The sequence below is a fragment of the Streptomyces smaragdinus genome, from assembly GCF_009604385.1.
Lineage (GTDB): Bacteria > Actinomycetota > Actinomycetes > Streptomycetales > Streptomycetaceae > Streptomyces > Streptomyces smaragdinus.
In genome coordinates this window covers 1-43,539 of sequence record NZ_WEGJ01000046.1, presented here as the reverse complement: position 1 = coordinate 43,539, position 43,539 = coordinate 1, and the positions used below count along the sequence as shown (strand labels likewise).

The following is a 43,539-nucleotide window of genomic DNA, read 5'->3' as shown; positions in this document are numbered from 1 at the left end:
CTGCGCGGGAGGCGCCGCCTACTCGCCGGCGCTCACCGACTTCGTCTTCATGGTCCACAACGTCTCCCACCCCCACCCGAACCGGTTCGCGAGCACCCCCCGCCGTCTTGTACTGTTCTCCACGGAGGATTCGCCTAGTGGCCTAGGGCGCACGCTTGGAAAGCGTGTTGGGGGCAACCCCTCACGAGTTCGAATCTCGTATCCTCCGCCAGTGCCTCACCGGGCACGATGTCGAAGGGCCCCACCGTTTTGCGGTGGGGCCCTTCGCGTTCTTCGGGCGGGCGGTGGGTGTCAGTACGCCGCCGTGAAGCGTTCGCGGATGTACGTGTGGTGTTCCACGGCGTCCACGATCGCCGCCGCGTAGTCGCCCGTCGTGATGCGGCTCTCGCCGTCGGCGTCCGTGAGGGGGGTGTCGCCGGCCGCCGTGCGGTGGGTGTTCGTTCTGGGGCCCGGGGTCAGGTGGAGTGGGGGCGGGCTGGCGTAGGTCCAGGCGACGGGGGTGGTCGCCGTGCGGAGGATTGTCAGGGCTTCCGCCTGGTCGCGGGCCGTTTCGAGGTACTGCGGGGGGAAGTCCGGGGAGTCGATGAAGCGGAGGCCGGGAGCGTACTCGAGGCTGCCGCCGCCGCCGACGAAGAGCAGGCGGGGGACGCCGGCCTCGGGGAGGCCGCGCAGGAGGGCTTCGGCGGCTCGGGGGACCAGGCGGTCGGGGCCCTTCACCGCGACGATCACCGCGTCGTGGCCGTGGACGGCCCGGGTGATCGAGCGGGGGTCCGTGACGTCGACCGCCGGGCGGTGGAGGGGGGTGACCTGGTGGCCACGGGCCGAGGCTTCGCCCGCGATGATGCCGCCGAGGTGTCCCGTGGCGCCTATGACCGCGAGTCTCAGGCGGCTTCGGCGGGTCAGGAAGCCGGCGATCAGCGGGGCGATCTCGGGGAGGCTCTCCTCCAGGGCGAAGTGGCCGGTGTCGAAGAGGTGCAGTTCGGCGTCGGGGAGGTCGCGCAGGTAGGCGTGGGCGCCGGCCGGCGGGAAGATCCGGTCTCCGGTGCCCCAGAGGATCAGCGTGGGAGGGCGGTGGTCGCGCAGCCACTGCTGCCACTGGGGATAGAGGGCCACGTTGCTCTTGTAGTCGAGGGCCAGGGCCAGTTGGGCCTCCCTGCGGCCGGGCAGGTCGAGGAAGTGCTGGTCGAGCGTCCAGCCGTCGGGGGCCATCCGTTCGGTGTCGCCGGCGCCGTCCTCGTACTGGCCGCGGGTGACCGGCAGCGTGAACAGGTCGCCCAGTCGGTCGGCGGGGGCCGCGATCGTCTCCTTGGCGAGGGCGGACAGGCCCTCCTCGTACGCGTTGGCGTTCTGCACGATCAGGCCCGCGATCCGTGACGGGTTCCGGGCGGCCAGCCGCAGGCCGACGGGGCCGCCGAAGTCGAAGACGTACAGCACGAACCGGTCCAGCCCCAGCTTCTCGACGAAGCCGTCCATCACGTCCGCCAGTCCGTCGAAGGAGTACGTGAAGCCCTCCGGCGCCTCTGTGTGGCCGAAGCCCGGGTAGTCGGGGGCGATCAGGCGGAAGCGCGTGCCCAGGGCGTCCATCAGGCGGCGGAACTGGTGGGAGGCGGACGGGAAGCCGTGCAGCAGCAGGAGGGGGAGGCCGTGTGCCGGGCCGGTCTCCCGGTAGAAGACCCGCACGCCGTCGACGTCGGCGTACCGGTGGCTGAGGTGGGCGACGGTCGTCATGTCACATGCCTTTCAGGCTTGATGATGCATTAGTTTTAGCGGCCGGTCTCCTAACGTGTCAACGGCGTTGGGTAGCATTAGCATCGTGGACCTGCTGACTGGTGAACCCCTCGCGCTGGACCTGCTCAACACCCGTGCGCACACCCCGGACGGCGACATCGACGCGCTGGACGACCCCCGGGACTTCGCCGCCTGGCTCGAAGCCCAGGCCCACCGGCTCACCCCGCCGGACGGTCCCCTCGTCGCCGCCGACCTGACCGCCGTACGACGGCTGCGCGAGCACGTGGAGGACGCGGTGGAGCGGGCGCGGGAGGGGCGCCCGCCCCACATGGAGTCGATCGAGGCCGTCAACCGCGCCGTCCGCGCCGCCCCCGCCCACCGGATGCTGACGACCGGCACCGACGGCGCCCTCGTCGCCCGTCAGGTCCGCGAGGGCGCCGAACGGCCGCAACTGCTGGCGCAGCTCGCCGACGCGGCCGTCGACCTGCTGACCGACCCCGGCATCACCAAGGTCCGCCGGTGCGAGGCCCCCGACTGCCGGATGCTCTTCCTCCCCGCGCACCCCCGCCGCCGCTGGTGCTCGGCGGCACGGTGCGGCAACCGGGTCCGCGTCAGGCGCTACTACCGGCGCCACAGCGAGGGGGCGTGACGCCCGCTACACCTCGCAGAGGTCCCGCCAGCGGGGGCGCCGACGTGCACCCGCATACAACCCGTGAGTCACAGACTGCGGGCCGACACGATCTCCTGCTCCGCCTCCTCCACCGCGAACCTGCCGCTCGGGTCACCGCCCGCGCGCTCGACCGCGCCTCGTACCAGGGCCAGGTAGAACAGAGTCGGCGCACACGGTGTCCACCGCCCTTCCGGTTCGTCCGCAATGAACCCGAGCACCGACTCCGGGTTCGCGTCCACGAACTCGAACCGGTCGTGCTCCCACTTGTCGGTGACACCCCGCGTCCAGCGCAGCCGCAGCGCCGCCTCGTCGAGCCCGGGGGCTACCGCGCGGAAGAACGCGGCCCACTGGTGGTTGACCAGATCGAGCCCGAACCCGAGCAGCTCCACCCGGGTCCGGTCCCCGTCGTGCACGGCGAGCTCCTCGTAGATGGCGCGGCGCGCGACCGCGTGCAGGCTGACCGGACCGCCGTCGCCGGGCAGATCATGCTGCTGGGCCATGCCTTCGTTGGCGGAGGAGTTCCACCGGGCGCTGTTCGGCCCGGCGACCAGAGCGCTGCGCCGGGAGAACAGCATCTTGCCGTCCTTGCCGGTCTCCAGGGCCACGTTGATACCGAAGCTGCAGTTCATCCAGGAGGGCGCGTCGGCCGGGTCGCGGCCCTCCAGATACTGCTCGCGCAAGGTGCGGCCGTTCCTTTGGCGCCGGTCCAGGTTGAGCGAGGTGGTGAGGAAGTCGAAGTAGTCCGCGTCCCGCAGGGTAAGGGACACCACGGGCACCTCGGCCAGATGGGTACGGGTGACCACCACCCGCTCGACCGCGAAGCGCGCGTTGTTCCAGCGGTGCGGCAGACCGGCGGCCTCCTTGCGCTCCTCCTCCACCTCGATGGCCCGCCGCCAGCCGGCGATCTCCTCCGGGAACTCCACCCGCCGCGGCGTGTACTTGACGTGGACGTTCTCCTCGTCGATGGGCCGGGTCCCGTCGCCCTCGAAGAGATGACAGCCCGTTGCCCGGCCGACCACGGTGAATCTGTCTCGCATCGCTCGCATCGCCGACTCCACTGTCAATAAGCTGTGTTGGACAATCGGGGGGGCTGTCGATCTCATGGTACGAAACGACCCGGACCGGCCGGCGTTACTGAAGGCCGAGCGACGCGCGACATCCCTGGTGGCCACGATCGCCGTACCGGAATATCTCCATCCGGACCCGGTGGAACGGCAGCGGCTGCGCCGCCCGCAACTGAACGAGGTCCGCGACCGCTTCACCGGCACCGTGCGGGAAAGGCTGGGGTTCGGCGGGGAACTCCGGGCCGACCGGAGCGGGGCGACCCGCGGGCAGTTGTGGTCGGGGCTGGAACAGTTCCTGACCAACGGAGCCCGGCGGAAGATCCTGTACTGGACGGGGCACGGCGTCCAGCGTGGCGACGAAGGCTACTTCCTCGCCTGCGCCGACTCCTGGCAGACGGGGGAGTTCGACCCCGCCCGGGCGGTCTCCATGCTCGAACTGGTGGGTTTCCTGCTGCGGCCGGAGTACGAGGCGGACACCCTGCTGATCATCGACGCCTGTTCCTCCCGGAGCTACAACTCCCTGGGCGAGGCGGTACGGCACGCCGTGGAGCTGGAACGTGATCCCGCGGTGATCCGGGCGCACGAGAGCCGGCGCAAGGGTTTCGCCGTCATCGGTACGTCCGGGGCGGACGCGCAGGTGGCCGCGGGTCGCTGGGTGACATGGCTGGAGGCGGCGCTGGCGAAGCCTGAGTTCGTGGCGGACGACCAGGCCCGTCCGTTCGAGCCCTCCGCGCTGTATCTGCCGCTGCCGTATCTCTGCCGTGCCGTGGACGCGGAGGCGGTGGACGACGGTCTGGACGATCCGTCGCAGCGGCCGGACTGCCGGGAGGTGCGGGGGCTTCCCAACGACTTCCTCGACAACCCCTATTACCGGCAGACCGATCTGCCGTTGTACACGCCCGCCTCACTGACTCGGCGCAAGCCGTGGATCGAGGCCGAGCAGTTCGGCCTGGAGGAGGACAGCCATCTCATCCGCCACTTCGTCGGCCGCCGGGACGCGCTGAGCCGGATCGTGCGCTGGCTCGACACCCATCCGAGGGGGATGCTCGCGGTGACCGGCCGGGCGGGCACCGGAAAGACCGCGCTGCTCGGCCGGCTGGCCCTCACCTCCCTGGCGAGCTGGCGCGAAACCCGCGGACCGGACCTCGACCCCGCGACGCTGCCCCGCGCGGGAACCATTCACGCGGTGCTGAGCTGCAGCGGCCAGTCCGCCCATTCGCTGGCCGCGCAGCTGCGGGAGGTGCTGGCGGGCATCGACGGAGCGCCGCCGATGCCCGAGGAACCGGTGATGTCGGAGAAGTTCACGGATGCCTTCCGGCAGTTGGTCGCCGGGGCGGGCACGGTGAACCTGCTGTTTGACGCGCTCGACGAGGCACTCCCCGACCAGGCGTACGTGATCGCCCGGCATGTGCTCGGCCCGCTGGCGAACACCCCCGGAATCCGGGTGGTCGTCGGCACCCGGACACAGCCCCGCCGCCGTACCACCGCGACGGCGGAGGAGGAATCGCTGCTGGACGCCCTCGAACTGAGCGTCGACCCCGTGGTCCTGGACGACGACGAGGATTCGCGCGCGAGCATCACCGGCATGGTGCTGTCCGTACTGGACAGCGGGACCTCGCCGTACCGGGGCGACGCCCGTCGCGAGGACCGCGAGTGGACCGCCGAAACGATCGCCGCACAGAGCCGCGGTCTGTTCCTGGTGGCCCGGCTGGCCGCGACCGAACTCGCCCGGCGGGTCACGATGGCCTCCGAGACCGAGCTGCTGGCGTGGCTCCGCCACGGCGGCGTGGACCTGCACACCCGTCTGGCGGAGGAGACGCGCCACCTGAGCGAACAGCCGGGCGCGGAGCGCGCCCACGAGGTGCTGCGGGCGCTGGCGGTGGTCCAGGGACCCGGCCTCACCCCGGACAAGACTTGGCTGACACTCGCGAACGCCCTGCGTACGGACGGCAGCCCCGAGCTCACCGCGGAGGATCTGCGGAACGTGTGCCGTGGTGCCGACGGCGGCATCGTCGCCTCCCAGAGCGACGGCGGGGGGCAGGAGGCGAGGCGGGTCCGCCGTCAGCTGGCCCACCCCGGCTACGGTGACTTCTTTCTCTCCGGGGGCGGTTGGACCGCCCCCGAGGCCCACCGCAGGGTGCTCGACGCTCTGCGCGCCCGGGCTGGCGACTGGGGTGGGGCCGACGAGTACACCCGCGAGTATCTGGGCGCTCACGCTGCCCAGGTGGGGCCGGACGCCCTGCGAGAGCTTTTCGAGGACACGGGTTTCCTGCTGCACACGAATCCCGACGTCATGCTGCCGCTCGCGGCGGGGCTGGCCCGGGACTGCGACGGCGCGGCGTTGTACGGCAGGGTCGCGGATTCGTTCCCCCGAGTGACCGGCACTCCGTCGCAGGCCGAGAAGGAGGAGCTGCTGCTGGAGCGGAAGGCCCTGCTCAGCGCCGCCGCCTTCGTCAGCCACCGCAATGCGACGTACCGGACGCTGGACGGCTTCCTGCCCTGGCAGGAGTTCTGGACCGATGTCCCGCCGGACCCCCCGGAGTGGCGCCAGACAGCCCCGCCGGGCGGCGCGCAGGCGCTGAGCTGGCGCGCCGGGACCCGGACGGCGGGGCTGACGCACACCGGCACCCTGTCCGCCGGCGGGCTGGGCGAGGTCCAGGTCCTGCACCCGGAGTCCGGGTCCCGGCTGCTGAGCCGGCGGTTGCCCCGGACCGGCGGGGAGCGCGGACGCGCCCTCAGCGAGGTGCGTGAGGTGGGGGCCGGGTCCGGCTGGGCCACCGTCGCCCGCGACGACCAGGCGGTGTACTTCTGGCGGACCGGCACCCGGACCCCGGATCAGGCGTACCGCTGGGGCGGCACCCTGCGCGCCCTGGCGGTGGCCGAGGTCGAGGGCGAGAGCGTGGCCCTGGCGGCCGACGGGGACCGGGTGTGGGTGTGGTCCTGGAGGAGCGGCGAGCATCTGGACACACAGCTGAGGGAAGTCCTCATGGCCGACGTGCGGCAACTCGCGGCCCTCACCCTGGGCTCGCGGATGTTCGTTCTGACGGCGGGTGCCGAGCGGGTGGAGCTGTTCGAGGCGGACCGCACGCGCGCCGGGGTCGACCGGCTGCGCGCCTGCCGGGCCGATCCCGGCGTGTCCCTGGCGGCGCCCACGATGGCCGCCGCGACGCTCGCGGTCTCCGCCCGGGAGGGTTTCTTCGCCGTCGCGGACGGGACCGCCGTGTACGTGTGGCGCTGCACGGCCGTGTCCGGCCGCGACCCGGTCGTGGACCTGGTGACGGAGTACCCCTCGAACGCACGCGGCCTGGCCTTCGGGCTGTACGGCGAGGAATTGCTGATCGCCGGATACGAAGAGGTGGCCGTGCGGATCTGGTCCGTCGGATCGGACCGCGAGGCCACGCTTGTGCTGAACGCCCCCCGGGAAGGCGCCATGGCGTTCGAGCCCGGCGGCCGGGGACTGCTCGCGGTCGCCGACGGCCCGTTCATCCGGGTGGTGGACGTGGTCCCCGCGCTGGCCGCCGGGTACGGGATCCAGCGGCGGCCGAGCAACGAGCGCCCGGTGGTGGACCTGGCCGACGCGCCGGACGGGCCGCCCCTGCTGTGCCGCGCGTGGCACGACCGGGTCCGCGTCTCCCGCCCCCGACAGGGGGATCCGGCTGCTCTGCCCGCTACCGAACTCGCCCACGAGGGACGGACGGTGACAGCGGTGGCCGCCGCGCGGACGGCCGGCGGCTGGACTGTGGCCGCCGCGGCCGGGCGGATCGTACGGCTGTGGCAGCTCGACGAAGGCCTGTCGGTCGTCGTCCACCGGGATATCCGGCTCGGCGGTGACGCCGGTACACCGGCCCGCGCGCTGAGCCTCACCGGCGGACCGGACGCCGGGACGCTACGGCTGAGCGTGGCCGACGGCCGGCGGCTGGTACGGCACGAGATCCCGGCCGATGTCTCGTCCACCGGGACGGAACTGTCCGCCGTCCGTGCGGACCGCGGGTTCTGCGGGGTCGACACCAGGGTCCTGCGGGACGGTTCGTACTGGACGGCCGGTGATCTCAGCGACCAGCTGAAGGTCTGGCGCGAGGACGGACACGGCGTCGAACAGCGCGTCCTGCTCACGGCCGCCCCCTCCTGCCTCGCCCTCGGGGAGTTGTACGACGACGAGGATGACGCCTCGATTCCGCTGCTCGCCTGGGCGGAACACGACTCCGTCTACGTCAGGGACTGCTCCCCCTCGGGTGGGGACGGCGCAAGCATCCATCCTCCGGAGCGGCTGCCGGGAGATTTCCCCGACGTGACATCCCTGGTGTTCGTCGGCCCCGTGGAGCGGCCCGTCCTGCTGCTCTGCACCCCTGAGACCGTTCACCGCGCCTGGGACCTGTGGTCGAGGACCTGGTTGGAGGGACCGGCGATCCCCACTCGGGGGTACACCGTGCACGCCGTCCGTACCGCGATGGACCCGGAAGGTCTGGTGATCGCGTTGCAGGGGGAGGACCGCTGCGATCTGATCCGGCTTCCGCACACGTTCTTCGGCGCCAAACACGGGGAGAGTGCATGAAACACGATCTGGTGGTATTCGTCCCGGGGTTTCTGGGTACCCGGCTGCTCCGCGACGGCCAGGACGTGTGGGCCCGGTGCACCGAGCGGCTGCTCGCCCCGGTGGTCCCGGCGCTCACCGAGGTGACCCTCCCGCCGGGGCTGGGGGACGCACCGCCCGAGGACCCCTTCCGGCTGGACGCCGACGCGCTGCTCCAGGTCCCCGACTCCGTACCCGGGCTGATGTCCTGCATGGGCTATCCCGATCTCCGTGCCGCTCTCGGCGACCCGCTCGACGCACAGTTCGTGCCGTTCGGCTACGACTGGCGGCTGTCCCACAGGCTGGTGGCCCGGCGGCTGAAGGAACGGGTAACGCGTGAGCTTGAGCGGTGGCGTGGGGAGGTCGATGCGCATTACCCGGAACGGGAGGACGATCCGCGTGTCATTCTGGTCGGCCACTCGACGGGCGGGCTGATCGGACGGCACTACCTGGAACACGGGAACGGCCGGGAAACCGCCCGCGCCCTCGTCACCCTTGGCACGCCGCAGCAGGGACTGGTGCAGGCCGCCCGGCTGCTGGCCGGACACGCGGTTCCCGAGGGCGCGGGACCCGGCGCGGCAGCGGCAGCCCGGCTGAACGAGGCGCTGCGCGACTGGGCGCTCACCCTGCCGGCGGTCGCCGAGCTGCTGCCCGGATATCCCGCCGTACGGGTCGAAGGCAAGAGCCGCGAGCGGCAGCTCACCGACGGCCGCTACCCGGTTCCCGGGCTGCCGGGCGATGCCGTCCTCGCGGCGATTGCCTTCCGGGAGGAGTTCCGCGCGGCGTGCGACGAGCACCGACGGGCCGGCCCGCTCCCCTACACCGTGCACTGTCTCGGCAGTATCGACTTCCCGAGCCCCGAGTCGCTCGTGCTCTCCTCCGACGGGTCACGGATCACCGGCGGCCTACCCGGAAACGGGGACGGGACCGTGCCGCGCCGGTCGGCCGTCGCAGACTGGACCGGCGGGGACCCCATGCTGTGGACCGATGTCCGGAACGCAGACCTGGCGAGCGGCCACGTGCTCCGGGACGCGATGCTCGCGGTCCGCGCGGGAGACCCGCCCGCCCCTGACCTCGCCGGTGGAGAAGGCATCATCCTGCACTTCCCGCGCAACCCGGTCGCCGCCGGCCGACCGTTCGTGGTCGAGTTGCTGGGGCGTGACCTCCTGGGCCGCGATCTGCGCACCTTCATGTGGCGCTCGGGCCGGACCGACAAGCAGCCTGTCGTCTTCCGCCCGCACGGGCCGGACCGGTACCGGGCCGAACCGGAAGTCGCCCCCGGACGCTGGGTGGTCGAGGCAATGGTCGACCACCCGAAGAAGCGCGACCGGAAGGACGTGACGGTCGTGGCGGTATGAAACGGGGACTGGGATGACCCGAACCGAAGCCCCCGCCTGGCCGCGGTGCGGACACATCGACACGGGGGAACACTGCCGCGGGCGCACGGTGGGCGCGTACACGCTCTGTCTGGCGCATCTGGACGACGCCGGACGGGCCGCCCATCTGGCCTCGCTCACCCCCGGAATGGACCTCGACCACCGGGGCACGCCCTTCACCCAGAGCCTGCTCGACGAGCTCCTCGCACCGCTCAGGGATCCAGGCAGCGGGCGGGCACGGGTGGGGGACGTGTCGTTCGACGAGGCGCGGTTCACCGGTGACGCGGAGCTCGAGGGGATCGACTTCAGCGGCTTCTGCTCCTTCGCGTCAGCCGTGTTCGACGGAAACGTGTATGTCCGCGAGGTGCGGGTGGAGGGTGATTTCCGCCTCGGCGCGGCGCGGGTCGCGGGGGATGTGTGGCTCGACGACACCTACGTGGGCGGTGACGCCTGGTTCTACGGGGCAGAGGTCGAGGGCGCGGTGCATTTCAACGTCCGCGAGGTCGGCCGGAGCGCCGTGTTCAAGGACATGACGTGCGGTAACGCCTACTTCTCGGGTGTCCGCATCGCCGGCCTCGCCTCCTTCGCCGGGGCGGTCGTCGATGGGGAGGCCGCCTTCGACGGGGCGGTCTTCGAGGAGGGTGGCGACTTCGAGAAGGTCCGGATCGAAGGCCGGGCGTGTTTCGACGGTACGCGTTTCCACCGGGGCAGGACCTGCTTCGACGGAGCGATCGTCGGCGGGGACATGCTGTTCACCGAGGCTCACTTCGCGGCGGAGGCCACATTCGACGCGGCCGAGATCGGCGGTGATCTGTCGTTCGCCGGGGCCGGGTTCGAGGCAGGGGTGAGTTTCCGGCGGACGGTGTTCCGGCGCACCGCCCGGATCGGGCCCCTGGTCTGTCCGGAGACGGTGGACTTCTCCGGCGCCGTGTTCGAGGTGGCGGTCACGCTGGAGGCCGCCGCGCCGGAAGTGCGCTTCCAGCAGGCGCGCTGGGCGTCCACCGCCGCACTGCGGCTGCGGTTCGCGCGGGTCGACCTGAGCGATGCCGTGCTGGTGTCCCCGGTAACCGTCGTCGGACGGCCGCGGCGGTTCGTGTCGCCGGAGACCGGGAAGATCGCTGAACCGGACCTCATCGATGCCACGGTGCGTGTCACCTCGGTCAGGGGCGTGGACGCCGCGTTCCTGGTACTGGCGGACGTCGATCTGGCCGACTGTCTCTTCGTGGAAACGGTCCATCTGGACCAGCTGCGGCTCGAAGGCCGCTGCGGCCTGGCACAGCCGCCGGGCGGCCCCCGCTGGATACGCCGGCAGACCCTCGCCGAGGAGCACCACTGGCGGGCGACCCGGTACGGCGGCCGCTGGACGCCCGCGCCAGCGGAAGCCGAGACGCCTGACCCCGTCGTGCTCGCGCCCGTCTACCGGCAGCTCCGCAAGGCGCTCGAGGACGGCCGGAACGAGCCGGGGGCGGCCGACTTCTACTACGGCGAGATGGAGATGCGCCGCCACGCCGCGGTGTCCCGCGGTGAGCGGACACTGCTACGGCTGTACTGGGCGCTCTCCGGCTACGGTCTGCGCGCCGTACGTGCCCTGGCCTGGCTGGTGCTGGCGATGACGGCCACCGTGCTCGCCATGATGCTGTGGGGACTGCCGCAGAGCGACCCTGACCCGGTCAGCGCGGGAACCACCGACGGCCGTCACGTGACCCTGACGACGAGGAAGCCGGCGCCCGTCAATCCCGACGGACCGTACGCCGACCGGCTGTCGGGCGCGCGGTTCGAGAAATCCCTGCGGGTGGTGGCCAACTCCGTGATCTTCCGGGCCTCCGGACAGGACCTGACCACCACCGGGACGTACGTCGAGATGACCGCCCGTCTGGTTGAGCCAGCCCTGCTCGGGCTCGCCGTCCTCGCCGTGCGCAACCGCGTGAAGCGCTGACGTGCCCCGGTCGGGGCACGTCACGTGCTACGCGTCGCACAGCTCCCCCCGCGGAGGCGTCTTCGACGTGCGCAGCACCGTGTACGAGCTGACGCCGTTCGTGCCGTCCTTCGGGTACGGGACGTTGTGCCCCGGCACCGTCCAGGGTGATTCGCCAGTAGCCCGGCGTCTCGCGCGGGACCGGGGCCGTCTCGACCCAGCCGAAGCGGTTCGGGGGGACGTTGACCGTGGTTGTAGAGCACCTTGCCGACCACGCAGCCCTCCGCCGCCTTGTTGTGGTCGTTGGCCGCGTCCGTGTCGCACGCGATCCGTTCCACCTTGCGGGCACTGCGGACCCATGAGCTTGACCCTCGACCTGGTAGAGGGCCGAGAGTCCCGGACGTGGAGGACGAGATGATCGGCATCGGTGAGATGGCCCGGGCCAGCGGGCTGAGCGCGAGCACGCTGCGCTTCTACGACGGCGCGGGCGTGCTCGTACCGGCCCGGGTGGATCCGATGAGCGGCTACCGCCGGTACGGCCCCGAGCAGGTCGCCGAGGCCCGGCTGGTGGCGCGGCTGCGGCGGGCCGGGATGGCGGTCGCCGACATCCGGCTGGTGCTGGCCGGCTGGTCCGGGACGGACGCCGAGCTGGTACGGAAGCTGCTCGAGGCGCATCTGCGTCGCCTCGAGCAGCGGCTGGGGGCCGCCCGCGTCGAGTTCTCCGAGGTCCGAGCGCTTCTCGAAGACAGGGAGAATCCCATGACGCCGCCCCGCCCCACCGCCGTCCGCCTGACCGTCCCGGCACCCGAACTGGCCGCCGCCCTGGACGCCGTCCGGTTCGCCGCCAGCACCGATCCCGAGCTGCCCGTCCTCGGCGGCGTGCTGTTCGACGCCGAGGGTGACACGCTCCGTACCGTGGCCACCGACCGCTACCGGATGGCCGTCGCCCGCGCCGCCGCCGGCGGCCACGACGGGCCCCGCGCCCAGGCCGTCGTGCCGTCCCCCCTCGTCGACGCGATGCGGGCGCTGCTCACCGACGACGTCACCGTGACGCTCTCCGTGGACGGCGACCGGGTGACCCTGACGGCGGGGGAACGCGAGGTGGCCGGGCGGCTCCTCGCCCACGACTACCCCGACTACCGCCGCCTCGTCCAGCTGCCGGAGGGCACCCGCGCCACCGTCGACGTGACGGCGTTCCGTACGGAGGTGGCCCAGGGTCCCAGCCGTACCGGCGAGGCGCAGGGGCCGGGCGGGACGGCGTGCGAGCTCAGCCTGCTGCGGGTGACCGGCGACGGCACGGTGACGGTCGGCGAGGAGGGCGACGTCGCCGTCAACCGCGAGTTCCTGCTGGACGCCCTCGACGCCGGGGCGCGGGACCGGCTGGTGCTGGAGTTCGGCACCCCCACGGGGCCCGTGGCGATCCGCCGGCCCGACTCCAAGGACGCCTTCTCGCTCCTGATGCCCGTACGTCTGGAGAGCTGATCCCCCTGCGGCCGTGACGGATCCGCCGTCACGGCCGCAGCCGTGCGCGCTAGCATGAACACAGGTTCATGAACGCACATTCATGGGGAGGTAGCAATGCCGGACATCGAAGTCCGCGGGCTGACCAGGCTCTACGGCTCGCACCGGGTGGTCGACGAGGTCGGCTTCACCGCGCCGACGGGGCTGGTCACGGGGTTCCTCGGGCCGAACGGGGCGGGGAAGACAACGACGCTGCGGATGGTGCTCGGGCTCGTCAAGCCCACCGCGGGCACGGCGCTCGTCGGCGGGCGTCCGTATCAGGAGCTGCCGCATCCGCGCCGGGTCGTCGGCGCGATGCTGGAGGCCACCGGGTTCCACCCGGGGCGCAGCGGGCGGGACCATCTGCGGATCCTCGCCACCGCCGGGGGTGTCGACCGGAAGCGGGTCGACGAGGTGCTCGGGATGGTCGAGCTGGCCGACGACGCGGGGCGACGGGTCGGGGGGTACTCGCTGGGGATGCGGCAGCGGCTGGGGCTGGCCGCCGCGCTGCTCGGGGATCCGCGGGTGCTGATCCTCGACGAGCCGGCGAACGGGCTCGATCCGGCGGGGATGGCGTGGCTGCGGGGGCTGTTGCGGTCGCTCGCGGCGGAGGGGCGGTGCGTGCTCGTGTCCAGCCATGTGCTCAGTGAGATGGCGCAGACGGCGGACCACTTCGTGATCATCAGCCGGGGGCGGACGCGTTACGACGGGACGCTCGCCGGCCTCGGCGACCCGTGCGTCTCGGTACGCACCCCCGATCCGGCCGCCCTGCGCGACGCGCTGGTCGCGGCGGGGCACGAGGTGAGCGCCGGAGGGGCGGACGGGCTCGAGGTGCGGGGGACGAGCCCCGGCGAGATCGGGCGGGTGGCCGCCGGGGCCGGGATCGCGCTGTCCGGGCTGACGGAGGCCGGGACCTCCCTCGAGGAGGCGTTCCTGCGGCTGACGGAGGACCGGGTGCCGGTCCCCGCACTTCCCTGAAGTCCCCTCCGTACCGACCGAAAGGAACACCCGTGAACACCCTTCTCCGCGCCGAGCTGCTCAAGCTCCGCACCGTCCGCAGTCCCTGGCTCCTGCTGCTCGCCGCCGCCCTGTTCACCACCGCCGGGGCCATCGGCCCGGTGGTCTCCGGCGACGACTCCTCCGACCCCGCCACCTGGAGCCGGTCCGCCGCGCACGCCGGGCTGGCGGCGCTCTTCTCCCTGGTCCTCGGCATCCTCGCGGTGGCCGGCGAGCACCGTCACCGGACCGTCACCGACACGTACCTCACCACCCCGCGCCGGGGGCGGGTGATCACCGCCAAGCTCGTCGTGCAGACGGCGGCCGGGCTGGTCGTCGGCGTCGTGGCCGCGGCGACCGCCTTCGGGGTGGTCGCGCTGACCGTCGCCGTCGACGGGGGGTCGTTCGACGCCGCCGACGGGGGGCTGTGGCGGACGCTCGCGGGGAGCGTCGTGTGGAACGCCGCGTTCGCCGCGATCGGCGTCGGCGTCGGGGCGCTCGTCCGCAACCTCGCCGGGGCGATCGCCGCCGCGCTGGCGTGGATCGCGGTCGTGGAGGGCGTCGTCGCGCAGCTGACCGGCGACAGCGCGGCGCGCTGGCTGCCGCTGGCCGCGGGGCAGGCGCTGGCGCGCATGGACGACTCGGGGCTGCCGCAGCTCGGGGCGGGCGTGCTGCTGGCCGGGTACGCCGCGCTGATCGGCGTGATCGCCGTGTCCACTACGCTCGGGCGTGATGTCTCCTAGACGACCCGCGGTCCTGCGGAACGACGGAGGCGGGCAGACGCTGCGCGATCATCTGATCGCCACGGCCGCCCGCCTCATCGCCGAACGCGGAACGGCCGGCCTGACCGTACGGGACATCGCGCGCGAGGCGCGGGTCGCGGACGGGGTCCTCTACAACCACTTCAAGGCCAAGGAGGAGCTGCTCGCGCAGGCCCTGCGGGCGCATGTCCGGGCGGTGATGGAGACGGCGCCCCCGGCCCCCACGGCGGGCGAGGGCGAGATCGCCGCCAACCTCCGCGCGTACACCGACAGCGGCCTGACGGTGATCGCCCGCATCCTCCCGGCCTTCGCGGGCCTGATCGGCCAGCCGAAGGTCCTGGCCCTCTTCCACGCGGACGGCTTCCCGGAGGGCGGCGGCGTCTTCCGCACGGCCCTCGCCGACTACCTCCGCGCGGAACAGTCCCTGGGCCGCGTCTCCGCCTCCGCCAGCCCCGAGGCGGCGGCGACCATGATCATGGGCGCCTGCCACGAACTGATCCTCCCGGGCCTCTTCCAACCGGGGCCGTACCGGGCGCCGGTGATCCCGCCGGGGTTCACGGAGCGGGTCGTCACGACGGTGTTGCACGGGATCGCGCCGCGGGAGTCCTGAAGGGGACACGGACAGCTGAACGGTGGCTTCGCTCGGATTCGCCTCGCGAGGTTACGCCCGGCGCCCGGCCGACCCGCTTGTCCGGCCGGGGATTCGGGGGTCGTCCCCCGGGAGGACGCCGCCGGCGCGCGGGGCCGGTCCCCGCAGGGGCAGCGGTTCGCTGTAGACCACGCTGGTCGTGGTCGAGCCGAAGGCGGCCAGTTCGTCGACGATGTTCTCCAGATGACCCATCGAGGCGGCGGCGACCTTCAGCGTGTAGCAGTCGTCGCCCGTCGTGCGCAGGCACTCCAGGATCTCCGTCCGCTCCCCGAGCAGCCGGTGCAGCGGCTCGTGCCGGTTGCCCGGGTACTTCAGCCGTACGACGGCCAGCACCGGCAGCCCCGCCTGCGCCGGATCGACCACCGCCCGGTACCCGGTGATCACCCCCAGCGTCTCCAGCCGCCGCACCCGCTCGGTCGTCGCGGAGGCGCTGAGGCTGACCCGGCGCGCCAGCTCGGTGAACGGGATCCGGCCGTCCCGCTGGAGTTCCGTCAGCAGCGCCCAGTCGGTGGAATCGAGATTCTCGGCCATCCGGCCAAACTACCGGGGAAATCCCGGCCCGGGCGAGTGAAGCCCATGGATCGTCTCTTCCGGCGGCGATACGGGGCTGACTAGCCTCGTTGCCATGCAGATCGGTGTGAACGTCCCCAACTTCGGCCCCGCCGCCGACCCGGGCCTGCTGCGCGACTGGGCGCAGACGGTCGAGGGGCTGGGGTTCGACCTGCTGACGCTCTCCGACCATGTCGCGGTGACGCCGGACGTGGCCGAGCAGTATCCGGCGCCGTTCCACGAGCCGTTCACCGCGCTGGCGTGGCTGGCGGGGGTCACCCGCCGGGTGCGGCTGGGCACGAGCGTGCTGATCGCCCCGTACCGCCATCCCCTGCTGACCGCCCGGATGGCCGCCAACGTGGGCGCCCTGTCCGGCGGGCGGCTGGTGCTCGGGGTGGGGGTGGGCTGGGCGCGGCAGGAGTTCGCGGCGCTGGGCGTGCCGTTCGGGGAGCGGGGGCGGCTCACCGACGAGGTGCTGGCCGCCCTGCGGCGGGCCAGGACGGACCCGGCGGACTACGCGGGCGGCGACGTGCCGCTGTGGGTCGGCGGCAACAGCGCCGCCGGGCTGCGGCGGGCGGTGCGGCACGGCGACGCGTGGCATCCGCTGCGGGCGACGATGCCGTGGCTCGTGGCGGGGCACGCCCGGCTGCGGGCCGCCGGGGCGGACGTCGGGTTCGCGCCGCGGATCGCCCTGCGGCTGACGCCGGAGCCCCTCCCCGAGGACGGGCGGCTCGCGGGAGAGGGCTCGCTCGGGCAGGTGCGGGGCGACCTCGACCGGCTCCGGGACCTCGGCGCGGAGGCGGTCGTACTCGATCCCCTGGGCGGCGGTGACGGCGGCGCGGACGTCGGCCGGCCGCAGCCCGCCTGGCAGGCGCTGGCCGCGGTGGCGGCGGCGCGGACGAACGGAGACAACCCATGACCCCCATCCCCGGCCCCGACGACGAGCACTTCCTGCGCGAAGCCGTCGGCCTCGCCGCCAAGGCCCGCTCCGCGGGTGAGGCCCCCTTCGGCTCGCTGCTCGTCGCCGCCGACGGCGAGGTGCTGGCGGAGTCGTACAACACGGTCCTCGGCGACCACGACATCACCGCCCACCCGGAGCTGAAGCTGGCCCGGTGGGCGGCCCGCGAGCTGACCCCCGAGGCCGCCGCGGCGACCACCATGTTCACCAGCTGCCAGCCCTGCGGCATGTGCACCGGCGCGCTCGCCCGCTCCGGGCTGGGGCGGGTGGTGTACGCGATGTCCACCGAACAGCTCCTCGCGCTCAAGCCGTCGGGGGACTTCCCTCAGGTGCGGCAGGAGGGCCCGGCGTTGTACGAGGAGGCGCGGGTGGCGTTGGAGGGTTACTACGGTTGACGTACTGCGTTCTCCCGGGGGACAACCCCCGGACCCCCGGCCGAAGACGGGTTGCCGGCGTGGACGGCCTGCGGCGAACCTGACGTGATCCGCACCGACCGCCGTACGCATAGCACGCACGCTCGATAGCATGCGGGGCCAACTGCGTCCGTGAGTACGGGGGGACCACATGAGCAATCCGTTCGGACCGCCGCCCGAAGGCGGTTACGGCTACCCGGCCGGCGGCTTCGGCCCGCCCCAGGGCCCGCCGCCTCCCGGGCAGCCGCCGGGGCCGCCGTACGGCACTCCGCCGTACGGGCCGTCCTTCCCGCCCGGCCCGCCGCAGCCGAGCGGGAACCACAACGGTGTCGTCGCCGCCATCATGGTCACCCTGGCCGTGATACTGGGCGTCGTCCTGATCGTCGTCCTGCCGGGCGGCGACAGCGACGACGACACGGCCGGCGGCTCGGACTCGAGCCCCAGCGCGAGCGACACGTACGACTCCGGCGTCTCGACCGACGGCGGCGGCTCCAGCGACGGCGGCAGTTCGAGCAGCAGCGGCGGCGGCACCGACGACGAGCCCACCACCGAACCCACGGTCGCCACCGACCCGGTGGAGGACGCGTTCAAGGCCGTCTCCGTCGGCTCGTGCCTGCCGGTGTGGGACACGGGCAAGGGCGGGCGGTCCGAGTACCGCTGGAGCCACCAGCAGCCCCCGGCGGCCGTCTCGTGCTCCAGCGAGGACGCCCTGGTCCAGGTCAGCGGGACGAGCGGCTGCAGCAACGACGACAACTACGGCGTCTGGACGTACCAGTCGGCGGTCACGGGCCAGACCACCCAGCTCTGTCTGACCCGCATCTACCACGTGGGCGGTTGCTTCCTGGCCATCCAGGAGAACAACCGGATCGTCGACATGGGCGCGCTGACGGCCGTCGACTGCACGGCCAAGAAGGTCCCCGTCCCGTACAACCAGGTCATGCACATCACCGGCGTCTACAACACGTCCAAGGGCACGGACCCGAGCCTGTGCCGCCGGGTCGCCGGCGACCAGACGCAGTACTGGTCGTGGACCATGGACAGCGGCAAGACCCTGCTGTGCACCATGGTCTACCGGGGCTGAGCCGCCGCCGGATCGTGCCGGATCCGCTCCGGCGGCACGCCCATGGCGGCGAGCACGTCCGTCACGGCGGCGACCATCGGCGGCGGACCGCTCACGCAGGCCACATGCCCCGACCAGTCGCCGTGCCGGGCCACGGCGTCGGCGACGGTCCCGTGCTCCCCGGCGACCACGGGGGTCACGCGCAGCCAGGGGCACCGCTGTTCGAGCCCGGTGACGGCCGGCAGGTCGTACAGGTCGTCGCGGTGGCGTACGCCGAGGAAGAGGTGCGCGCCACGGCCCGGCTCCCGGCGGCGGGCCAGGTCCTCCAGCAGGGCGCGCAGCGGTGCCCACCCCGTACCGCCGGCGACGAGCAGCAGGTCGCGGGCCGGCTCGCCGTCCGCCGTCAGGGTGCCGCGGGCGGGGCCCAGACGCAGGGTGTCGCCGGCACGGGTGCGGTCGACCAGGGCCTCGCTGACGCCGCCGCGGGCGGTGCGCCGGACGTGGAACTCCAGCTCGCCGTCGGGGCGCGGGGCGCGGGCCAGGGAATAGTGGCGCCAGGCCTGGGGGAGCAGCATGGACTCGACGGCGGCGTACTGTCCGGCGCGGTACGGGTAGGGCTCGGCCGTACGGACGCGCAGGACGGCGAGGTCGTCGCCGCGGAGTTCATGGGCGCTGACCTCGGCGGTGAAGTAGAGGGGCTCGCCCATCGCGGCCTCGGCCCCGTCGACCATGGCGGCGACGGCGAACCGCAGCATCCGCGTCCACGCGCCCTCGAGCTCCCGCGTCCACCGCGGGCCGGCACCGCGGTACAGCGCCTCGCACAGGGCCTCCTCGAAGGCCTCGTAGTGGGCCTCGCGCACCCCGAGCTTGCGGTGGTCGCTGCCCAGTTGGCGCAGGGTGGCGGCCATGGCGTCGGGCCGGTGCAGGTTGTCGATCAGGTACTGGAAGATCCGCGCCAGATGCTCGCGCTGGAACTCCATCGACTCGGGGAACAGCGACCGCAGATAGGGCCGCCGCTCGAACATCGCGGCGTACAGGTCCAGGATCAGCTGATCGAACGGCAGTACGAGCGGCAGATCCCGCAGGATGATCCGCTGGTCCGCGGCCCCGTCGTACGCGCTTCCCGCCTCCCGCGCGGGTGTCCCCGGCGCGAACAGGTTCCGCCGCAGCCGCATGGCCTCGTGCCGCGCCAGCAGCGCGTGGTAGTCCTCGCGCAGCGTACCCGCCTCCGCCGCCATCAGTGCCCCCTCCCCGCTCGCGCGTACCGGGGTCTGGGGGACGGGCGGGTGGGGCGCGGCATCGCTGGGGCTCCGTTCGGACGACGACGTGCCGCCTCGCGTCCCGAGACGGCACGTCAGTAAAACATCCGGGGAATCCCGCGGAAATCCCTGGTCAGAGGGGCCGAACGGCCCTTGTCGCAGGAAGAGTCGCGGTCTTTTGTCAGCGCCTCTGGTTGAAGGAGAGGAGGATGCCCGGGCCGTCCACGAAGGGGGTGAAGACGCCGGTCTCCGGCAGGGAGAGGACGGGCAGCTCGACGCCCTCCGGGAGGGCCTTCGGGGTGCCCGTGTCCAGCGGGACGGCCACCGTCGCGCCGGCCGTGTCCGGTTCGTCGCCCTCGGCCATCCCGTACGCCAGGCCGTCGTCGCCGACGGACACGAGGGTGATCGCGCGGTCCTCCGCGGAGCCGGCGAAGCAGTAGCCCTTCCCGCTCCGGAGGTCGTACGCGAGGGGGCCGGCGGCAAGGTAGCGGCCGTCGGGGGAGAGGGCCGACGGGCCGTCGTCCGTCGGGCCCTCCTCGCAGGTGACCGTCGCCTCGACCGCGCCGGTGTCCGCGTTGTGCACGGCCCACATCTTGCCGTCGTCCTCGCCCGCCCAGGAGGCGATCACGTGGCCGGGCACCGCCGTCACCGCCCTCGCGTGGAACTCCTCGTAGTCGCCGTGGGCGGCCCCCGGAGGGACGAAGCGGCTGTTGTTCCACACCCCGGGAACGCCGAAGCCGCCCGTCTCCATGGCGATCACCGGCCCCTTGCCGGTCAGCGTCCTGACGTCGGCGCCGACGCAGGCGATCGCCTCGCAGGTCTCGGGCAGCTTCAGGGTGCCGGGGTACGCCTCGGTCCGCCCGGTCGCGGCGTCGACCGAGGTGCCGCCGTCGGCGTCGTCCGAGGTGACGAGCAGTCCCGCGCCGCCGTCGCGTACCCGCGCGTTGCCGCTGTACTTCTCCGTCGGCACCGCCGCCGTGTGCGCGGGCGCGGCGGACGTCCCCGTGGTGTCCGCCGGGTACAGGGCGAGCGCGACGACCTCCTTGCCCTTGCTCAGGGCGTCCTTGCCGGCCAGCCCGTGCGCCCACAGGGCGAAGTACTCCTTGCCGTCCTGCTCGACGGCCTCCACGCCCGCCGTCTCCGCGGCCCGCGAGCCGTACGGCTCCAGCGGCTCGGGCGCCCGCCACGGCTTCCCGGCGAACCGCAGCGCGCCCGTCGCCACGTCCCGGACCTCCAGCACGTACGCGTCGCCCCGCTTCTTGACCAGCGCGAAGAGACCGCTCCCCGGGGCCGCCGCGAACGGCCGGGACGTCGCGTCGTCCGGCAGCCACGTGAGCGAGTCCTGCCAGCCCCGGGTGCCGTCGAACGCGTCGGGCACCCGCAGCTTGACCTTCAGCTCCTGCCCGGCCCCCGGTTTCGCCCCGCCCGTGGACTTCCCGCCGCCCGGCTCGTCACCGGAGTCCGTCCCGCCGCCGCAGCCGGCCAGCAACAGCAGCCCCGCCACGGCCACGGCAGCCCTCGTACACCTCATCGGGAACCCCCCATCCCCCCGGGGGGCAACGGTCCGCCCCCGACAGTCACTTGAGTCCCGCACGACACTACCGCCCCGGTGGCCGGCGCGTGATCAGCCCGCGTTCCACCGCGATCAGGGCGATCTGGAACCGCGTACGGGCCCCGAGCGTCGCCGCGAGCTCGGTGACGTGCTTCTGCACCGTCCGCCGGCTGATGCCCAGCGCCCGCGCGATCGAGTCGTCCGTCAGCCCCGTCGTCATCAGCTCGAGGATCTCCCGGGCCCGCCCCGGCAGCCCGTCGGACGGGCCGTGCCCCGGCTTCACCTCCGCGGGAACCCACAGCTCCAGCGGTGTCGCCCGCCGCCACAGCTCCCGGAACAGCGCCACGAGAGCCGCCACGATCCCGGGTACCCGGACCACGACGGACCCCGCCGACGCGTCCCCGCCGTCCCGGGGCAGCAGCGCGACCCGGCGGTCCACGACGACCAGCTTCGTCGGCACGTCGGCCAGCAGTCGCAGATGCCCGCCGTGTTCGCTGCCGGAGACGGCGGTGTGCAGGGACACCGGGTCGTCGAACCCGGACGTGTCGTACACGCTGCGCATCCGCAGCCCCGGCGCCAGCTCGGCGTGCGCGCCGCTGCCCGCGGGGTGCGCGGGCGAGGCGACGTACGGCGGCTTGGCCAGATGCAGGATCTCCCGCGTCGCCGAGCCGAGCAGCTGGGCGTACACGGCCGCCACCTGGTCCGGGCCGCTGATGTACTCGGTCATCCCGGCCGGCTCGCGCCGCTCTCCCGCCGACCAGTACTCGGCGTCCAGGGCGTCGATGTGCCGCTCCCACCCGGCGAGTTCGGCGCGCCGCCGGGCCAGCAGCGTCGCCAGCCCCGACCGCGGCGGGAGCGCCGCCCAGCGGTCGCCGGTCCGTACGACGAGCTGGTCGCGCTCCAGCAGTCCGAGCGCGTCGCGCACCGCGGCCGGCGTCAGCCCGAGGGCGCCGGCCGCCGCGGGCTCGTCCGTCTCGCCGTGCCGGACGAGGTGGCGCAGGACCCGCGCGGCGACGGGGTCGAAACCGGGGAGCGTTTCGTCGGCGGTCGGTGCATGGGCCATGAAATGTGATGGTGCCAGAGGGGCCGCCGATTCTCATCTGCGCATGTGCGCACATCGCGCCTTGATCGCGTCCCGGCCGCCGCTGAGGGTGGGCCACGTCACGCAGACAACTCTCCACGAGAGAAGGTCCCATGCGCATACGCAGGTTCACCCCTGTCGTCACCCTCGTGGCGGCGGCGGCGCTCCTCGGCGGGGCACTGCCCGCCGTGGCCGCGCCCGCCGACGGGCCGCCGCAGCCGCCGGACACCCCCTCCCGTACCACCACCGCCACCCCCGGCCTCGTCGACGGCCTCGCGGAGCCCGCCGACGCCTCGGTGAAGGCCGACAGGGCCGCCAGGGCCCACCTCGAGGACCACCGGGACCGGTACGGGATCGCCGACCCCGACGGCACCCTCGTGACCGCGTCCGTCGACGCGCGCGACGGGCGCGAGACGGTGCGGCTCGACCAGCGCTACCGCGGACTGCCCGTGCTCGGCGCCCAGTACGTCGTGCGGATGACCGCGCGCGACGGCCGGCGGACGGTCACCGGCACGTCCGGCGACTACTACACCGGCCTGCGCGTCGACACCTCGGCGCCGGTGCTGACGGCGGACACCGCCGTCGCGCACGCCGTCGACGCCGTGCGCAAGGGCCTGCGGGGCGGCTCGGCCGTCGTCGCCGGCGAGGAATGGCGCGGCGAGGGGGCCCCGCTGAGCGGGAAGGACGCGGGGCTCGCCGTCGTCCCCGTCGGGACCGGGGTGCTGGCCCGCCACGTCGTCGTCCGCGGGACCACCCCCGGCACCGGCCTGCCCGTGTGGGAGGACGTGTACGTCGACGCCGCCACCGGCGTGGAACTGCTCACCAGCTCCCGCATCCGCACCATGGCGGCCCCCCACCAGCTGCGCGCCCCGTACACCGCGAAGGACACCACCGCCGCCGCGGCCGAAGCGGGCACCACCGCTCCCGTGACCGGCGAGGGCACCCGCATCGACGGCACCACCGTGCCGCTCCAGCTGCAGCGGGACGAGGCCACCGGCACGTACCGGACGGTCGACACCAGCCGTACGACCGCCGGCGGCACCACCGTGCCGATCACCACGCTGAACGGCTCCGGCCTCGACTACTACGACATCGCCTACACCTGGCCCTACCCCGGCACCGGCCCCTTCACCTCCGACTCGGCCACCCTCGGCGCCGACCTGACGGAGATCGGGGCGGTCGACGCCCACTGGGCCGCCGGCGAGGTGTACGACTACTACAAGGACCGGCACGGGCGCGACAGCCTCGACGGCGCCGGTATGCCGATCGACTCGGTCGTCGGCATCACCTACGGCGGCCTCCCGTTCGTCAACGCGTACTGGGACGGCTCGAAGATGGTCTACGGCACGGGCGACGCCGAGTACCGCTCCATGGCCTCCGACCTGGACGTCGTCGGCCACGAGATGACCCACGGCGTCGTCGAGCACACCGCGCGGCTGCTGTACGCCGGCCAGACGGGCGCCCTCAACGAGGCGTTCGCCGACTACTTCGGCAACGCCATCGACGTCGACACGACCGGCGACGGCATGGACGCGAAGGACGCGTCCCTCATCGGCGAGGACCTCTGCCGCACCGCCTCGCGCGAGGACTGCGCGCTGCGCGACCTCGACGACGGCATGACGACCGCGGACTTCCAGCACCTCCTGGACGACGAGCGCTACGACCTCGGCGGCGTCCACCTGAACTCCACCATCGTCGGCGGCGCCCTGTGGGACATCCGTGAGGCGCTGGGCGGCGAGACGGCGGACGCGATCGTCTACCGCGCGCTGACCGACTACCTGACGCCCACCTCCGAGTTCGTCGACGCCCGCGACGCCGTCGTGGCCTCGGCCCGCTCCTTCGGCCTGAAGGGCAGTCAGCTGACCGCCGTGACCGGGGCATTCGACTCCCGCGGCGTCACCGACGCCTGGGAGAAGTCGCTCGACGGCAAGGACGCGAGCACGCTCCTCGAACGCCTCGGCACCAAGATGTACGTCGACATGGCGCCCTCCACCGGCGGCGGCTGGTACGCCGTCCCGCGCGCCGCGAACGACGGCCTCGAGCCCCCGGCGATCTGGGTCGGACGCACCGACGGCAAGGGCGCCGCACGCCAGGTGTCGGCCGACGACGGCAGCACCAACTCGTTCGCGCAGACGGACGGCGAGCGCGTCGTCTGGCTGTCGCGCAGCGCCGACCTCATGCACTACCGGATCCTCTCCGCGCCGCTGACGGGCGGGGAGACCAGCGTGCTGTACGAGACAACCCGGTCCCTGTCCGGCTTCTCCATGGACAGCGGCCTGGTCGCCTGGTCCGAGTGGAACCCGGAGTCCGGCTACACGGACGTCAACTACCTCCTCGGCGACTCGTCCGAGGTCCGCAAGGTCGCACACGACTGGGTGGGTGACGCGACGGCGCCGGTGGTCCTCGACGGGAAGATCGGCTACATCCGCTACGACATGCCGCAGGACGGCCCGTACGAGTGGGCCATCGGCGCCGAGGTGTACGACACCGCGGACGGCACCAGTGTCGCGGCGGGACTCGACCCGGACGCGGAGAGCGTCTCGTACCCGGCGATGAGCCACACCGGCATCTACTGGGTGACGAACCTCGACGCCTGGCGCACGGAGGAGGGCATCTACCACGACTCGGTGCGGGCGTACACGTTCGCCACCGGGAAGAGCGAGCTGATGTTCGAGGAGCACGCGGCGGACGCCAAGCGGGTGGACCTCATCGCGGCGTCGGACACGACGCTCACCTTCACCGAGGAGGCCCCGGTCGCGGAGTGGAACACCGGCGTGCTCTCCGACCGCATCATGCCGCGGCTGTGGCAGTACACCACCGACGGCACGGCGCTCGGCGCGGCGTCGTGCGCGCCGGGCGCGCAGATGTTCGCGGACGCCGAGCCGGACGGTGGCCGCACGGTGGTCTTCAAGTCCTCCGCGACGTCGGCGAACGCGCTGGCGATCGCGTCGGGCGGCAAGCACTGCTGACGACCACGCCCTGAGCGAGCCCCCCGGCCGTCCGGCCGGGGGGCTTCGCCGTCCTCGCCGCGGAAAGGTTCCTTCACCCGCGCGACGCCGCCGCGTAACCGGCACGACCGCCGATCGAGGGAAGGCGGGCGTTTCCTGAGGTCGCACAATTCGCGCCACCTCATACGAGAAGGGACCGGCGTGACACACGATCACAGCCACTCGCACTCCCACCACCACGGGGCAGACGAGGCCACGCTCGCCGCCGCGGACACCTCCGTCGCCGACTCCGACCTCTCCCCCGGCGCCCTCTCCCGCCGCCGTCTGCTGAAGGCCGCCGGGGTCACGGGCGCCCTCACCGCCGGTATGTCCGGCATGCTCGGCGTCACCCCCGCGATGGCGGACGACGCCCGCAAGGGCAAGGACCAGGACGAGCCGGGGGGCGACGGCCGCGGCGTCCGCCACTGGCTGGCCGGCGACCACCACATCCACACCCAGCACTCCTCCGACGGCCAGTACACGGTCCTCGACCAGGCGCAGCACGGCGCCGCGTTCGGCCTGGACTGGATGGTCATCACCGACCACGGCGGCGCCACCCACGCCCGCCTCGGCGTCGACCTGGTCAACCCCGACATCCTGGCCGCCCGCGCCAACCTCAGGGACACCCTGATCTTCCAGGGCCTCGAGTGGAACATCCCGGCCGCCGAGCACGGCACCGTGTTCGTGGCCCCGGGGAAGAACGAGGTCGAGGTCCTCAAGCAGTTCGAGAACGACTACGACGGCAGCGTCCGCGGCGCCACCGGCAACACCCCGGCGAACGAGGCCCTGGCCGTCGCCGGCATCCAGTGGCTGGGCACGCAGAAGGACAAGCGGCGCGTCGAGGACGCCCTGTTCCTCGCCAACCACCCCGCCCGCAACGGCATCGACAGCCCGCACGAGGTCCGCGCCTGGCGCGACGCCGACCCGCGGATCGCGGTCGGCTGGGAGGGCGCCCCCGGTCACCAGGCGGCCGGTCTGCCCACGGGCTACGGCGGCGGCCAGGGCCGCGGCTACTACAGCAACTCCGCGGGCGCCAACTCCTTCCCCGGCTACCCGCCGGAGAGCTACCGCTCCTGGGGCGGGTTCGACTTCTACACCGCCACCGTCGGCGGTCTGTGGGACTCGCTGCTCGCCGAGGGCAAGCCGTGGTCGATCTCGGCCAACTCCGACTCCCACGTCAACTGGGGCGACACCTCCCGCCGCCCCGACGGCTCGGACTCCGCGCAGTTCGACCGCGACGGCCGCTACGGCGACCCGGTGTACGCCGGCCGGCAGAACCTGACCGCCGGTGACTTCTGGCCCGGCATGTACAGCCGCACCCACGTCGGCGCCGTTGACCGCGGCTACACCGCCGTCATGCGCGGCATCCGCGACGGCCGGGTGTGGGTCGACCACGGCCGGCTGGTGAAGAACCTCGACGTCCGGCTCGTCGCCTCGGGCCGCGGCCACGGCGAGGAGACCCTCGGCGGCACGCTGACCGCCAAGCGGGGCAGCCGGCTGCAGCTGGTCGTCACCGTCACCGCGCAGGACGTCCCCAACTGGGGCATGTTCCTGCCCCTGCTGAACCGGGTCGACCTGATCCGCGGCGCGGTGGACGTCTCCCACGCCGCCTCGGACCGCGACAAGCTGACGGCCCCGGACACCAAGGTGGTCGCGCAGACCGACACCTCGGGCCGCACGGGCACGTACACCCTGCGGTACGACCTGGGCACGCTGGACGAGGCGTTCTACGTCCGGCTGCGCGGCACCGACGGCAACCGGCAGCAGCCCGGCTACCACGGTGCGGCGACCGATCCGGCCGGGCCGGCGATCGACGTGGTCGGCGACGCGGACCCGTGGCGGGACCTGTGGTTCTACACGAACCCGATCTGGGTGCTGCCGGCCCGATGAGCGGCGCACCGTCGCGTGCAGTGGCCGTGGACACCGCAGCGCCCGGGCTGGCGGCGGCGGAGCATCTGGCGCACGAGGTCGATCACGCGCTGGCGGGACTCCTCGCGGAGGACGGGCCCGAGGGTTACGTGCTGAGCACGCACGTCAGCCGGGTGCCGGTGGCCCGCTTCACGGCGGTGGTCAGCTGGCGCGGCGGGCCGTCCGCGGCCGAGGTCGCACAACGGCTGCTGGCGGCCGTCCCCGGGCTGACGCCGGTCGACGGCGCGCTGGTCAGCGACCCGGAGCTGGCGCCGGGCGCCGTCGAGGCCGCCGGCGAGGCCCTGCGGCGTACGTCGGGACGGCTCGCCCGCTACCCCGGACGGAGCGCCGTCGAACGCCGTACGACGCCCGCCGAGGCGGTGTCCGGAAGCTGTCTGGACGCGGTCGTGGGGCTGGCGGGGGTGACCGTCTCGGACACCGGTGTCCTGGACACCACGGGGTTCGCCCGCCCCACGTGGCAGGGCGGGCGGTGCACGCTGCTGGTCCAGCGGGGGACGGGGGACGTGCTGCTGCCGTTCGAGGTCCGTGACCAGGTGGCGTGCTGCTCCGACCACCACCGGTAATGGCCCGAGGGGCCCGGCCGTCCGGCGGCCGGGCCCCTCGTTCTTCTCCGCCGTGGTCCTCCCTCAAGCGACCCGCGGCGAAGAGATCAGCGGTGCTGGAGCGACTTGACGTTGTCGCCGAAGGTCCACCCCTTCGAGCCGTCCCAGTTGATCGACCAGGTCATGAGGCCCTTCAGCGAACCGTTGAAGGCGTTCCACCCCTGGCTGACGAGGCTGGGCGACATGTACCCGCCGCCCGCGCCGGGCTGGGCCGGCAGACCCGGGACCTGCTTGTCGTACGGGACCTTGATGGTCGTGCCCTGGATGACCAGGCCGTCGTTGAGGCAGGTGGTCTGCGCGGTGAAGCCCTGGACCGTACCGGCCTGGTAGGAGTCGCCGGAGCAGCCGTACATGCTGCCGTTGTAGTACTGCATGTTCAGCCACCACAGGCGGCCGTTGTCGGCGTACTTCTTGACGATCGGCAGGTACGCGCCCCAGATCGAGCCGTAGGTGACGCTGCCGCCCGTGACGTACGCGGTCTCCGGGGCCATGGTGAGGCCGAAGCCGGCGGGCATCTGGGCGAGGACGCCGTCGATGATGCGGATCAGGTTGGACTGGGAGGGCGACAGGGTGTTGATGTTGCCACTGCCCGACAGGCCCGTCTCGATGTCGATGTCGATGCCGTCGAAGTTGTACTTCTTCAGGATCGGGACGACCGTGGCGACGAACTTGTCGGCCACCGCGCTGGAGCTCAGGTCGATGCCCGCGGCGGCGCCGCCGATCGACATCAGCAGCGTCGCGCCGGCCGCCTTGGCCTGGCACATCTCGGCGGGCGTCGAGACCTTGACGCCGGCGTCCATGCCGTTCTCCCACAGGACGGTGCCGTCGGAGAGGATCACGGGGAACGCGGCGTTGATGACGTTGTAGCCGTGGGCGGCGATGCGGCTGTCCGTGATCGGGACCCACCCCATGCCGGGGTGGACGCCGTTGGAGGCGCCGTCCCAGTTCTCCCAGTAGCCCTGGAGGACCTTGCCGGACGGCTTGGGCTTCGTCGGGCAGGTGCTGTCGCCGGGCGGCTGGCTGGTCGGCGGCGGGCTCGTCGGGGGCTCGCTGGTCGGGGGCGGGCTGGTGGGCGGCTCGCTCGTGGGGGGCTGGCTGGTCGGCGGCTGGCTGGTCGGCGGGGTGCCGCCGGGGCCGGAGAGGGACACGTCGTCGGCGTAGTACGTGGGCGTGCCGAACCAGCCGTGCAGGAAGACGGTCACCGAGGTGGTGCTCGCGCCGGTGGAGAAGTTGACGCTCAGCTTGCTGTACGAGGCGCTGCCCGGCGTCCAGGTGGACGTGGTGCCGGTGAGGCCGGTGCCGGTGGCGCCCAGGTAGACGTAACTCCCCTGGACGTACGCGCTCAGCGTGTACTGGGAGTTGGGCTGCACGCTGATCGTCTGCGTGCACTGCGCGTTGTCCGACCCGGCCGGCGTGGCCTTGAGGGCGCCGCTGCCGGAGTGCACGGGGCTGCTGACGGCCGAGCCGGACCCGCCGGAGCAGCTCCATCCCGACAGCCCGCTCTCGAACCCGGGGTTGCTCACCAGCTCGGCGGCGGCGGCCCCGGCGGTGAACGGCCCCGCGGCCGCCAGCCCGGTGGCGATCAGGGCCGCGGCCCCGGCGCCGGCGATGGACCGCCGCAGGGCGGTCGCTCTCCCGCCCTCCGGCGGGTGCGTCTTCCTTCGGAACATGCTGTGCTCCTTTCCCGCCGAGCGGCAGGACCGTTGCCCGGCGCGCGGGCACGCGACACCCGGCTGGGGAACGAGGTGGGGGACATGTGGGCTGCGCCCGACCGGATCGTAGGAGCGGGTCATGCACCAGTCAATAGTCTGGACCAATTCGGCCGGAGGGGGCCCCTCCGGTGTCCCACCTGCATCAACGGGCTCGGGGGTATCCACGGTCGGCCAACTGTGGCCCTCTGTTACGGAGTTACGCCCGGACGTTCGCCCCCGGAGCCCCGGCCAGGGTTCCCCCGGGGACCGGTTCCGGGTGGGACATCATCCTGCGGCGAAGCCTCGGGGGCCGAGGCGGACGCCCACACCAGTACGAGGCCGGCCCCAAGCGCCATACTGGTGCCCGGCGGCACACAAAAGGGGGCGGAACGCGGTGGAGTTGCCGGAGTCGATCGGCGGGTACGCCGTGGAGCGTGAGCTCGGGGCCGGGGGAATGGGGACCGTGTATCTGGCGCGTTCGCGCGGCGGGCGGTCGGTCGCGGTGAAGGTGGCGCGGCCCGAGCTCGCGGGGGACGCGCATTTCCGGGAGCGGTTCCGGGCGGAGGTGGAGGCGGCGCGCCGGGTGGGCGGGTTCCACACCGCGCAGGTCGTCGACGCCGACCCCGACGCGGCGGCCCCCTGGCTGGCGACGGCCTACATCGCGGGGCCCACGCTGGGCGGGCTGCTCGAGGCCGAGGGGGCGATGGACGAGGACCGGCTGCGGCGGCTCGGGGCGGCGCTGGCGGAGGCCCTGGCGGCGATCCACGGCTGCGGGCTGGTGCACCGTGATCTGAAGCCCGGCAACATCATCATGGCGGCGGACGGGCCCCGGGTACTCGACTTCGGCATCGCGCGCGCCATGGAGTCCGCCCGGCTGACCACCACGGGCGTGGCCTTCGGCACCCCGGGCTTCCTCGCCCCCGAGCAGGCCCTGGGGACGGCCGTCACGGGGGCTGCGGACGTGTTCGCCCTGGGGGCGGTGCTGGTCGCGGCGGCCGGGGGGAGCGCCTTCGGGGCGGGGACGCCGATGGGGCTGATGTACCGGTCGGTCCACGAGGCGCCCGATCTGACGGCCGTCCCGGAGGGCGTACGGGACGTCGTCGGCCGGTGCCTGGCGAAGGACGCGACGGAGCGGCCCACCCCCGGCGAGCTGCTGGACCTCATCGCCCCGGCGTCCCCCGTACCGCCGCATCCCCCGACGCTGCAGGTCCCGGCGGACGCGCCCCCGCCGCTGCCGCCGATGCCGCCGACCCCGCCGCAGGGCTCGTACGGACCGCCGCCGCACGCCGCGTACGGAGGGCCGAATCCGTACGCGACGCCCGTACCGAACATGCCGCCGCCCGTCGGCCCGAACGGTCAGCCGCCCTTCGTCCCGAACGGACCTCCGCCCGCCGCGCCGAACGGACAGCCCCCCGTCGGCCCGTACGGGCATCCGCTCGCCGACTCGAAGCCCGCCGGCGAGGGCGACATCAGCTTCATGGCCGCCGACTCCACGGGCGGCGTCGTGATCGACGCCACCGGGGTGACGATCCAGGCGGCGTACGCCTGGATGTCCCACCAGGAGCCGCACACCTTCGGCTGGGAGGAGATCGCCGCCGTCCAGTACGCCGCCGAACAGGGCACCCGGCTGCGCGTCACCGTGATCACCCGCGCCGGAGCCGTCCACCACGCCCAGATACGCGCGCGGCGCAGCTCACGGCTGCGGACGTGGCTGGAGGACCTCCCGCTGGTGATCGAGGCCTACCGCTGAGCTCAGCCGGTGAAGACCTCCACCAGCGACCACACCGCCAGCCCCAGCATGCACACGCCGCCGATCCGCTGCACGGTCTGCAGCGGCACCCGCTTGGCGATGAACCGTCCCGCCAGCAGCGCCAGCGCCGACACGGCGGACAGGGCGACGAAGGCGCCGATGGCCGTGGACCAGGGACCGTTGGAGGCGGCGAGGTTCGCCGTGGTGATCTGGGTGAGGTCGCCCCACTCGCTGATGAACACCGCCATGAACGCCGTGGCGTACACCGGCCAGAAACCGGTCACCGTCTTCGCGGCACCGGCCTCCTCGCCCTCCTCCTCGGCGCCGCCCCCGCCGCGCAGCAGCATGAACGCGCCGAAGCCAAAGAGCAGCGCGGACACCAGCTTGACGGACCAGTTCGGCAGCAGCCCGATCAGGCTGCCGGCGCCGACGGCGATCGCGACATGCACGAGGAACGCCGACGAGGTGCCGATCCAGACGTACAGCGGCCGCATCCGGGTGCCCATGGCGAGGGAGGCGAACATCGTCTTGTCGGGCAGCTCGGCGAGGAAGATCAGACCGAAGGCGGTGAAGATCGCCACGGGGTCGAGGTTCATGTCCGGGTGCGGGCTTTCTGTGAGCGGCCGGGCCCCCGGACCCACGCGAAGCGCCCGGAAGCGGGCGACGGGAGGACCGGTCGGCCCGGCACAGCGGGTCCACGCGCCGGCGGCGCATGGCTGTGCCTGGCCGAAGGTCTCGCCCGCCCGCTCACGCTCGAACGGACCCGGTCACCGGGAGCCCGGGGGCTCCAGCATGTCGACGACCGGTTCGCAGGGCTACTCCCCTTCGCTGTGCTCAGGATAGCCCGGCCGCCCGCCCGCGCATCGTGAGGCACGTCACCGCAGCGTCACCCGCAGGCTGCGCCCGTAGACCTCCCGTACGTCGAATTCGATCAGCGTGCCCTGCGTCACGCCCCGGACCGTCACCCGCTCGTCCTGCGAGACGGGCGCCAGCCGCCGCCCCCGCAGCAGGACGGACACCGACGAGCGGTCCATCGTCGGATCCGCCGCCGCCACCGTCGTCACCCCTCCGCCGGTCTGCACCAGCACCGACGCCGGCCCGTCGATGCCGACGCCCGCCGCCTCGTGCCGCCCCTCGGTGAAGGCGGACGCCGCCGTCAGGCCGAGCCCGGTGTGCTTGACGGCCTGCAGCCGCACGGTGTTCGCCAGCACCGACAGCGGCCCCCCGTCGTACGCCCGCAGCCGGGCCTCGTCCGCGCCCGGCACCAGCGCGTAGGCGTACGCGGCGGACGCCGGGCCCTGCGCGAGGGACGCGCCGAAGACGCGCCGGGTGACGGCGGTGTCCGGGTTGGCGGTGCGGACCACGCGGCGGCTGCGGGTGACCACCGTGTGGTCGACCCGTACCGGCTGGGCGGAGAGGAAGACGTAGCCGACGGCGGTGCGCTGGGTGGCGTTGGCGTAGCGCAGCCAGCGCAGGTCCGCCTCGCCGGACGTCCAGAGGGTGCCGTCGCGCAGGGCGCCGGTGAGCGTCACCTGGTCGGTGACGGCCGCGTGCCGGGCGTCGACGGCCGTGGTGACGTCCCGGCCCGCCTCGTCGCCCACACCGGCCGCCAGGACCACGATCTCGTCGTCCAGCAGGAACCAGGACTTGGTCGCGGAGGCGTTGCGGTAGACGGTGAAGTCGTCCGGCAGCAGGTCCCGCGACGCCCACGCGTTGTCGCTGGACTGCACCATGGACGCCGCCCCGTACGCGCCGAGCGTGACGCCGCCGGAGTGCCGGTTGGTGCCGGTGGGGAAGTACACGTACGCGTTCTGCGACTCGGAGGAGGACGTGAAGTTCAGCGGGTGGGAGGGGTTCTCGTACCAGGCCGTCCCGTACAGCTCGGGAATCGTGCGGCGCTCCTCCACCGGAGCGGTCACGCCGGCCAGGGCATACGGGGAGACGGCGGCGTAGTAGTCGGCGCCGAAGGCCTGGGTCTGGTCCTGGCCCGACAGATAGAGGTAGTACGCGCCGTCGCCCTGGAACCAGGGCATCAGGTTCTCGCCGCTCATGTACTCGTACTTGCTGATCCGGTCCGAGCTGCGGGCCAGCGCGAAGGCGTAGCCGGGGCGGCGGTGGACGTTCTTGTCCATGGCGTTGAACGCGACGGTCCGCGACGTCGCGCCCAGATCGGCGGCCGGGACCGTGGTGTCGGCGAGGATCGCCGTGTACGCGACGATGCTGAGGGGGGAGACGAAGGACGCCGGGTTGAGGGCGGCGCGGGAGTTGCCGCGGACGAACTTCACCCAGCCCCTGAGCGCGTCCGCCTCGGCGCCGGTGGAGTAGCCGGCGAGGTCGACGGCGGCCTCGACGATGGTCGCGACGTCCGCGTAGCCGGTGGTCGTGCGGGAGACCGCGCGGCCCTTGACGATCTCCATCATCCAGCCCTCGAAGATCAGCGGCGCGAACCCGTCGCGCACCCAGGTCTGCACGACCGGGACCAGCGCGTTCCCGTCCATGTAGCCCGTGCCGTCGAGGATCTTCAGCGTCTGGACGACGCGGGTGAGCAGCGCCTTCCCGTACGAGCCGGTGTAGGCGACGGAGTCGTGCTGGATGAACGAGCCGTCGGCGTAGTGGCCGTCGGTGTTGTCGTGCTGGAGGTGGTACGGGTCGATGGTCGCGAAGACCGTCAGCTGGTCGGTGAGGGCCTTGCGGATACGGTCCTCGCCCGCCGCGCCGAGGATCGCGCCCTGGAGGATGCGGTTGGTGGTGATGTCGGCGAGGTTGGCGCCGGTGTGGAAGCGGGAGTCGAGGTCGACGTCGCCGTTCCTGCCGGCGCGCAGGTAGGCGTCCATCGAGGCGATGTAGGTGGGGATCAGGTCGGGGCGGTAGGCGGCGAGCTCGTCGGTGAGCAGCACGAACGTCTTGGTGACGCTGGTGGGGATGCCGATCTCCCAGTTGAACCAGTTGCCGTAGTAGCCCTTGGACTGGTCGGCGAAGTAGCGCTCGTGGAGCAAGGCGAGGGCGTCGATGACGCGGCGCTGGACGGCCTGGTTGCCGGTCAGATCGCTGGCGCCGCCCGGGACTCGGGTGGCCAGGGCGATGTCGTAGAGGTGGGCGTAGCTGGTGTTGAGGCTGGCGTCGTTGGTGCCGAGCGGCAGACCGGCGAAGAGCTCGTTCGCCCCGGCGCCGTCCATCGCGGTGAGCCAGCTGCGGGCGGTGGCGGCCATCGCGGTGAGCTTGGCGGCGGTCTCGGGGCGGGCGTTGGACTCGGGGGTGCCGGCGAACACGGCGACGGTGTTGGCCAGCACGGACGCGCTCCCCGCGGCGGATTCGGCCGCGGAGGCGAACCGCGGGGGCACGACGGCGAGCACACCGGCGGCGGACAGGGCGGAGAGCAGTCGCCTGCGCGTGAGTTCCATACGGTGCCTCCCGGGACGAAAACCTGCGTGGGGCGTGGCTGTTGGGGCGGAGTCAAGCAGAGCCCTTGCAACGACGGCAAGCGCTTGTCATGGGGTTTGCGGATGCCAGTGGTCTGGGACTTTGGCGGGGGGCGGCTTCCCGCCCCCCGCCCGTCCTACACCACCCGCCCGTCCCGCAGTTCGAGCGTCTCCCCGCCGAACCCGGCGCGGAAGGCCGGGTCGTGGGACACGGCGACGACCGTGCCGGGGTACGCGGCCAGCGCCGCCTCCAGGTCTCCGACCAGGTCCAGGGCGAGGTGGTTCGTCGGCTCGTCCAGCACCAGCAGCTCCGCCGGTACGCTCACCAGCCGCGCCAGCGCCAGCCGCCGCCGCTGCCCCACGGACAGGTCCGCCGCCGGCACCCCGAAGTCCTCCTCCCGGAACAGCCCGAGCGCCAGCAGCCCCTCGGCGTACTCCTCCGCGAACCCCGGCCGCCCCGCCGCGTACGCCTCCAGCACCGTCCCCCGCGCCCCCCGCACGGGGACCTCCTGCGCCAGATACCCGACCCGCCCCGGCCGGCGCACCGTCCCGGCGTCCGGCCGCAGGTCACCGGCGAGCACCCGCAGCAGCGTCGTCTTCCCGGCGCCGTTGGGCCCCGCGACCAGCAGCCGCCCGCCCGCCGGCACCGCCAGCGCGTCGACCCGCAGCCGCTCCCCGACCCGCACACCGTCCAGCCGCACGCCGTCGTCCCCCGGGCCCGCGGTCATCCCCGCCGCGAACCGCAGCGGCTCCGGGGGCGGCGGCACCGGGGCCGCACGCAGCTCGACGAGCCGCCGCCGCGCCGCCCGCACCTGGCCGCCCAGCTTCGCCTCGTGCGACCGCCGGTGCTTGCCGAAGCCCTGCCTCGGATCCCCGCCGGTCCCGGCCAGCCGCCGTCCCGCGGCCTCCACCAGCTCCTCGGTGCCGGCCAGCTCGGCCAGCCACTCCTCGTACCGCTGCGCCCACCGCCGCCGGGCGGCGGCCTTCGCGGCGCGGTAGCCGTCCCAGCCGTCGCCGTACCGGGTGACGGACCGGGTGTCGCGGTCGACCTCGAGGATGACCGTCGCGACGCGTTCGAGGAACGCCCGGTCGTGGGTGATGACGACGAGCGTGCCGTGATGCGCTGTGAGGCGTTCCTCGAGCCAGGCGACGGCGTCGCGGTCGAGGTGGTTCGTCGGCTCGTCCAGCAGCAGCAGTTCGGGCGCGGACGCCAGCACGCAGGCCAGCGCCAGCCGGGACAGCTCGCCCCCGGACAGCGTGCCGAGGCGGCGGTCGCGGGTGATCCGGGCGAGGCCCAGGGCGTGCAGGGCCGTGTCGACGCGGGCGTCGGCGTCGTAGCCGCCGCGCTGTTCGTACGCGGTGAGCAGGTCGCCGTACGCCGTGAGGGACGCCTCGTCCTCGCCGAGGGTCTCCTCCGCGGCGCGCAGCCGCTCCTCGAGGGCGCGCAGGTCCGCGAGCGCGGCGTCCACCGCGTCCCGCACGGTGCGGGACGGGTCGAGGTCGAGGGTCTGGGCGAGATGGCCGACACCGCCCGGGGCGTGGACGGTCACCTCGCCGGAGTCGGGTTTCTCCGCCCCGGCGAGCAGGCGGAGGAGGGTGGATTTGCCGGAGCCGTTCTCACCGATGACGGCGGCCTTCTCGCCGGGGCGCAGGGTGAGGGTGATCCGGTCGAGGATCGTGCGGGTGCCGTAGGACTTGGAGACGTCGTGCAACGCCGACTGGGCGCGTGCGCGCATGGGACTTCCCTGGGGATGGTGCGTACGGGTGGGAGTTCCGAGGGACGCCGGAGGGCCGCGTCACAGCGCGGCGGATCGTCGGGCGTCCGCGCCCTTTCAGCGGAAGTAGTAGTACCCGTAAGTCACCATGTCCTCCACCGTAGCAAGATCGCCCCGGCTTACACGATCGGTTTTACGGGGCCACGCCCGGGTCCGTCCCGCCGGCCCCCGCCCCGCCCACTACGCTCCGAAACCATGAAGGCAATCGTTCTCCACCAGTACGGCACCGCCGACGACCTGCAGCTCACCGACCTCCCCGAGCCCAAGGTGGGTCCCGGGGAGGTGCTTGTCCGCGTCAAGGCCGCCGGGGTCAATCCCGTCGACTGGAAGCTCGCCGCCGGGCGGCTCGACCCGGTGATGGAGGCGGCGTTCCCGTTCATCCCCGGCTGGGACGTGGCGGGGGTGGTCGAGCGCGTCGGGCTGGACGCCGACGACTTCGCGCCCGGTGACGAGGTGTACGGCTACGTCCGCAAGGACTGGGCCCAGATGGGCACGTACGCCGAGCTGGTCACCGCGAACGTCCGCCACCTCGCGCGAAAGCCCCGCACCCTCAGCTGGGAGCAGGCCGCCGGCGTGCCGCTGGCCGGGCTGACCGCGTACCAGTCCATCGAGCGCGTCGGCCTCACGAAGGACGACACCGTCCTGATCCACGCCGCCGCCGGCGGGGTCGGCTCCGCCGCCGTGCAGATCGCCGCCGCGCTCGGCGCCCGCGTCATCGGCACCGCCAGCGAGCGCAACCACGACTACCTGCGCGCCCTGGGCGCCGAGCCCGTGACGTACGGCGAAGGTCTCGCGGACCGGGTCCGCGCGCTGGCCCCCGACGGCATGGACGCGGCGCTGGACTACGTGGGCGGCGACGCCGTCGACATCTCCCTGGCCCTGCTGAAGGACGACAAGTCCCGCGTCGCCTCCATCACCGACGCCTCCGCGAAGGAGAAGGGCGGCCACTACGTGTGGGTCCGCCCCGACTCCTCCGACCTCACGGCGCTGACGCAGCTCGCCGACGAGGGCCGCTTCACCGTCCACGTGGACCGGGCGCTGCCGCTGGAGCGGGCGGCGGAGGCGTGGCGGCTCAGCGAGTCCGGGCGGGTACGGGGCAAGGTCGTCCTCACCGTCTGATCAGGAGGGGCTGAGCAGCGCGTCGGCCACGGCCGTACGCGCGTACAGCACCGACCGCCCCACGCGGTGCGCCGTCACCAGCCGCGCGTCACGCAGGGCGGTCAGATGCTGCGACACCCCGGCCGCCGACAGCCCGAACTGGGCCGCCAGCGCGGACGTCGACGCCGGGGTGTCCAGCTCCTGCAGCAGCAGCGCCCGCGACCGCCCCAGCACCCCGGCCACCGCGTCCACCGCGCACGGCCGCGGCTCCCACAGCGCGCCGATGCCCCGCGCCGGATACGCCAGCTGCGGCGGCTCGGGCGCGACGGACACCGTCAGCACCCGCGACCAGGCGAACGCCGTGGGCACCAGCACCAGCCCCGAGCCGGCCTGTCCGCGCAGCAGCCCGCAGTGCCGCCGCACCAGCCGCAGCGCGCCGTCGTCCCAGCTCACGGACTCGTGCAGCTCCCCCAGCACATACCCGGCGCCGTACTCGGCGACCAGCCGGGCGCGATGGAACAGATCGGCCTCCAGCAGCTGCCGGATCCGCTGCCAGTACGGGGCGAGCGCCAGCTCCCAATACGTCTCGATCTCGGCGGTGACCTTGGCCAGCATCGCGGCGGGCTCGTCGTACAGCAGCCGGTAGCGGGGCGAACGCTCCAGCCCCGGGCGGTCCTTGGCCAGCCGCCCCAGCTCGTCCCGTACCCGGGCGGGCGGCGTCGCCCGTACGGCCGCCAGCTCCGCCTCCAGCGTGGGGAACGACGTGCGCGGGGCGGGCGTCAGCAGATCGGCGACGTAGCTCCCGGGCGGGGCGAGCAGCGCCAGCCAGCCCCGGTCGAGCCCGGCCTCCGCCAGCCGCTCCCGCGCCGGCCCGGCCCAGCGGCGCTGCGACGGCAGCTCGGGGGCGCCGCGCAGCAGCCGGAAGCTGGTGAGCACCTCCCACAGCGGCGAGACCGCGAAGCGGATCTCCGCCATGTCCGCCGCGGAGAAGCTGAGCCGAGTGTCCATCCTCTACCCCCTGATCGATTCGGCCCCAGCTTAATCAATAGGAGGCACGGCGTGTGGAGCTGCACGCTGTCGCACATGTTCGCCACCTTCCGCGGATTGCCGCCCACCGTCTGGACCCTCTTCGCCGGCACGATCGTGAACCGGCTCGGCTACCTCGTCACCCCGTTCCTCGTCTTCTTCCTCGCCACCCGCGACATCACCGGCACGCAGACCACGCTCGTCCTCGGCGCCCTGGGCGCGGGCAACCTCCTCGGCCCCGCCCTCGGCGGGCTGCTCGCCGACCGGGTGGGCCGCCGCCGGACGATGCTGACCGGCCTGGTCGCGGCCGCGACGGCGCAGGGCGCGCTGTACGCGGCGCCGGGCGTGGCGACGACGGCCGCGGCGGCGCTGGCGCTCAGCGCGGCCGGGGCGATGGTCTCGCCTGCGTCGTACGCGCTGATGGCCGACTCCGTCGAGGGGGAGACCCGGCAGCGGGCGTACGTGCTGTTCGGCTGGGGCGTGAACATCGGCACCGCGGTCGCCGGCGTGCTGGGCGGCGTCCTGGCGGCGCACGGGTACTGGCTGCTGTTCGCGGTGGACGCGGCGACGATGCTGCTGTTCGCGGGGATCGTGTTCGTACGGATCGGGGAGCCGCCGCGGGTCCTTCGGGGTGACAAGGACGGCATGGGTTATGGGGTCGTACTGCGCGACCGGCTGATGCTCGCGCTGATGCCGCTGTTCGCGGTGGGGCTGTTCGTCTACTCGCTCACCGAGGTCGCGCTGCCGCTGGCGATCCGCGACTCGGGGCTGTCGCCGGCGGTGTACGGGGCGATGGCGGCGACGAACGCGGTGTTCGTGGTCGCCGTCCAGCCGTTCGCCTCGGCCCTGCTGGCGCGGCTGCCGCAGGTGCCGGTGCAGGCGGCGGGCAGCGCGCTGATCGCCGTGGGGGTGGCGCTCACCGGGATCGCGGACAGCGTGCCGGGTTACGCGGTGTCGGTCGTCGTCTGGTCGCTGGGGGAGGTGGTGGTGGCCGGGATCGCGGCGGCGCTGGTGGCGGAGCTGGCGCCGGAGCACGCGCGGGGCCGCTATCAGGGGGCGTTCCAGTGGGTGTGGGGGGTGGCCCGCTTCGCCGCGCTGACCGCCGGGGTGGCGCTGTACACGGCGGCGGGCCCGGCGGTGCTCTGGTGGTCGGCCCTGGCGGGCGGCCTGGGGACGGCGGCGGGGACGCTGATCCTGCGGGGGCGGATCGAGCGGCGGACGGGGCACGCGCTGGTGGCGTGAGACTGGGGGCCCGTTTCCGCGCCCGTTTACGGGGGTGTGCGGAAGCGGGCCCCTTTACGACGCCCCCCGAGCACCCCCGCCACCACCACATACGGCACCGCGAACACCACGAACGCCACCGCGTGCGACCCCACCCCGGAGACCACCGCGTACCCCCCATAAACCCCCACCGTAGCCACGTCCGTCCCCAGCCCCGCGACAGACGTCACCGTCGCCCGGGCCGCCCCCTCGATGCGCGCCTGCAGCCGGGCACCGGCCACCACCCCCGCCAGCTGGAACCCGCAGAACGCCACCCCCACCAGCACCATCCCGCCCGGATGCCGCACCGCCGCGCCCGCGGCCAGGGCCACCGCGGACCCCGTCAGCAGCAGAGGCAGCGACCCGCCGGAGGGCCAGATCCCGCCCAGCAGCCCGCCGGCCGTGGCACCCGCCCACACCACCAGCAGCAGCCACGGCACCGCCGCGTCCCCCGCACCGGCCTCCCGGGCCAGCAGCGGCGTGTACTCGTCGAGCGCCCCCCACACCGCCGCGACGGCCGGGACGAGAAGCACCGCACCGCGCACGCGGCGGACCTCCGCCAGCGCGGACCGCAGCGGCGGACCGTCGTCCTCGGAGGCGACACGACCGCCGGGAAACCCAAGACCCACCCCAGCCGTCACCAGGGAGGCCACCACACTCGCCGCCCCCACCGCGAGAAACCCCCCGGAGGCCAGCACCGGCCCCGCAAGCCCGGTACCCGCCATGACCCCCAGCAGCCCCGCGGACTCGGCCCGCCCCATGACGCGGGCGTACGCGTCCGCCCGGCCCTCCCGGGCCAGCTCGTCGTGGACCAGCGCCTCCAGCGACCCCGAGGCGAGCGCCCCCTTGGCACCCCACAGCACGAAGCCCGCCGCGAACGTCCAGAACCCGGGCACCAGCACCCACAGCGCGAACCCCACCGCCGTCAGCAGCGGCCCCACGCACAGCGGCAGCCGGCGCGAGACACGGTCCGCCCAGGCACCGGCGGGCACCTCGAGGAGCAGCCCGGTCACCGACCACAGGACGAACAGCGAGGAGATCTGCCCGACGGACAACCCGGCGTCGTCAAACAGCAGCGCGTACACCGGGTACAGCAGGACGAAGTCGTCCAGGAACGAGTAGAGGTACAACACCCCCGGCAGCCGGGGGCGCGAACGTGAGGATCAATGTCGCTGAGTCATACGACCAGCGTAGCCGCGCCCACCGACACTCAGGCGGATTTTCCGTGCGCCTGCGGCCCGTCCTCCTCGGTGCGCCGCCGCGGGATCAGGGTCCGGTTGACGTTCTGCAGCACGGTGTCCCGGTCCACGACGATCGCCTCGACGTCGTCGCGGGAGGGCACCTCGTACATCAGATGCTGCAGCACCTCCTCGAGCACCGCCCGCGCCGCCCGCGCGCCCGTGCGGCGCAGCAGCGCCTGCTCGGCGACGGCCTCCACGGCGTCGTCGGTGAACTCCAGCCGCACCCCGTCCAGCTCGAACAGCCGCTGGTACTGCTTGAGCAGCGCGTTGCGCGGCTCCACCAGGATCCGGACCAGCGCCTCGCGGTCCAGCCGCTCCACCGACGTGATCACCGGCAGCCGGCCGACGATCTCCGGGATCAGCCCGAACTTCAGCAGATCGTCCGGCAGCACCCGCGTCGCGGCGGGCGCGCGCTCGGGGGCGGGCTGGACCACGCCGAAGCCGATGCCGCGGCTGCCCGCCCGGGCCTGCACGATCTCCTCGATCCCGGCGAACGCCCCGCCGAGGATGAACAGCACGTTCGTCGTGTCGATCTGCAGCATCTCCTGCTGCGGCTGCTTGCGCCCGCCCTGCGGCGCCACGCTGACCACCGAGCCCTCGAGGATCTTCAGCAGCGCCTGCTGCACGCCCTCCCCGGAGACGTCCCGGGTGAGCGAGCGGTTGTCGCCCTTCCGCGCGATCTTGTCGAACTCGTCGAGGTAGATGATCCCGGTCTCGGCCCGCGCCACGTCCCCGTCGGCGGCCTGGACCAGGCGCAGCAGGATGTTCTCGACGTCCTCCCCGACGTAACCGGCCTCCGTCAGCGACGTGGCGTCGGCGATCGCGAAGGGCACGCCGAGCAGCCGGGCGAGGGTCTGGACGAGATGGGTCTTGCCGCAGCCCGTCGGCCCGACCAGCAGGATGTTCGACTTGCCCAGCTCGACGGGGTGTTCGGAGCCGGCGGCGCGGATCCGCTTGTAGTGGTTGTATACGGCCACCGACAGCGTCTTCTTGGCCTCCTCCTGTCCGACGACGTACGAGGACAGGAAGCCGTGGATGTCCCGCGGCGCCGGAGCCTCGGGCAGCTCCTCGCGGACGGGACCGCCGAGCTCCTCGGCGATCAGCTCGTTGCACAGCCCCACGCACTCGTCACAGATGCAGATCCGGCCGGGACCGGCGATGAGCTTGCCCACCTGCTTCTGGGACTTCGCGCAGAACGCGCAGCGCAGCAGGCCGCTCTCGTCACCGATCCGTGCCACGGATTCCTCCCGGAGCCTCGACTGCACCGCATTCCATCATGCCAGCGTCAGGGGTGTGTTCGCGGTCGCCCGGCCATTGTCGACATCCACGGAGGATCCCCGTCCGCGGGGCACAAACCAGGTGGTACGGACCATGTCGGCGGCGGGGGCGTACGAGTTCGGACTCTTACCTCCCGCGCGGAGTATTGACCGGCCGACAAACCCGCCAGTAACTTCGATGAGACGTCGCAGCAACCTTCTGTTTCACCACGGCCGTTAGCTCGGACCCCCACCCGTAGGATTCGAAGGAGAATTCGATGAAGCTGCGCGCCCGTTCCCGCACCCGAAGACTCGCCGCGATCGCGGTCGCCGCCGGGACCGCCGCCCTCTCGCTGACCGTGCCGGCCGCCGCCGAGGCCGCCGCGCCCCTCGACTACGTGGCCCTCGGCGACAGTTACAGCGCCGGCTCCGGGGTACTGCCGCTCGACCCCGACGCGTCGCTGCTGTGTCTGCGTACGACCCGCAACTACCCCCACGTCCTCGCCCAGAAGACCGGCGCCGACCTCACGGACGTCACCTGCGGCGGCGCGGAGACCAAGCACTTCACCCAGTCCCAGTACCCGGGTGTGCCCGCGCAGCTCGACGCCGTGAACGCCGGGACCGATCTGGTGACCCTCACCATCGGCGGCAACGACAACGGCACGTTCATCAACGCCATCCTCGCCTGCGGCACCGCCGGCGTCGGCACCCTCGGCTTCGGCTCCCCGTGCAAGGACCAGTACGGGTCGAGGTTCACCGACGAGATCACCACCAACACGCTGCCGCGGCTGCGGGAGTCGCTGCGGGCGATCAAGGCCAAGGCGCCGAACGCGCGGGTCGCGATCCTGGGCTATCCGTGGATCATGCCCGCGTCGTACGACTGGACCTGCTTCGTCAAGATGCCGATCGCCCGCGGCGACGTGCCGTACCTGCGGTCGCTCCAGGCCCATCTGAACTCCGCCGTCCAGCAGGCCGCCGGCGAGACGGGCGCGACGTACGTCGACATGTCCGCCGCTTCCGAGGGCCACGACGCGTGCGCGTCGAGCGGGACGCGGTGGATCGAGCCGGTGCTGTTCGGTACGAACCTGGTGCCCGTCCATCCGAACGCCTCCGGTGAGGCGGCGATGGCCCAACGGACGGCGAGCGTGCTGGGGCTGTAGAGGCTTGTACGCCGCCCCCTGTCCGGTGGGCAGGGGGCGGTTGCCGTTCACCCGCCCGGCGCGGGGGCGCTCAGGGCCTGGACGGCGTCGTACGAAGGGACGGCGGCCGGGGTCGGCGGCCGGCCGTCGCGGATGGCGCGGGCGGTTGTGACGGCGTCGGCCAGTGCGCGGCGGTAGAGCAGGGAGCCGAGGCTGACGCGACGGACGCCGAGGTCGCGGAGCTGGGGGAGGGTGGGGGCGGTGG

At 73.1% G+C, this 43,539-nt stretch carries 31 protein-coding genes, 1 tRNA gene and 1 pseudogene; 19 read left to right on the top strand and 14 right to left on the bottom strand.

What is annotated here, in order from left to right:
* Window positions 1-123: 123 nt before the first annotated feature.
* A tRNA-Ser gene (locus SRB5_RS31860) sits at window positions 124-211 on the top strand.
* Between the two features lie 80 nt (window positions 212-291).
* Here the strand turns inward: SRB5_RS31860 and SRB5_RS37655 are convergent.
* A complete protein-coding gene (locus SRB5_RS37655) occupies window positions 292-1,728 on the bottom strand; it encodes an alpha/beta fold hydrolase (protein WP_194293090.1) in 1,437 nt (478 codons plus the stop codon).
* An 85-nt stretch (window positions 1,729-1,813) separates the two neighbouring features.
* Here SRB5_RS37655 and SRB5_RS31850 point away from each other — a divergent pair, with 85 nt between their 5' ends.
* Window positions 1,814-2,377, top strand: a complete 564-nt coding sequence (locus SRB5_RS31850) for a CGNR zinc finger domain-containing protein (protein ID WP_323378816.1) — start codon at window positions 1,814-1,816, stop codon at window positions 2,375-2,377.
* Window positions 2,378-2,445: 68 nt separating this feature from the next.
* Here SRB5_RS31850 and SRB5_RS31845 read toward each other — a convergent pair whose 3' ends face one another.
* Window positions 2,446-3,435: a translation initiation factor 2 gene (locus tag SRB5_RS31845; RefSeq protein ID WP_153456961.1), complete on the bottom strand. Its 990-nt coding sequence runs from the start codon at window positions 3,433-3,435 to the stop codon at window positions 2,446-2,448.
* Between the two features lie 64 nt (window positions 3,436-3,499).
* Between SRB5_RS31845 and SRB5_RS31840 the strand changes: the two genes are divergently transcribed.
* The 7 genes from SRB5_RS31840 (at window position 3,500) to SRB5_RS31805 (ending at window position 15,190) form a co-directional block, all read left to right on the top strand.
* Window positions 3,500-8,014: an AAA family ATPase gene (locus SRB5_RS31840; RefSeq protein WP_153456957.1), complete on the top strand. Its 4,515-nt coding sequence runs from the start codon at window positions 3,500-3,502 to the stop codon at window positions 8,012-8,014.
* Window positions 8,011-9,390, top strand: coding sequence for an esterase/lipase family protein (locus SRB5_RS31835; RefSeq protein WP_153456956.1), 1,380 nt, complete (start codon window positions 8,011-8,013; stop codon window positions 9,388-9,390). Before SRB5_RS31840 ends, SRB5_RS31835 begins: the two co-directional genes overlap by 4 nt.
* A gap of 13 nt (window positions 9,391-9,403) precedes the next feature.
* Window positions 9,404-11,344, top strand: a complete 1,941-nt coding sequence (locus SRB5_RS31830; protein ID WP_153456955.1) for a pentapeptide repeat-containing protein — start codon at window positions 9,404-9,406, stop codon at window positions 11,342-11,344.
* A gap of 393 nt (window positions 11,345-11,737) precedes the next feature.
* Window positions 11,738-12,805, top strand: coding sequence for a DNA polymerase III subunit beta family protein (locus tag SRB5_RS31820; protein WP_153456960.1), 1,068 nt, complete (start codon window positions 11,738-11,740; stop codon window positions 12,803-12,805).
* Between the two features lie 96 nt (window positions 12,806-12,901).
* Window positions 12,902-13,801 (top strand): ABC transporter ATP-binding protein, encoded by a 900-nt coding sequence (locus SRB5_RS31815; protein WP_153456954.1) that lies wholly within the window; start codon window positions 12,902-12,904, stop codon window positions 13,799-13,801.
* A 32-nt stretch (window positions 13,802-13,833) separates the two neighbouring features.
* Entirely contained in the window at window positions 13,834-14,562 is a 729-nt protein-coding gene (locus tag SRB5_RS31810; RefSeq protein ID WP_194293089.1) for an ABC transporter permease subunit, read from the top strand.
* On the top strand, window positions 14,552-15,190 hold the full coding sequence (locus SRB5_RS31805) for a TetR/AcrR family transcriptional regulator (protein WP_153456952.1): 639 nt from the start codon (window positions 14,552-14,554) through the stop codon (window positions 15,188-15,190). The genes SRB5_RS31810 and SRB5_RS31805 overlap by 11 nt, the downstream gene beginning before the upstream one ends.
* Before the next feature lie 51 nt (window positions 15,191-15,241).
* Here SRB5_RS31805 and SRB5_RS31800 read toward each other — a convergent pair whose 3' ends face one another.
* Window positions 15,242-15,760, bottom strand: coding sequence for an Lrp/AsnC family transcriptional regulator (locus SRB5_RS31800; protein ID WP_153456951.1), 519 nt, complete (start codon window positions 15,758-15,760; stop codon window positions 15,242-15,244).
* 94 nt (window positions 15,761-15,854) lie between these two features.
* Here SRB5_RS31800 and SRB5_RS31795 point away from each other — a divergent pair, with 94 nt between their 5' ends.
* From SRB5_RS31795 to SRB5_RS31785, 3 genes are all read left to right on the top strand, one after another.
* The gene (locus SRB5_RS31795) at window positions 15,855-16,697 is read left to right on the top strand and encodes an LLM class flavin-dependent oxidoreductase (RefSeq protein WP_153456950.1); all 843 of its coding nucleotides are present in this window, start codon (window positions 15,855-15,857) and stop codon (window positions 16,695-16,697) included.
* A complete protein-coding gene (locus SRB5_RS31790; protein ID WP_153456949.1) occupies window positions 16,694-17,131 on the top strand; it encodes a nucleoside deaminase in 438 nt (145 codons plus the stop codon). Before SRB5_RS31795 ends, SRB5_RS31790 begins: the two co-directional genes overlap by 4 nt.
* Before the next feature lie 169 nt (window positions 17,132-17,300).
* On the top strand, window positions 17,301-18,230 hold the full coding sequence (locus SRB5_RS31785) for a hypothetical protein (protein WP_153456948.1): 930 nt from the start codon (window positions 17,301-17,303) through the stop codon (window positions 18,228-18,230).
* Here the strand turns inward: SRB5_RS31785 and SRB5_RS31780 are convergent.
* From SRB5_RS31780 to SRB5_RS37300, 3 genes are all read right to left on the bottom strand, one after another.
* Complete coding sequence (locus SRB5_RS31780) at window positions 18,218-19,447, bottom strand: globin domain-containing protein (RefSeq protein WP_153456947.1); 1,230 nt, start codon at window positions 19,445-19,447, stop codon at window positions 18,218-18,220. The genes SRB5_RS31785 and SRB5_RS31780 overlap by 13 nt on opposite strands.
* Before the next feature lie 202 nt (window positions 19,448-19,649).
* On the bottom strand, window positions 19,650-20,999 hold the full coding sequence (locus tag SRB5_RS31775) for a hypothetical protein (protein WP_153456946.1): 1,350 nt from the start codon (window positions 20,997-20,999) through the stop codon (window positions 19,650-19,652).
* 67 nt (window positions 21,000-21,066) lie between these two features.
* Window positions 21,067-22,083 carry a helix-turn-helix transcriptional regulator gene (locus SRB5_RS37300; protein ID WP_153456945.1) on the bottom strand — a complete coding sequence of 339 codons (1,017 nt, stop codon included), beginning with the start codon at window positions 22,081-22,083 and terminating at the stop codon, window positions 21,067-21,069.
* A 131-nt stretch (window positions 22,084-22,214) separates the two neighbouring features.
* Here SRB5_RS37300 and SRB5_RS31765 point away from each other — a divergent pair, with 131 nt between their 5' ends.
* From SRB5_RS31765 to SRB5_RS31755, 3 genes are all read left to right on the top strand, one after another.
* Entirely contained in the window at window positions 22,215-25,070 is a 2,856-nt protein-coding gene (locus SRB5_RS31765; protein WP_153456944.1) for a M4 family metallopeptidase, read from the top strand.
* 180 nt (window positions 25,071-25,250) lie between these two features.
* The gene (locus SRB5_RS31760) at window positions 25,251-26,978 is read left to right on the top strand and encodes a histidinol-phosphatase (RefSeq protein ID WP_323378815.1); all 1,728 of its coding nucleotides are present in this window, start codon (window positions 25,251-25,253) and stop codon (window positions 26,976-26,978) included.
* A gap of 26 nt (window positions 26,979-27,004) precedes the next feature.
* On the top strand, window positions 27,005-27,580 hold the full coding sequence (locus SRB5_RS31755) for a hypothetical protein (protein ID WP_194293088.1): 576 nt from the start codon (window positions 27,005-27,007) through the stop codon (window positions 27,578-27,580).
* An 86-nt stretch (window positions 27,581-27,666) separates the two neighbouring features.
* Here the strand turns inward: SRB5_RS31755 and SRB5_RS37855 are convergent, their stop codons facing one another.
* Complete coding sequence (locus SRB5_RS37855; protein ID WP_153456941.1) at window positions 27,667-29,289, bottom strand: carbohydrate binding domain-containing protein; 1,623 nt, start codon at window positions 29,287-29,289, stop codon at window positions 27,667-27,669.
* A 415-nt stretch (window positions 29,290-29,704) separates the two neighbouring features.
* On the opposite strand from SRB5_RS37855, the gene SRB5_RS31745 reads away from it, so the two are divergent.
* Complete coding sequence (locus tag SRB5_RS31745) at window positions 29,705-31,060, top strand: serine/threonine-protein kinase (RefSeq protein WP_323378813.1); 1,356 nt, start codon at window positions 29,705-29,707, stop codon at window positions 31,058-31,060.
* Between the two features lie 2 nt (window positions 31,061-31,062).
* On the opposite strand, the gene SRB5_RS31740 is transcribed toward SRB5_RS31745, so the two are convergent.
* The 3 genes from SRB5_RS31740 to SRB5_RS31730 all read right to left on the bottom strand — a co-directional run bounded on the left by SRB5_RS31740 (window position 31,063) and on the right by SRB5_RS31730 (window position 36,215).
* Window positions 31,063-31,656 carry a TMEM165/GDT1 family protein gene (locus tag SRB5_RS31740; RefSeq protein ID WP_153456940.1) on the bottom strand — a complete coding sequence of 198 codons (594 nt, stop codon included), beginning with the start codon at window positions 31,654-31,656 and terminating at the stop codon, window positions 31,063-31,065.
* A gap of 279 nt (window positions 31,657-31,935) precedes the next feature.
* Entirely contained in the window at window positions 31,936-34,461 is a 2,526-nt protein-coding gene (locus SRB5_RS31735) for a polysaccharide lyase family 8 super-sandwich domain-containing protein (RefSeq protein ID WP_153456939.1), read from the bottom strand.
* A 155-nt stretch (window positions 34,462-34,616) separates the two neighbouring features.
* Window positions 34,617-36,215: an ABC-F family ATP-binding cassette domain-containing protein gene (locus tag SRB5_RS31730; RefSeq protein WP_153456938.1), complete on the bottom strand. Its 1,599-nt coding sequence runs from the start codon at window positions 36,213-36,215 to the stop codon at window positions 34,617-34,619.
* 234 nt (window positions 36,216-36,449) lie between these two features.
* Here SRB5_RS31730 and SRB5_RS31725 point away from each other — a divergent pair, with 234 nt between their 5' ends.
* The gene (locus tag SRB5_RS31725; RefSeq protein WP_153456937.1) at window positions 36,450-37,373 is read left to right on the top strand and encodes an NADP-dependent oxidoreductase; all 924 of its coding nucleotides are present in this window, start codon (window positions 36,450-36,452) and stop codon (window positions 37,371-37,373) included.
* On the opposite strand, the gene SRB5_RS31720 is transcribed toward SRB5_RS31725, so the two are convergent.
* On the bottom strand, window positions 37,374-38,360 hold the full coding sequence (locus SRB5_RS31720) for an ArsR/SmtB family transcription factor (RefSeq protein ID WP_153456936.1): 987 nt from the start codon (window positions 38,358-38,360) through the stop codon (window positions 37,374-37,376).
* Window positions 38,361-38,435: 75 nt separating this feature from the next.
* On the opposite strand from SRB5_RS31720, the gene SRB5_RS31715 reads away from it, so the two are divergent.
* Window positions 38,436-39,620, top strand: a complete 1,185-nt coding sequence (locus tag SRB5_RS31715) for an MFS transporter (RefSeq protein ID WP_153456935.1) — start codon at window positions 38,436-38,438, stop codon at window positions 39,618-39,620.
* A 26-nt stretch (window positions 39,621-39,646) separates the two neighbouring features.
* On the opposite strand, the gene SRB5_RS31710 is transcribed toward SRB5_RS31715, so the two are convergent.
* Window positions 39,647-40,771 (bottom strand): MFS transporter, encoded by a 1,125-nt coding sequence (locus tag SRB5_RS31710; protein ID WP_323378812.1) that lies wholly within the window; start codon window positions 40,769-40,771, stop codon window positions 39,647-39,649.
* Window positions 40,772-40,848: 77 nt separating this feature from the next.
* On the bottom strand, window positions 40,849-42,117 hold the full coding sequence (gene clpX, locus SRB5_RS31705) for an ATP-dependent Clp protease ATP-binding subunit ClpX (RefSeq protein WP_323378811.1): 1,269 nt from the start codon (window positions 42,115-42,117) through the stop codon (window positions 40,849-40,851).
* A 296-nt stretch (window positions 42,118-42,413) separates the two neighbouring features.
* On the opposite strand from clpX, the gene SRB5_RS31700 reads away from it, so the two are divergent.
* Window positions 42,414-43,295: an SGNH/GDSL hydrolase family protein gene (locus tag SRB5_RS31700; RefSeq protein WP_153456933.1), complete on the top strand. Its 882-nt coding sequence runs from the start codon at window positions 42,414-42,416 to the stop codon at window positions 43,293-43,295.
* 47 nt (window positions 43,296-43,342) lie between these two features.
* Here SRB5_RS31700 and SRB5_RS36030 read toward each other — a convergent pair.
* Window positions 43,343-43,539, bottom strand: a pseudogene (locus tag SRB5_RS36030) (isocitrate lyase/phosphoenolpyruvate mutase family protein); the annotation flags it as partial.

Bases quoted from the DNA above. Each gene is read 5' to 3' on its own strand.
- SRB5_RS31780 (WP_153456947.1), bottom strand. From the start codon at position 19,447: ATGGCGGCGGAGGCGGGTACGCTGCGCGAGGACTACCACGCGCTGCTG.
- SRB5_RS31720 (WP_153456936.1), bottom strand. From the start codon at position 38,360: ATGGACACTCGGCTCAGCTTCTCCGCGGCGGACATGGCGGAGATCCGC.
- SRB5_RS31815 (WP_153456954.1), top strand. From the start codon at position 12,902: ATGCCGGACATCGAAGTCCGCGGGCTGACCAGGCTCTACGGCTCGCAC.
- SRB5_RS37855 (WP_153456941.1), bottom strand. From the start codon at position 29,289: ATGTTCCGAAGGAAGACGCACCCGCCGGAGGGCGGGAGAGCGACCGCC.
- SRB5_RS31730 (WP_153456938.1), bottom strand. From the start codon at position 36,215: ATGCGCGCACGCGCCCAGTCGGCGTTGCACGACGTCTCCAAGTCCTAC.
- SRB5_RS31715 (WP_153456935.1), top strand. From the start codon at position 38,436: ATGTTCGCCACCTTCCGCGGATTGCCGCCCACCGTCTGGACCCTCTTC.
- SRB5_RS31820 (WP_153456960.1), top strand. From the start codon at position 11,738: ATGATCGGCATCGGTGAGATGGCCCGGGCCAGCGGGCTGAGCGCGAGC.
- SRB5_RS37655 (WP_194293090.1), bottom strand. From the start codon at position 1,728: ATGACGACCGTCGCCCACCTCAGCCACCGGTACGCCGACGTCGACGGC.
- SRB5_RS31725 (WP_153456937.1), top strand. From the start codon at position 36,450: ATGAAGGCAATCGTTCTCCACCAGTACGGCACCGCCGACGACCTGCAG.
- SRB5_RS31840 (WP_153456957.1), top strand. From the start codon at position 3,500: ATGGTACGAAACGACCCGGACCGGCCGGCGTTACTGAAGGCCGAGCGA.
- SRB5_RS31800 (WP_153456951.1), bottom strand. From the start codon at position 15,760: ATGGCCGAGAATCTCGATTCCACCGACTGGGCGCTGCTGACGGAACTC.
- SRB5_RS31735 (WP_153456939.1), bottom strand. From the start codon at position 34,461: ATGGAACTCACGCGCAGGCGACTGCTCTCCGCCCTGTCCGCCGCCGGT.
- SRB5_RS31830 (WP_153456955.1), top strand. From the start codon at position 9,404: ATGACCCGAACCGAAGCCCCCGCCTGGCCGCGGTGCGGACACATCGAC.
- SRB5_RS31740 (WP_153456940.1), bottom strand. From the start codon at position 31,656: ATGAACCTCGACCCCGTGGCGATCTTCACCGCCTTCGGTCTGATCTTC.
- SRB5_RS31765 (WP_153456944.1), top strand. From the start codon at position 22,215: ATGCGCATACGCAGGTTCACCCCTGTCGTCACCCTCGTGGCGGCGGCG.
- SRB5_RS31700 (WP_153456933.1), top strand. From the start codon at position 42,414: ATGAAGCTGCGCGCCCGTTCCCGCACCCGAAGACTCGCCGCGATCGCG.
- SRB5_RS31790 (WP_153456949.1), top strand. From the start codon at position 16,694: ATGACCCCCATCCCCGGCCCCGACGACGAGCACTTCCTGCGCGAAGCC.
- SRB5_RS31785 (WP_153456948.1), top strand. From the start codon at position 17,301: ATGAGCAATCCGTTCGGACCGCCGCCCGAAGGCGGTTACGGCTACCCG.
- SRB5_RS37300 (WP_153456945.1), bottom strand. From the start codon at position 22,083: ATGGCCCATGCACCGACCGCCGACGAAACGCTCCCCGGTTTCGACCCC.
- SRB5_RS31775 (WP_153456946.1), bottom strand. From the start codon at position 20,999: ATGAGGTGTACGAGGGCTGCCGTGGCCGTGGCGGGGCTGCTGTTGCTG.
- SRB5_RS31845 (WP_153456961.1), bottom strand. From the start codon at position 3,435: ATGCGAGACAGATTCACCGTGGTCGGCCGGGCAACGGGCTGTCATCTC.
- SRB5_RS31835 (WP_153456956.1), top strand. From the start codon at position 8,011: ATGAAACACGATCTGGTGGTATTCGTCCCGGGGTTTCTGGGTACCCGG.
- SRB5_RS31795 (WP_153456950.1), top strand. From the start codon at position 15,855: ATGCAGATCGGTGTGAACGTCCCCAACTTCGGCCCCGCCGCCGACCCG.
- SRB5_RS31805 (WP_153456952.1), top strand. From the start codon at position 14,552: ATGTCTCCTAGACGACCCGCGGTCCTGCGGAACGACGGAGGCGGGCAG.